The organism is Terribacillus saccharophilus (genome assembly GCF_046592595.1).
GTDB classification, from domain to species: domain Bacteria; phylum Bacillota; class Bacilli; order Bacillales; family Amphibacillaceae; genus Terribacillus; species Terribacillus saccharophilus_C.
Genome location: NZ_JAWVPF010000001.1, coordinates 345118 through 402788, shown reverse-complemented (window position 1 = coordinate 402788; position 57671 = coordinate 345118). Strand labels below are relative to the sequence as shown.

General features: G+C 44.1%; 62 protein-coding genes and 2 other annotated features (1 of these 64 running past the window's edge). Of the genes, 44 read left to right on the top strand and 18 right to left on the bottom strand.

What is annotated here, in order from left to right:
• The first annotated feature begins 44 nt into the window (after window positions 1-44).
• On the top strand, window positions 45-1301 hold the full coding sequence (locus SFC25_RS01970; protein WP_411213665.1) for a DNA polymerase IV: 1257 nt from the start codon (window positions 45-47) through the stop codon (window positions 1299-1301).
• A gap of 1 nt (window position 1302) precedes the next feature.
• On the opposite strand, the gene SFC25_RS01965 is transcribed toward SFC25_RS01970, so the two are convergent.
• The 4 genes from SFC25_RS01965 to SFC25_RS01950 form a co-directional block, all read right to left on the bottom strand.
• On the bottom strand, window positions 1303-2622 hold the full coding sequence (locus SFC25_RS01965) for an MATE family efflux transporter (RefSeq protein WP_411213664.1): 1320 nt from the start codon (window positions 2620-2622) through the stop codon (window positions 1303-1305).
• Between the two features lie 62 nt (window positions 2623-2684).
• Window positions 2685-3836 (bottom strand): FtsW/RodA/SpoVE family cell cycle protein, encoded by a 1152-nt coding sequence (locus SFC25_RS01960; RefSeq protein ID WP_411213663.1) that lies wholly within the window; start codon window positions 3834-3836, stop codon window positions 2685-2687.
• 99 nt (window positions 3837-3935) lie between these two features.
• Entirely contained in the window at window positions 3936-4436 is a 501-nt protein-coding gene (locus SFC25_RS01955; RefSeq protein WP_411213662.1) for a FixH family protein, read from the bottom strand.
• A complete protein-coding gene (locus tag SFC25_RS01950; RefSeq protein WP_411213661.1) occupies window positions 4429-5808 on the bottom strand; it encodes a PepSY-associated TM helix domain-containing protein in 1380 nt (459 codons plus the stop codon). The genes SFC25_RS01955 and SFC25_RS01950 overlap by 8 nt, the downstream gene beginning before the upstream one ends.
• A 267-nt stretch (window positions 5809-6075) precedes the next feature.
• Between SFC25_RS01950 and proC the strand changes: the two genes are divergently transcribed.
• The 5 genes from proC to SFC25_RS01925 all read left to right on the top strand — a co-directional run bounded on the left by proC (window position 6076) and on the right by SFC25_RS01925 (window position 11038).
• Window positions 6076-6945 carry a pyrroline-5-carboxylate reductase gene (gene proC / locus SFC25_RS01945; RefSeq protein WP_411213767.1) on the top strand — a complete coding sequence of 290 codons (870 nt, stop codon included), beginning with the start codon at window positions 6076-6078 and terminating at the stop codon, window positions 6943-6945.
• 3 nt (window positions 6946-6948) lie between these two features.
• Window positions 6949-8094 carry a glutamate 5-kinase gene (proB, locus tag SFC25_RS01940; RefSeq protein ID WP_411213660.1) on the top strand — a complete coding sequence of 382 codons (1146 nt, stop codon included), beginning with the start codon at window positions 6949-6951 and terminating at the stop codon, window positions 8092-8094.
• Window positions 8095-8110: 16 nt separating this feature from the next.
• A complete protein-coding gene (locus SFC25_RS01935; RefSeq protein ID WP_411213659.1) occupies window positions 8111-9373 on the top strand; it encodes a glutamate-5-semialdehyde dehydrogenase in 1263 nt (420 codons plus the stop codon).
• A 202-nt stretch (window positions 9374-9575) separates the two neighbouring features.
• Window positions 9576-10325 carry an alpha/beta hydrolase gene (locus SFC25_RS01930; RefSeq protein ID WP_411213658.1) on the top strand — a complete coding sequence of 250 codons (750 nt, stop codon included), beginning with the start codon at window positions 9576-9578 and terminating at the stop codon, window positions 10323-10325.
• A 71-nt stretch (window positions 10326-10396) separates the two neighbouring features.
• A complete protein-coding gene (locus SFC25_RS01925) occupies window positions 10397-11038 on the top strand; it encodes a FusB/FusC family EF-G-binding protein (RefSeq protein ID WP_411213657.1) in 642 nt (213 codons plus the stop codon).
• A gap of 42 nt (window positions 11039-11080) precedes the next feature.
• Here SFC25_RS01925 and SFC25_RS01920 read toward each other — a convergent pair whose 3' ends face one another.
• Complete coding sequence (locus tag SFC25_RS01920; protein ID WP_411213656.1) at window positions 11081-11752, bottom strand: hypothetical protein; 672 nt, start codon at window positions 11750-11752, stop codon at window positions 11081-11083.
• A gap of 334 nt (window positions 11753-12086) precedes the next feature.
• On the opposite strand from SFC25_RS01920, the gene SFC25_RS01915 reads away from it, so the two are divergent.
• The 6 genes from SFC25_RS01915 (at window position 12087) to SFC25_RS01890 (ending at window position 16158) form a co-directional block, all read left to right on the top strand.
• The gene (locus tag SFC25_RS01915; protein WP_411213655.1) at window positions 12087-12473 is read left to right on the top strand and encodes a PH domain-containing protein; all 387 of its coding nucleotides are present in this window, start codon (window positions 12087-12089) and stop codon (window positions 12471-12473) included.
• Window positions 12474-12677: a binding site (T-box leader), on the top strand.
• 38 nt (window positions 12678-12715) lie between these two features.
• On the top strand, window positions 12716-13174 hold the full coding sequence (locus SFC25_RS01910) for an HIT family protein (protein ID WP_411213654.1): 459 nt from the start codon (window positions 12716-12718) through the stop codon (window positions 13172-13174).
• Complete coding sequence (locus tag SFC25_RS01905) at window positions 13161-13949, top strand: PP2C family serine/threonine-protein phosphatase (RefSeq protein WP_411213653.1); 789 nt, start codon at window positions 13161-13163, stop codon at window positions 13947-13949. Before SFC25_RS01910 ends, SFC25_RS01905 begins: the two co-directional genes overlap by 14 nt.
• A complete protein-coding gene (locus tag SFC25_RS01900) occupies window positions 13933-14403 on the top strand; it encodes an ASCH domain-containing protein (protein WP_411213652.1) in 471 nt (156 codons plus the stop codon). The genes SFC25_RS01905 and SFC25_RS01900 overlap by 17 nt, the downstream gene beginning before the upstream one ends.
• 50 nt (window positions 14404-14453) lie before the next feature.
• Window positions 14454-15107, top strand: coding sequence for a DUF3298 and DUF4163 domain-containing protein (locus SFC25_RS01895; protein ID WP_411213651.1), 654 nt, complete (start codon window positions 14454-14456; stop codon window positions 15105-15107).
• An 82-nt stretch (window positions 15108-15189) separates the two neighbouring features.
• On the top strand, window positions 15190-16158 hold the full coding sequence (locus SFC25_RS01890; RefSeq protein WP_411213650.1) for a Gfo/Idh/MocA family protein: 969 nt from the start codon (window positions 15190-15192) through the stop codon (window positions 16156-16158).
• Window positions 16159-16176: 18 nt separating this feature from the next.
• On the opposite strand, the gene SFC25_RS01885 is transcribed toward SFC25_RS01890, so the two are convergent.
• Entirely contained in the window at window positions 16177-16824 is a 648-nt protein-coding gene (locus SFC25_RS01885) for a DUF975 family protein (protein ID WP_411213649.1), read from the bottom strand.
• Between the two features lie 196 nt (window positions 16825-17020).
• Between SFC25_RS01885 and SFC25_RS01880 the strand changes: the two genes are divergently transcribed.
• From SFC25_RS01880 to pbp4b, 5 genes are all read left to right on the top strand, one after another.
• Entirely contained in the window at window positions 17021-17344 is a 324-nt protein-coding gene (locus SFC25_RS01880; RefSeq protein ID WP_411213648.1) for a PadR family transcriptional regulator, read from the top strand.
• Window positions 17345-17346: 2 nt separating this feature from the next.
• The gene (locus tag SFC25_RS01875; RefSeq protein WP_411213647.1) at window positions 17347-18096 is read left to right on the top strand and encodes an HAAS domain-containing protein; all 750 of its coding nucleotides are present in this window, start codon (window positions 17347-17349) and stop codon (window positions 18094-18096) included.
• Window positions 18097-18196: 100 nt separating this feature from the next.
• The gene (locus SFC25_RS01870) at window positions 18197-18391 is read left to right on the top strand and encodes a helix-turn-helix transcriptional regulator (protein ID WP_411213646.1); all 195 of its coding nucleotides are present in this window, start codon (window positions 18197-18199) and stop codon (window positions 18389-18391) included.
• Between the two features lies 1 nt (window position 18392).
• On the top strand, window positions 18393-18860 hold the full coding sequence (locus tag SFC25_RS01865) for a hypothetical protein (RefSeq protein ID WP_411213645.1): 468 nt from the start codon (window positions 18393-18395) through the stop codon (window positions 18858-18860).
• A 120-nt stretch (window positions 18861-18980) separates the two neighbouring features.
• A complete protein-coding gene (gene pbp4b / locus SFC25_RS01860) occupies window positions 18981-20312 on the top strand; it encodes a penicillin binding protein PBP4B (RefSeq protein WP_411213644.1) in 1332 nt (443 codons plus the stop codon).
• 24 nt (window positions 20313-20336) lie between these two features.
• Here pbp4b and SFC25_RS01855 read toward each other — a convergent pair whose 3' ends face one another.
• Window positions 20337-20930: a C39 family peptidase gene (locus SFC25_RS01855; RefSeq protein ID WP_411213643.1), complete on the bottom strand. Its 594-nt coding sequence runs from the start codon at window positions 20928-20930 to the stop codon at window positions 20337-20339.
• A 177-nt stretch (window positions 20931-21107) separates the two neighbouring features.
• Between SFC25_RS01855 and SFC25_RS01850 the strand changes: the two genes are divergently transcribed.
• On the top strand, window positions 21108-21200 hold the full coding sequence (locus SFC25_RS01850) for a putative holin-like toxin (protein WP_245609660.1): 93 nt from the start codon (window positions 21108-21110) through the stop codon (window positions 21198-21200).
• Window positions 21201-21345: 145 nt separating this feature from the next.
• Here SFC25_RS01850 and SFC25_RS01845 read toward each other — a convergent pair whose 3' ends face one another.
• Window positions 21346-22077 carry an ArsR/SmtB family transcription factor gene (locus SFC25_RS01845; protein ID WP_411213642.1) on the bottom strand — a complete coding sequence of 244 codons (732 nt, stop codon included), beginning with the start codon at window positions 22075-22077 and terminating at the stop codon, window positions 21346-21348.
• Between the two features lie 80 nt (window positions 22078-22157).
• Here SFC25_RS01845 and SFC25_RS01840 point away from each other — a divergent pair, with 80 nt between their 5' ends.
• Window positions 22158-22754, top strand: a complete 597-nt coding sequence (locus SFC25_RS01840; protein ID WP_411213641.1) for a flavin reductase family protein — start codon at window positions 22158-22160, stop codon at window positions 22752-22754.
• 41 nt (window positions 22755-22795) lie between these two features.
• Here SFC25_RS01840 and SFC25_RS01835 read toward each other — a convergent pair whose 3' ends face one another.
• Entirely contained in the window at window positions 22796-23473 is a 678-nt protein-coding gene (locus tag SFC25_RS01835; protein ID WP_411213640.1) for an HAD family hydrolase, read from the bottom strand.
• Window positions 23474-23490: 17 nt separating this feature from the next.
• On the bottom strand, window positions 23491-24249 hold the full coding sequence (locus SFC25_RS01830; RefSeq protein WP_411213639.1) for a DeoR/GlpR family DNA-binding transcription regulator: 759 nt from the start codon (window positions 24247-24249) through the stop codon (window positions 23491-23493).
• Window positions 24250-24475: 226 nt separating this feature from the next.
• Between SFC25_RS01830 and lacG the strand changes: the two genes are divergently transcribed.
• From lacG to SFC25_RS01810, 4 genes are all read left to right on the top strand, one after another.
• Window positions 24476-25876: a 6-phospho-beta-galactosidase gene (gene lacG / locus SFC25_RS01825; protein WP_095221921.1), complete on the top strand. Its 1401-nt coding sequence runs from the start codon at window positions 24476-24478 to the stop codon at window positions 25874-25876.
• Window positions 25877-25950: 74 nt separating this feature from the next.
• The gene (locus tag SFC25_RS01820) at window positions 25951-26265 is read left to right on the top strand and encodes a PTS lactose/cellobiose transporter subunit IIA (RefSeq protein WP_411213638.1); all 315 of its coding nucleotides are present in this window, start codon (window positions 25951-25953) and stop codon (window positions 26263-26265) included.
• Window positions 26266-26279: 14 nt separating this feature from the next.
• A complete protein-coding gene (locus tag SFC25_RS01815) occupies window positions 26280-27980 on the top strand; it encodes a PTS lactose transporter subunit IIBC (protein ID WP_411213637.1) in 1701 nt (566 codons plus the stop codon).
• Window positions 27981-27996: 16 nt separating this feature from the next.
• Complete coding sequence (locus SFC25_RS01810; protein WP_411213636.1) at window positions 27997-29634, top strand: glycosyl hydrolase 53 family protein; 1638 nt, start codon at window positions 27997-27999, stop codon at window positions 29632-29634.
• A 31-nt stretch (window positions 29635-29665) separates the two neighbouring features.
• On the opposite strand, the gene SFC25_RS01805 is transcribed toward SFC25_RS01810, so the two are convergent.
• Window positions 29666-30181 (bottom strand): hypothetical protein, encoded by a 516-nt coding sequence (locus SFC25_RS01805; RefSeq protein WP_411213635.1) that lies wholly within the window; start codon window positions 30179-30181, stop codon window positions 29666-29668.
• 135 nt (window positions 30182-30316) lie between these two features.
• Here SFC25_RS01805 and SFC25_RS01800 point away from each other — a divergent pair, with 135 nt between their 5' ends.
• From SFC25_RS01800 to SFC25_RS01755, 10 genes are all read left to right on the top strand, one after another.
• On the top strand, window positions 30317-31006 hold the full coding sequence (locus SFC25_RS01800) for a response regulator transcription factor (RefSeq protein ID WP_411213634.1): 690 nt from the start codon (window positions 30317-30319) through the stop codon (window positions 31004-31006).
• Complete coding sequence (locus SFC25_RS01795; protein ID WP_411213633.1) at window positions 31003-32004, top strand: sensor histidine kinase; 1002 nt, start codon at window positions 31003-31005, stop codon at window positions 32002-32004. The genes SFC25_RS01800 and SFC25_RS01795 overlap by 4 nt, the downstream gene beginning before the upstream one ends.
• A gap of 105 nt (window positions 32005-32109) precedes the next feature.
• Window positions 32110-32871 (top strand): ABC transporter ATP-binding protein, encoded by a 762-nt coding sequence (locus SFC25_RS01790; protein ID WP_411213632.1) that lies wholly within the window; start codon window positions 32110-32112, stop codon window positions 32869-32871.
• On the top strand, window positions 32861-34804 hold the full coding sequence (locus SFC25_RS01785) for an ABC transporter permease (RefSeq protein ID WP_411213631.1): 1944 nt from the start codon (window positions 32861-32863) through the stop codon (window positions 34802-34804). Before SFC25_RS01790 ends, SFC25_RS01785 begins: the two co-directional genes overlap by 11 nt.
• A gap of 133 nt (window positions 34805-34937) precedes the next feature.
• Window positions 34938-35480, top strand: coding sequence for a YdhK family protein (locus SFC25_RS01780; protein WP_411213630.1), 543 nt, complete (start codon window positions 34938-34940; stop codon window positions 35478-35480).
• 123 nt (window positions 35481-35603) lie between these two features.
• The gene (gene nikA / locus SFC25_RS01775) at window positions 35604-37133 is read left to right on the top strand and encodes a nickel ABC transporter substrate-binding protein (RefSeq protein WP_411213629.1); all 1530 of its coding nucleotides are present in this window, start codon (window positions 35604-35606) and stop codon (window positions 37131-37133) included.
• Window positions 37133-38077 carry a nickel ABC transporter permease gene (gene nikB, locus SFC25_RS01770; protein ID WP_411213628.1) on the top strand — a complete coding sequence of 315 codons (945 nt, stop codon included), beginning with the start codon at window positions 37133-37135 and terminating at the stop codon, window positions 38075-38077. The genes nikA and nikB overlap by 1 nt, the downstream gene beginning before the upstream one ends.
• 9 nt (window positions 38078-38086) lie before the next feature.
• On the top strand, window positions 38087-38920 hold the full coding sequence (nikC, locus tag SFC25_RS01765; RefSeq protein WP_411213766.1) for a nickel transporter permease: 834 nt from the start codon (window positions 38087-38089) through the stop codon (window positions 38918-38920).
• Window positions 38917-39705, top strand: coding sequence for an ABC transporter ATP-binding protein (locus SFC25_RS01760; protein WP_411213627.1), 789 nt, complete (start codon window positions 38917-38919; stop codon window positions 39703-39705). The genes nikC and SFC25_RS01760 overlap by 4 nt, the downstream gene beginning before the upstream one ends.
• The gene (locus SFC25_RS01755; RefSeq protein WP_411213626.1) at window positions 39702-40463 is read left to right on the top strand and encodes an ABC transporter ATP-binding protein; all 762 of its coding nucleotides are present in this window, start codon (window positions 39702-39704) and stop codon (window positions 40461-40463) included. The genes SFC25_RS01760 and SFC25_RS01755 overlap by 4 nt, the downstream gene beginning before the upstream one ends.
• Before the next feature lie 30 nt (window positions 40464-40493).
• Here SFC25_RS01755 and thrS read toward each other — a convergent pair whose 3' ends face one another.
• Window positions 40494-41687, bottom strand: a complete 1194-nt coding sequence (gene thrS, locus SFC25_RS01750) for a threonine--tRNA ligase (RefSeq protein WP_411213625.1) — start codon at window positions 41685-41687, stop codon at window positions 40494-40496.
• Between the two features lie 303 nt (window positions 41688-41990).
• Window positions 41991-42206 (bottom strand) — a binding site (T-box leader).
• Window positions 42207-42268: 62 nt separating this feature from the next.
• Here thrS and SFC25_RS01745 point away from each other — a divergent pair.
• The 3 genes from SFC25_RS01745 to SFC25_RS01735 are packed head-to-tail and all read left to right on the top strand — an operon-like array spanning window position 42269 to window position 44271.
• Window positions 42269-42967, top strand: coding sequence for a nucleotidyltransferase domain-containing protein (locus SFC25_RS01745; protein ID WP_411213624.1), 699 nt, complete (start codon window positions 42269-42271; stop codon window positions 42965-42967).
• 15 nt (window positions 42968-42982) lie between these two features.
• A complete protein-coding gene (locus SFC25_RS01740; RefSeq protein ID WP_411213623.1) occupies window positions 42983-43498 on the top strand; it encodes a GNAT family N-acetyltransferase in 516 nt (171 codons plus the stop codon).
• The gene (locus tag SFC25_RS01735) at window positions 43495-44271 is read left to right on the top strand and encodes an HAD-IIB family hydrolase (RefSeq protein ID WP_411213622.1); all 777 of its coding nucleotides are present in this window, start codon (window positions 43495-43497) and stop codon (window positions 44269-44271) included. The genes SFC25_RS01740 and SFC25_RS01735 overlap by 4 nt, the downstream gene beginning before the upstream one ends.
• A gap of 47 nt (window positions 44272-44318) precedes the next feature.
• On the opposite strand, the gene SFC25_RS01730 is transcribed toward SFC25_RS01735, so the two are convergent.
• Together SFC25_RS01730 and SFC25_RS01725 are read right to left on the bottom strand one after the other, a co-directional pair.
• Entirely contained in the window at window positions 44319-45326 is a 1008-nt protein-coding gene (locus SFC25_RS01730) for a FecCD family ABC transporter permease (protein ID WP_411213621.1), read from the bottom strand.
• Complete coding sequence (locus tag SFC25_RS01725) at window positions 45323-46324, bottom strand: FecCD family ABC transporter permease (protein WP_411213620.1); 1002 nt, start codon at window positions 46322-46324, stop codon at window positions 45323-45325. The genes SFC25_RS01730 and SFC25_RS01725 overlap by 4 nt, the downstream gene beginning before the upstream one ends.
• 113 nt (window positions 46325-46437) lie before the next feature.
• On the opposite strand from SFC25_RS01725, the gene SFC25_RS01720 reads away from it, so the two are divergent.
• Both SFC25_RS01720 and ileS read left to right on the top strand, forming a co-directional pair.
• Window positions 46438-47406: an ABC transporter substrate-binding protein gene (locus SFC25_RS01720; protein WP_411213619.1), complete on the top strand. Its 969-nt coding sequence runs from the start codon at window positions 46438-46440 to the stop codon at window positions 47404-47406.
• Between the two features lie 373 nt (window positions 47407-47779).
• A complete protein-coding gene (ileS, locus tag SFC25_RS01715) occupies window positions 47780-50827 on the top strand; it encodes an isoleucine--tRNA ligase (RefSeq protein ID WP_411213618.1) in 3048 nt (1015 codons plus the stop codon).
• A 16-nt stretch (window positions 50828-50843) separates the two neighbouring features.
• Here the strand turns inward: ileS and SFC25_RS01710 are convergent, their stop codons facing one another.
• Window positions 50844-51173, bottom strand: a complete 330-nt coding sequence (locus SFC25_RS01710) for a hypothetical protein (protein WP_411213617.1) — start codon at window positions 51171-51173, stop codon at window positions 50844-50846.
• 83 nt (window positions 51174-51256) lie between these two features.
• Here SFC25_RS01710 and SFC25_RS01705 point away from each other — a divergent pair, with 83 nt between their 5' ends.
• Window positions 51257-52003, top strand: a complete 747-nt coding sequence (locus SFC25_RS01705) for an SDR family oxidoreductase (RefSeq protein ID WP_411213616.1) — start codon at window positions 51257-51259, stop codon at window positions 52001-52003.
• Between the two features lie 124 nt (window positions 52004-52127).
• On the top strand, window positions 52128-53351 hold the full coding sequence (locus tag SFC25_RS01700) for an ATP-binding protein (RefSeq protein ID WP_411213765.1): 1224 nt from the start codon (window positions 52128-52130) through the stop codon (window positions 53349-53351).
• A 116-nt stretch (window positions 53352-53467) separates the two neighbouring features.
• Here the strand turns inward: SFC25_RS01700 and SFC25_RS01695 are convergent, their stop codons facing one another.
• Together SFC25_RS01695 and SFC25_RS01690 are read right to left on the bottom strand one after the other, a co-directional pair.
• Complete coding sequence (locus SFC25_RS01695) at window positions 53468-54094, bottom strand: DedA family protein (RefSeq protein ID WP_411213615.1); 627 nt, start codon at window positions 54092-54094, stop codon at window positions 53468-53470.
• A 17-nt stretch (window positions 54095-54111) separates the two neighbouring features.
• On the bottom strand, window positions 54112-54723 hold the full coding sequence (locus SFC25_RS01690) for a DUF1232 domain-containing protein (RefSeq protein ID WP_411213614.1): 612 nt from the start codon (window positions 54721-54723) through the stop codon (window positions 54112-54114).
• A gap of 59 nt (window positions 54724-54782) precedes the next feature.
• Here SFC25_RS01690 and SFC25_RS01685 point away from each other — a divergent pair, with 59 nt between their 5' ends.
• Window positions 54783-55490, top strand: a complete 708-nt coding sequence (locus SFC25_RS01685; protein WP_411213613.1) for a YoaK family protein — start codon at window positions 54783-54785, stop codon at window positions 55488-55490.
• A 28-nt stretch (window positions 55491-55518) separates the two neighbouring features.
• On the opposite strand, the gene SFC25_RS01680 is transcribed toward SFC25_RS01685, so the two are convergent.
• Window positions 55519-56451 carry an LCP family glycopolymer transferase gene (locus SFC25_RS01680; RefSeq protein WP_411213612.1) on the bottom strand — a complete coding sequence of 311 codons (933 nt, stop codon included), beginning with the start codon at window positions 56449-56451 and terminating at the stop codon, window positions 55519-55521.
• 171 nt (window positions 56452-56622) lie between these two features.
• On the opposite strand from SFC25_RS01680, the gene SFC25_RS01675 reads away from it, so the two are divergent.
• The 3 genes from SFC25_RS01675 to SFC25_RS01665 form a co-directional block, all read left to right on the top strand.
• On the top strand, window positions 56623-56757 hold the full coding sequence (locus tag SFC25_RS01675; RefSeq protein ID WP_411213611.1) for a hypothetical protein: 135 nt from the start codon (window positions 56623-56625) through the stop codon (window positions 56755-56757).
• A gap of 99 nt (window positions 56758-56856) precedes the next feature.
• Complete coding sequence (locus SFC25_RS01670) at window positions 56857-57423, top strand: DEAD/DEAH box helicase family protein (protein ID WP_411213610.1); 567 nt, start codon at window positions 56857-56859, stop codon at window positions 57421-57423.
• Window positions 57423-57671: the start of a hypothetical protein gene (locus SFC25_RS01665; protein ID WP_411213609.1), read on the top strand. It continues 555 nt past the right edge of the window; 249 of the gene's 804 nt are visible here — the first part of the coding sequence; it begins with the start codon at window positions 57423-57425; the stop codon falls past the right edge of the window. The genes SFC25_RS01670 and SFC25_RS01665 overlap by 1 nt, the downstream gene beginning before the upstream one ends.

Sequence of the window (57671 nt, the reverse complement as noted above, 5' to 3'; positions counted from 1 at the left end):
GTAATCTAAAGTAAGAACGTTTGTTCCCTTTGGAGGTGGAGAAGATGGATTACAGTGGATTTCAGCAGCATGGGGTATTGTGTGTGGATATGCGGAGCTTCTATGCAAGTGTGGAATGTGTGAAACGCGGTCTTGATCCGATGACAACACTGCTTGCGGTGGTTGGGGATACGAAGCGGCCAGGAAGTATCGTGCTTGCTGCCAGCCCTGCGTTGAAGAAGAAGCATGGTGTCAGCAATGTAAGCCGTTATTTTGAGCTGCCGGAAGATCCTGAGATTGTCATTGCCGAGGCACATATGAAGGATTACCTGGAGGTTTCAGTGGCAATTACGGAACTTGTGCATGAGTATGTCCCGATGGAAGCGATCCATGTTTATTCAGTCGATGAATTCTGGGTCACACTTGATGGTACAGAAAAGCTGCACGGAACTGCAGAAGAGACGGCGGTCAAGCTGCAAGCGGATATCCTGGAGCAATTCGGTGTGACAGCAGCCATTGGAATTGGAGATAACAAGTTCCTGGCTAAGGTCGTGATGGATATTCACGCAAAGAAACAGTCCTCTGGTATTGCTGTTTGCCATTATCAGGATGTGCCGCGTTTATTATGGCCAGTCCCGATACAGGATATTTGGGGGATTGGAAGACGCATGCAGCGGAATTTGAATCGGATGGGTATTGTCACGCTTGGGCACCTTGCTCACACTTCCTTGGAACAACTCAAGAAACGGTATGGTGTGATGGGTGAGCAATTATACTGGCATGCATGGGGAATCGATGAGAGTGAGGTACTCGGTGATTTCGTCAAACAGGAGCAGAAAAGCTACGGACACGGCATCACACTGCTGCGCAATTATCGGGGAGAAGAAATTCCGACCATCATTCTAGAGCTGTGTGAGGAGGCCTGCAGACGGGCAAGACGGGATAGGAAGGAAGGCAATACAGTCCATCTGGCTGTTGGATATGCCAGTCAGCATGGTGGCGGCTTCAGTCGATCTCGTTCTTTCACAAGTCCTTCGAATCTGACAACGGATATGTATAAACTCTGTCTCGAACTATTTCATGAACACTACCAAAAAGGCCACGAAGTCAGACGGGTGTCTGTCTCCCTGACCAATTTATACGATGAAGAGGCAACCCAGCTCAGCCTATTTGAGGATAAAAGCAAGCAGAAGGATCTCAGCCGAGCGATGGATCAAATTCGTGCGCGCTTCGGTACGACCGCCATTCTGCGCGCCAGCAGCCATACAGCAGCCGGGATGACAATTGAACGCAGTACGAAAATCGGAGGCCATCAAGCCTGACTTACGCTGCTGCCGTCTGCTGAAACAGCCGGCGCAGCTTTGGTACATACATGATAAGAAAGACAGATCGTCCAAGACTGAACAATAAAAAGGCGATCCAGAGTCCATGATTGCCGAGCGGCTGCAGCGCATAAAGTGCAGCTAAGTAAAGCAGGACAGCAAGGATCATGGAGTTACGGACAAAGCGTACTTCCGTTACGCCTGTGAAGACGCCATAGTAGACAAGACCAAGACTGGCGACAATTGGGAACAGAACAAGCCAGTTGGCATAGGAACCAGTCAGCTCAATAATATGCTGCTGATCGGAGAACAATGGATAAATCCACCTCTGACCAGCAAGGAAAAGAAGCGCGAGCGTCACCCCGATACCAAGTCCCCATTGCAGGGATAGACGCAGAGACTGCGAAAAGAGTTTTTCATTGCGTTCCCCAAGCGCCCGACCGGCAACTATGCTGGACGCATTAGCGAACCCATCAAAGAAATACGCCATCATATAGTGAATCTGAATCAGGATAGCATTGGCTGCCAGCATATCTTCCCCAAACCCAGCACCTTTTGCTGTAAATAGGTTAAAAACAATAAGTAAACATATCGTCCGGATAAATAAATCCCGATTGACCTTCATCATTCGCCACATCGGTTTAGGGTCGACTGCGCGCCGTAAAACCTGTACGAATGGATGCTGCCATATACTGCCGGCGTATTTGCGCAGCAGGACAACACCGAATACGCAAGAGAAAATCTCCGCTATCAGTGTAGAAGCACCTACACCTGCCACTCCAAAGTCCCACACATGAACAGAGAGAATGCAAAGAATGATATTCAGCACATTCGTGCTTATTTGGAGAACAAGCGTTGCTTTGATATAAGACATGCCGATCAGCCAGCCAAGGATCACATAGTTGGCAAGCGCAAAGGGTGCACCCCAAATCCGGATGGAGAAGTAAGCCGAAGCACTGCTATTCACTGCATCACTCGCTCCTAGGAAGGAGAGAGAATAGTGCAGGATCGGCTGTTGGATAAGAACAAATAACAGGCCGACAATAAAAGCAACCAGGAAAGGGCGCATTAGCGCCATTATATGCTCTTCTGTATCAAGACTGGCAGATGCTTGGGCAGCGAACCCGGAGGTGCTCACCCGAAGGAATCCAAAAAGCCAGTACATCGTATTGAAAATGATTGTACCGATGGCAACTCCGCCAATATAAGAAGCATTTGAAAGCTGACCGACAACCGCTGTATCAACAACACCGAGAAGCGGCGTTGTAATGGTAGACAGAGTCAGCGGAAGGGCCAGCGCTAAGTAGTTTTTATGTTGCATAAGCTCACCTTAATAGTAGTAATTACGATATAATATACCGCACATGTTTGCGGAAGTAAACGCTATTTGTTTCCAAACATAAATGTCATTGTATTTACGCGCATATTAAGAATCAACCCAAGGGAAGCGAGTGTGATGACGAGTGCGCTGCCGCCGTAGCTGATAAGCGGCAGTCCAAGTCCAGTGACGGGCATTAACCCGATACTCATACCGACATTTTGGAATATCTGGAATGTCAGGAAACCAGCAATTCCTGCCCCAATCAAAGTACCGAAAGAATCATGATATCGCTGGGAAATCATGACGATTTTATAGATGAGCATAAAGTAAAACAGCAGGACGATACTTGTTCCCACAAAACCGAAAACCCCGCCTATGACAGCAAATATCAAATCTGAGTAGGCGTAAGGCACATGCGGCAAGTGGTCATACCCACTAACATTTCCTGAACCAATCGCCATGATCGATTGATTCAGCTGATAGCCGGAAATAGTATATTTCTCTGGCTGCAGCCAGCCATAGAAACGGCTTGCCTGATAGCTTGGCAGCATGCCAAGTATACGATCAAGGAAAAAGTCAGTCGCCACGAAGTATGTAATTGTTAATGCAAGGACAATCGTTAATGGAACAGAGAAGATAAGCAGTATCGTTTTTATCCGGACGCGGGAAACAAGCAGCATCGCTCCGTAAATTGCAAGATAGACCATTGCATTTCCGAAGTCCGGGAATTGCATCACGACAGCAACTGGGATTAGTGTGATAACCGTCAGTTTGCCGACAAGCAGTATTTCCTCCTTTAATGTAGGGGAGCTATCCGTCCCTTTACTGATCACTTGGGCCAAATACAGAATCAATCCGATTTTCATCGATTCAGCAGGCTGGAATGAAAAGCCGCCGATTGTATACCAGCCGTATGCTTCATTGATTTCCTTGGAGATACTGGAAGGTGCGATCAGGATACCTACTAATAACAGCAGGAAAAACAGATAAACAAAAAGTGATAAACGCTTCAGTATATCGAGATCAAGGAAATAAGACACGACAAAACAGCCGCCCAAACCAATCACATACCAGACGACCTGCTGCAGGACAAAATATTCTCCTTGCAGGAGCTGTACTTGATACAAACTGACTAGGCTTGCCAGTCCGAGCAGTATAATAAGCGAGAAATAGATATAATCAAATTTTTCCAGATATGTTTGCAGTTTTTGCATGCACGTCACCATTTCATCATAAGGATAAGCTACAGTTCTATCGTAACAGAAATTTCCAATTAAAAAAGCCGTATTCTGGAAGAAATACGGCTTTTCCCATTAATGATGATGGTGGCTGCCACTATCATCCTGTTTTTTCTGTTCTTGTTCCTGTTGTATCTTTTCTATCTCTTCTTGCGTCAATTCTCCAACGCGAATCTGCTTCGTCGGCATCAAATGGATATTATCGACCTTTACATCTGCTTTAACAAAATATACACCATCCGATGGGAAGGTATATTCCAGATGATATGTCCCGTCAGCATCCAGTGAAGCAGGAATTTCCTCTGCCTCAACTTTGTTATCATCTTTCCATACAAGGAAGTTGACAGTTGCCTCCTGTTCAAGTGCTTTCCCGTCATGTGACAGCTTTACATCTATCTTCGGGGTGGAATCCGCTTCAATGGATTCAGGAGCTTCAATGATCACATTCACTTCTTCCCGTTTGGCGTAATGGTCAGCTGCACCAGGATCGGCAGAGCATGCAGCAAGGAGAAAGAATGTCAGTAACAACGGTGTAAATTTAATGAGTCGCATCTGTTTTTCTCCTTTTTTACGCATTGAAGAACCTCTTCAGCGCAGGCACTCTCGGGATGACAAAACGATCAAACAGCCAGACGGCGATAATCGAGATTCCGACAAGCGGGAAGATGATGCCAAGGATGATTATCAGTATAATGACACCCTTCATGACTTTGTCAGACGGGGCTTTCGGTGAGCCAAGCTTTCCTTCCGGTTTCCGGGAGAGCCATAGTATAAAGCCGCTCACAGCAATACCTACAATGCCAATCAAGACAAGCAATCCAATAATCTGATTCCAGATACCGAATTCCGTTCCTTTATGAATGGTAATACCATAGGCAATTACTTTTCCAATTGTATGGTAATTATCATAGCGGTAATCTGCCAAAACAGCACCAGTATACTGATCAATGTGCATCGTCACTTCATCACGGGCATGCGGCGGGAAAGCAGATAAAGTGAATACACCATCCTGCGTTTGCGGAATCATGATATTATAGCCAGGTTTTACACCTTCATCTTCGGCTATCGACACAACATCATCAACAGAAAGCTGTGTGTATTGCTGATTTGTTGAAATTGGGACTGGCAAGTTCTCAGCTGACCAAGGCACATCTGCGATTTCTTTTGTTTTTACGTCGGAAGCAGGAGCATCACCAACCCACACAGAAGGTGGATAGCCGACACCTGCATTTGTAGTAAGCGTTTGGAAATTGTTTCCCCATAGTCCTGACCAAGGCAGTCCTGTCAGAATCAGAAACAGCAGACCTAACGAAATCCAGAATGCAGGAACTACATGCAAGTCACGTGCCCGCAGTTTTTTCCCTTTGTTCAAGCGGGGAATGAGGACTCCAAAGATTTTCGATTTGCCTCTCATTTTAGGCCAGCCCAAGTAAACGCCAGTAATGATCAAAATCAGCGCCCAGCAAGCAGCCCACTCGACAACACGATCCCCGAAAGTACCCATCAGCAGCTCACCATGAATTTTTTCAAATACGTTGACGAGCTTGAAGGAGTCTTCTAGTTTCCCGAGTATGACATTTTCATAAGGGTCGACGTAAACGGTATAGGCTTTACCGTCTTCTGTAATACCGACCTCTGCTGAACGGTCTGGACTGTCACTTGGACGATAGGAAGTCACTGCTGCATTCGGATTTACAGCTTCCACTGTATTGATTTGCTCAGATGGAGTTGTGATGGTAGTTTGCGGAGTGACTTCATAATAGTCTTTGTAAAGGGCTGCTTCGATTTGAGGTTTAAATAGATAAACACCGCCTGTGATAGCCAAAATAATAAGAAACGGCATGATAATAAGACCTGCATAGAAGTGCCAGCGCCAGACAGACTGATAAAGCGATCGGCGCTTTTGTTGTTTCTTTTTCGACACCGACGGCTCTTTTTGTGCCTCCATATAGGACAACTCCTTCTCTTCTATAGTAAATGTAATAATGGGCAAAGTAGTACAAGCCTAAGCTTAGGACAATTTTCGCATCCTTACAAGTAGGGAATTGGAGGATATTATGACCATTCCTTGAACGGGATGGATATTTATTTTTAAAGCGTTTACAATACGTAGCTCATGAGGCTGAAACGTTGATGGGACGGGCTTTGGTGTTGTGACATTCCTTGACATGGTGTCCTATAGTGTTAGCATAGATAACTGTTAACATGGAACGATATATTATCTCTAAAGGAGCGATTAGGTATCTTAACTAACAAACGGATTTTGTATGTCGGAGCAGGATCGATGGCAGAAGGAATGATTGCCGGGATGAACAGGTCAGACAGCGTGCGTAATGAACAGATTTATGTAACGAATCGAACAGATTCGGAGCGTTTGTGTGAACTGCAGGAGCGCTATGCTATTACCGGAATTCCTCAATCGGGGGTGGATTGGAGCAGTATGGATATTATCATACTAGCGATGAAGCCAAAGGATATAATCGCTGCATTACTCGAACTGCAAGATAAGGTTCAGGAAGGCCAGCTGGTCATTTCAGTAGCTGCAGGCATCCAGAATGAACAGATTGAGCATTATCTGCCGGAAAACCAACCCGTTGTTCGTATTATGCCTAACACATCCAGTACCATTGGTGAATCAGCTACGGCTATTGCACCTGGAACATATGTATCTGATGAGCAGCTTACAGACGTCACAGAGCTGGTACAGACCTTTGGTGACGCTTTTGTGATAGCAGAAGAACAGATGGATGTCTTCACAGGGATGGCTGGCAGCGGACCTGCCTATTTCTATAAGCTGATGGAGCATTTCGAGGAAACGGGTGTGGCTGCAGGCTTTGACCGGGATACAGCAAGAAAGATCGGAACGCAGACGATGCTCGGAGCTGCTAAAATGCTATTGGAAACAGAAGAAGAGCCGGCTATTCTGCGGAAGAAAGTAACCTCTCCAAATGGAACAACAGCAGCCGGGTTGGAAGCATTGAATGATGCTGGAGCGGGAGAAGCAATGACAAAAGCGATTCTTTCTGCAGCAGAGCGATCCAATGAAATTAGTGAGGAGCTTAAAAAACAGCTGTTGACGCGCTAATGCATGATAGTGCAAAAAAGAAAACTGGAGGACGTTATCATTTCTATTCAAGCAACAAAACCGAAACGTATTGTCGTTAAGATCGGAAGCAGTTCATTGACCAGCCTGCATGGAGAAATCAGCCGTAAGAAGCTTGAGAAACTAGTGGAGCAGCTCGTGAAGCTGAAAGACAACGGCTATGAGGTATTGCTTGTATCATCGGGAGCTGTGGCAGCAGGATATCGCAAGCTTGGTTTTCTGGAAAGACCGACGTCACTGCCGGAGAAACAAGCAGCTGCATCTATCGGGCAGGGGCTGCTGATGGAAGCCTACTCAGATTTGTTCCTGTCCCATGGCTATGTAGCATCGCAAATTTTGATCACACGTGGCGACTTCTCGGACGAAACCCGCTATAATAATGTTAGAAATACAATTAATGTTTTAGTTGATCGTGGTATCATCCCGATCATAAACGAAAACGATACAGTGACAGTCGATAGACTGCGCTTTGGAGATAATGACACACTTTCGGCAAAGGTTGCCGGATTGGTCGGCGCGGATTTCTTGACCGTGCTTTCTGACATTGATGGTTTGTATACGGATAATCCAGTCAAGAATCCAGAAGCAACACGCATCGAGCTGGTGAGAAGCATCACACCAGAAATAGAGGCTGCCGCAGGTGATGCGGGTAGTGCAGTCGGAACCGGCGGCATGAAGTCCAAGCTGGATGCATTCAGGATTGCTATGGCATCTGGCATTAAAGGTTTTCTTGGCGATGCGACAACAGAGGATATCATTTATCGTTCTGTGATGGGTGAAGCGGATGGAACGTACTTTGAAGCTGACCAGGATATGGATTACCTGAATCGGAAGAAGCAGTGGATTGCCTTCAATTCAGGACCAGTGGGTGAAATCATTATGAAGAATGACGGTCGGATACCAGATTCTGTTGAATTCCAGAATATCAGCACCATTAAGGGCAACTTCAAAAAAGGTGACGTCGTGCGCATTCTGGATGAAAGAGGAGCTCGGATCGGCCTTGGCATCGTAAATCAAGCTGCGTCCGAACTTTGGCAGGCCTTGGCAAGTCCCGTAAGGAATATAGAAGAGACAATAGTCGGTCAGGAATCATTTGTGTGTGAACTGGAGCATACCGTACCAATTCGATGACAGAAGGAGGAACATCGTGGAGCATATAAAAGAAGTAGTAACAGTAGAAGAGCAAGCTATTGCAGCAAAAACGGCTGCCAAGCAGCTTGCACTTCTGACAACGGCTGAGAAGAATGAAGCATTGGTCACAATTGCAGACCAGTTGGAAAAAGAATATGAAGTAATTCTGAACGCAAATGATAAAGATATGCATGCAGGAGAAGAAAAAGGCTTTGATGCTGCTTTTCTGGATCGATTAAAGCTTACTCGCGAACGCATCGAGGATTTTGCAAACGGATTGAAGGAAGTAGTTGAGCTGGAAGATCCGACAGATCACGTGGTCAGCGAATGGACACTGGAGAACGGCTTGCATGTCAGCCGCATCACTGTGCCATTAGGTGTCATCGGTATGATTTATGAAGCTCGTCCTAATGTGACAGCAGATGCAACCGGTTTGGCGCTCAAATCCGGCAATGCCATTGTTTTGAAAGGCGGATCATCTGCTATCCATACGAATACGGCAATTGTAGAGGTCATCAAAAAAGCACTTCAGCAGACAAAAGTGCCAGCCGATGCTGTGCAGCTTATCCAATCAACTGACCGAAAAGAGACAGCGAAGCTCTTTACGATGAAGGAGCACATCGATGTTCTTATTCCTCGCGGCGGTGCCTCGCTCATTCAAGCTGTCGTTGATTCTGCAACTGTTCCTGTGCTGGAAACAGGTGTGGGCAACTGCCATATGTACGTGGATAATACCGCACAAGTTGATATGGCGATCAGCACGTTCCTGAATGCCAAAACGGATCGTCCGGCAGTTTGTAATGCATTGGAGACATTGATTGTGCAGCGGGAATGGCTGGAGACAAACAAAGATGCATTGGTACAGGCGTTGCGGGAAAATGGCATCCAAACACATGGAGATGAGACAGCAGTTCAGATTTTACCTGACTGCAAGCCTGCTGCGGAAGCAGACTGGGCCAATGAATACCTGAGCCTGGACGTTGCAGTACGTGTTGTTGATTCAGTCGAGGAAGCGATTGCCCACATCGACCGGTACGGTACAAAGCACTCAGAGGCGATCATCTCTGAGGATGATGAAGCAGTAACCAAATTCATGAAGGCAGTCGACGCAGCAGCACTTTATCATAATGCATCCACACGCTTCACAGATGGTCACGCCCTTGGCTTCGGAGCTGAGATCGGAATATCAACTCAAAAGCTTCATGCCCGCGGACCGATGGGATTACCTGCCTTAACAACGTATAAGTACGTGATGAAAGGCAACGGTCAAACAAGATAACAGAAAGCTCATCCTGATGGATGAGCTTTTTTGATGTCAAGAAACAGAATACAAGTACCTAAATAGCTAATATCCATTTATTTCTTGCAATAGCTTCTCGTTTTGTTATATTTAATTGATAATGATTATCAATTGTATGGTTGCAAAGATTCGAATTTAATTCTTACCCAGACTGGAACAAGCATATGAAGGAGGCTGAAACATGACAGAGGTATGGATACTTTCAGGGAAAGAGCCAGGAGTGAATTATCGTGTTCAAGTTTATATCCCAGAGCAACCCCCGCAATCAGAAAGAGGATATCCGGTTATCTATATGATGGATGCTAATTATTATTTCGGACTGGGTACTGAAGTCATACGAAATCAATCTCATAATTTACTCAAAACAGGAATAGATCCAGCAATAGTTGTAGGAGTAGCGCTGGATGCAGAAGATTCGGTCATAAGAGAACGGCGTTTCTACGATTTTACGCCGCCAGCACCAGTTTATACATATCCGGATAAAATGAAAGGCAAAACGACTGGAAAGCATGGAGGAGCAGAGACTTTCTTGAATTGGCTAACAGATGAGCTGCAGCCCAGAATCATCGAGAACTACCCAGTACAGCAGGATAAGCAGTGTCTGTACGGACATTCCTTGAGTGGGTTGTTTGCGCTGTATAGCATGTTCAAACGTCCGGAAGCCTTTCAATGCTACCTGGCTATCAGTCCTTCGATCTGGTGGAATGAGAAACATATTTATTCCTTCCTGAGCGGTGCCAAGGATTCCAAGCTCTTTATTAGTGTGGGGGAAGAGGAAGGCTTCATGGTGGAAGATGCGATGGCGCTTTATCATCGTTTGCCGAGCACGATGGATGAGAACACCTCATACTACGTTGCAGACGATGAGAATCACGCGTCAGTTGTCCCAGCAACGATGAGTCGGGCATTCCGCTATTTCTTCAGCTGCTGATCCGGTTTTTTTGTTTCCAGCTCGATATCTGCTAAAATGAGAGGAAGCGATCAAAACGGAGGGATGTCCACATGCAAGCCTTTATCCGAAACGACCAATATAACAATATTAAAGAACAGGTGCAGCAGCTTGTGAATAGTTCTGCTGCTGTCAAAGATATAGACATTATTTTCGGACTCCGCTCATTAGCTGAAGAGAAGATCATGAACCGATTCGAGAAGCTCTCAGAAGAAGAGACGGAAATGCTTAAAAGAATCCAGGGTGTGCAGGATGAAATCGATGCAGAGCTTTTTTTAGCTCAGCTGCGTCCATCTATCAAGCCATTTCCTGTGCTTACAGAGCAGCAGCTACGAAAGCTGTTCCCGAAAGTGAAGCATTTACATGTACCAAAACTGGATGAAGTCGATTGGGAGAAGACCTCTTATCTAGGATGGAATGACCCTGGGCAGCAGGCCAAGTATATGGTTGCCCCACATGAGGATGGAATGATGGCTGCCCGTGGTACGATTACACCATCCTCACAGCCAGGGATTTGCACGATCTGCAATAAGCTGGAGAGTGTTGGATTATTCATGGCTGATCCGATTGGCCGCGGTCAAGGGACGTATGTGAAACGCGGAAATTATGTGTGCAGGGATAGCGCCAAATGTAATCGAAATCTGACAGATATCAACCGGTTCTATAATTTCATCTCTAATCTGCATGCATCATAAATAAAAAGAGGAGCACATGCCTTGGGGCGTGTGCTCCTTTTTTTATTCTTCGGGCAGATCGAATGTCAAATCAGCTGCCAGCAGGTCTTCTTCGTTATCAGTGATACTGGAGATACGCAGGGAGAAGGAATCTTCTTCTTTGTAATCTGTTTGATCCATGAGGAAAACAACATATTTGGTAGAAGTCTGGCCAGGTTCGATCTCACCAGAATCTGCTTCCAAAACGTTATGGTTCAGGATTCGATATGTTGGAGTTTCAAGAAAAGCACCCATGTCCTTTAATGGTACCGCACTTTCTCCATCATTTTTCACTTCCAGCTTCGCTGTGGCTGCAACGATTTTTTCCGGATCCTTGAAACCGGTAAAGGAATCCTCATAGGAATCAGCCGGTTTCAGCTTCGTATATTGAATCCCTTTCAGGGTCACTTCCAGATTGTCATCAGTTTCGGACTGATCAAAGTTCTGTTCAGACAGCATTTCCTTTTCTGCAACCGCATCTTTCGTCAGACGGTCCGGGAAGTAGGGGTTTTCTGCTGTCACAGTATCTGTCAAATCGGCAGACAATGCATCTGTATCTTCGTTTCCTTCTGTAACTGCTGCTTGTGCCGTCGGTGTTTTTGGCTCTTCGGCTGCTTTTTCGTCCTTACTGCAGGCGGATAAAGTCAATGCAATTGCGAACAGCAATACTGCTATTGGAACACGGAACAGTTTCATATACTTCTTTCATCCTCTCTTTTAACAAGATCGTCTTCTAGAAAATAAGCAAATAAAGACATAAATATCATACCGTAACCCTATATGGAATGAAATGAAAAGAGCCTAATTCCCTAGAAGAAAGTCTAGGAAGGGCTGGAAAAATTGGAGATGAGAGGTATCATTTCTTTTCGTTAGCTGGTAATATGTAGGAGAGTATAGGGGATTTATAAGAAACTGAAAAGAGTTGCATCTGCCGCATTTTTTTATTGCATAAATTCTGAAGTGCGATATATATTTAGAAAGTATGAATCAGGATTGGAAGCAAGTACATTAAGTGAGGAGAACGCGGAAAATGGGGCAAAAAAGAGATCTGAAGGAATTGTCCATGTACTTAGAAGAAGAAGAACGGATTTTTCTCTATGTACAAAGTAAGCTCGACGAGAGGAATGGCATCCTTGGTGTCACACAGAACCGAATCCTGTTTACGCATAAACCGTTGATAAAACCAGCTTATCTGGACACGACCAGCTATGACAGCATCGACTATATCCTATATACAGAAGGCACAGGGGAAGGCGAATTGTCTATCCATTTGAATAATGGAGATATAAAATATGTAACAAGCCATCGTCTGATTCATCTCAAGGGTGTAAGTGATATCGTCAGGATGTTCGTTAACAATCATCAGCGTGATCTCTTGTTCCGGAATACGTTCAACCGCAAGCAATTGTTGGAATAGATAGACGCAAGGAACAGAAGCAGTAGGATGTCGAACTGTCTTAGAGAGCTGCCGGATGGTGCGAGGCAGTCAGGGGAACATCCGAACTCATCTGGGAGTGCCCGGGAGGAAATGCCTGGTCGGCTGGCTGCCGTTATCAGCTTTTGAGGGTGAGCTGCTTTCTCGCCGAAAAAGAGTGGTACCACAATGTCCATTGTCTCTTTAGGAGATGATGGGCATTTTTTTATAAGGAGGAGTGCACTATGGAAAGTTGCTTTATTTGTGACAAGCATGCAGGATCTTTGCAAGTGAGCGGCGATTGTATTTATGAAGATGATTCTATTTATATCAGTCACATCGATAAAAAGGGACAACCGACTTATCTGGGTCATATAATGCTCGATCTGAAACGTCATGTTCCGCAAATAGGAGATATGACAGAAGATGAAGCGGCGGCCTTCGGTATAGCAATGAAAAGAACGGCCAAGGCATTGCAAGAAACGCTGCTAGCGGAGCATGTGTATACACTTGTCTCTGGGAATGCTGTCCCTCACGTGCACATGCATATCATTCCCAGATATGCAGGAACTCCTGAAGAATACTGGGGACCGATGGATGTTTACGGTTGGCCGGATGCACCTTTTGGTGGCCACGCAGAAATAAAGGAAATCACAGAAAAACTACAGTGCTTTATGAAAGAGAATTACCATGCAAACGTTTAGCTGGACAGGCGATCAGCATGCATTCCTTGATTCTTCTGATGTGAAACGCTTCGGTAATTTGGTATTGGGAAGACTTGGCGGGATGACAAAAGCCGGTCAAACGAAAAACGAAGATGGGGTAGTACTATTCACCGGAGAGGATTGGGAGTTCGTTCTGCTGATGGACGCGCATCATTCAGCAGAAAGTGCCAGGCTCGTTTCTGAAACCTTTCTGCAGGCCGAACCTGAGTTACGAAATGCTTGTGAGGCAGCATCAGCATTTGGACAAGTACCTGCAGTCGTTACAGATCAGTTATCCCAGCCTTCTTTCCTGGAAGCATGCCGAAATAGTAAAGGAGAGACTGCATGTCTATTTGTCTTCCGTAAAGATGCATATATTTGGTGGCTTTCGATAGGTGATTGTCTCTTGTATCTTTTCCATGATGAATTAGCGAAAATGTGTGAATTTGAACAGAATACCCGACATTTTTATGAATGGATCGGTCAGCAGAATGCCTGGTCCTTACATGTCCCCTCCTACACAACTGGGACGCGGCAGCTAAGAAAAGGGGAGAATCGACTTTTCGTGACGACAGATGGCTTGTTGGAATGTCCAGGGCTGAACATGACCGGCCAGAAACTATATGACTTGTTAGGAAGAATGAATGATAATGCGTTTGTACAGCAGCTGCTCTCCGGTTTGGAATCTCATTTAGTGCGGGACAGCTGCACATTTGTTTGCTGGACAATAGATATTTCAGAGGAAGGATTGATGCCAAGTGACAGATCATACTGAACAAGTAGACGTCTTTTATAAGGACTATATGAAGCAAAATCCACAGGCACCACAAACGTATACAGCCTGGAGCTTTGGCGGTGATGATGCTTTAGCGGACGAACTGGCAGAGCTGGTCGTTCAGGGAATCAAAACAGCCACTGCATCTAATCATCTGCTGTATGAATTGGAGAATGAGCCTGTTCCAGAACCAGGTCTTCACAGCGTTGTACTCGACAGAGCAGGAAATCCACGTGCTGTAATCGAAATTGTGAAGGTAGAAGTGAAACCTTATAAGGATGTGGATGAGACCTTTGCCTTCAAAGAGGGTGAAGGCGATCGCACACTTGCTTATTGGCGTTCCGTTCACGAGCCCTTCTTCACGAAAGAGATGGAAGAAATTGGACGTTCGTTTTCGCCAGATATGATGGTTGTTTGTGAGGAATTTGCTGTACGGTTTATCGCTCATAAATAATTGGTGTCCTGCACACACTGTAGACGAGAAGATACAGTGGAGGGAAACTGATGAAGAAAGCGATAATATTGTTTGTGTTAGTGCTGGCCTTTTCTGTTTTGGTGCATCCTGTGCAAGCACAGCCTAAGAAGAATGTGATTGTGGAAACAGAGTACTATGATGATGTGGAAGAGCTGAAATATCCGCAAGTAAAGCATGCGGGAACTCCGAAGCTTACAAGAAGGATCAACAAAGATTTTAAGGCTTATATCGAGAAAGCTGCAATAGCACGTAAGGAGAATATAGAGGCTGGCAAAAAGTATAATTTTGATCCGGATTTTCAGACTGATTTTGAAGTCAAATATAATACGGATCGCAAGCTTAGTATCCTCACAAGCAGCTATATCTTTACCGGTGGAGCACATGGCTCAACAGCGGTGGAATCCTTTAATTACGACTTGAAAGAAAAGAAACGCGTCTATTTGACGGATATCCTGCAGACACCTAGTCAGCTGAAGAAAGTGCAGCACTATGTCTTCACCTATGCTAAAGCAAGACCTGAGATATTCTATCCAGATCTTAAAAAAGAGGATATCCACCTAAATGAAAATACGGCCTTCTTTTTTACAGATGAAGGAATAGCAATTGTCTTCCAGCAATACGATATTGCACCATATGTCTCCGGTAATCAAGTTATCAAAATACCCAAGAAAATATACAGCTGAGAAAGAAGCCATGGAAGTATGCTGCATCCATGGCTTTTTCGGGTATACCTACATTAACAAAATAGAGAAATGGGGAGAAAAAATGTTGAAGTGGGGAATTCTAGGACCAGGATCGATTGCACATCACTTTGCGGAAGCATTGCAGAAAGAAGAAGAATCCATCCTGGCTGTTGGTGCAAGGAACAAAGAAAAGGGACAAGCATTTGCGGAGAAATTCGATATACCTAGATTCTATGAAGGATTCGAGGGTGTGCTGGGTGACTCGGAAGTAGATGTTGTATACATAGCGACCCCGCATGCCTTTCACTATGAAACAATCATGGAAGCCTTGAAACATGGAAAACATGTGCTGGCTGAGAAAGCTATTACAGTAAATTCCAAACAGCTTAATGAAATCACTGCCTTGGCGGCAGAGAAGCAGCTGGTTGTGGCAGAAGCAATGACAATTTACCATATGCCGATTTATAAGGAACTGCAGCAGTTGATTGATGGAGGGAAAATCGGTGAGGTTCAGACATTAAGTGTGAACTTTAATAGTATCAAAGAAAACAATCCGACGAATCGTTTCTTTAACCCTGATTTAGCTGGCGGGGCACTCTTGGATATTGGCGTATACGCCTTGTCATTTGTTCGCATGTTTATTCAGGAGGAGCCAAGTGAAGTCATCAGCACCGTTACAAAACATGAAACAGGTGTGGATCAGCAGGCAGGAATCATTCTGAAGAATAAGAAAGGGCAGCTTGCTACCATCACATTATCCTTTATGGTGGAATCTCCAGAACGTGCTACAGTCATGGGTACCAAAGGATTTATTGATATTGAAAAATTCTCCCGGGCCCAGCAAGCCACCGTTTGTTATGTAGAGCAAGACAAAACGGAAACAATAGAGGTAGGGGAGACGGAAAAGGCGTTGCAGTATGAAGTAAGAGCAATGAAGGAGCTCATTGAGAAGGATGTTCCACATGTAACATTGCCTTATACGAAGGATGTTATGAAGATTATGGATCAGCTTCGGAAGCAGTGGGAAATAAAATTCGATTTTGAGTGTTAAAGATAAAGCAGGCATCCCTCAGGAGGCCTGCTTTATTTTTAGTTCATAGAAACTAGCCATGGTTGTTCGGATGTATGGTTCCAGCCAAAACAGACCGATAAATAAGGTTAGAATAGATAACAATGCCCAGCCGATAAAGCTTAGATTTAATAAAAATAACTCCATCTTGTAGCCATGCATTTTCTCTTTGCTTTCCCGGATAGCTTCAAAAATAGAATAATCAGGGTTCTCCCGCAAAATGTAGAGTGTCTGAGAATAACTTAGGAATTTGATTATGCCAGGTACAATCAGCAATAAGGTCCAAAAAGTGAGCAAGACAGTTAGAATGAAACCAGTCAGCATGTACCGCCAGAAACGTTTGAAAGGTGAAAAGATGGAACCGAATGGAGGTCGATCTCCCTGGACAAAGCTTTGAAATAGCCAAGTTGTCCCTATGTATAACGGCATAAGCAGGACGTAATTTATTATTGTAGACTGTATATTAGCAATGATGTCTTCTTTAAAAGTGGTCATCTCCCAAAGAGGTGGCAAGCTGAACAAAGGATTAGTAATAAGTGTTAAAGCAGTTGAAATGACGGAAAAGAGAAAAACAGCAAGTACACCTTTGCCCCAATTGCCGCTGAGACTGTCCAATGCATCCTGCTTCAAAGTTTGATTAGTGATCATATGGTCTCCCCCGAGTTTTTTATATGTATATGCATACAACTTTCTTGAGCATACCACACATTTTTGGAAAAGTATGGTTGTTTTTAAGGAGATTCCATGCTATTGTATAACTATCTTGTAAAACAAAGTAGTTTTATCAGCTTCTTTTTTTACTCAACTAGCTTGTTAAACAACATAGTGGGGAGGAAAAGTAAATTTGTCATCTAGTCAATTATTAAAGGGTATTCTCGAGGGCTGTTTGCTTTCCATCATCGATGGACGTGAAACGTACGGCTACGAGATGGTGGAGAAGCTCGCTTCCTATGGATTTACCATGGTAAGCGAGGGCAGTATTTATCCATTGCTGCTGCGAATGAAAAAAGAAGGCCTCGTTAAAACAACGAGTAAGCCATTGCCATCGGGTGGGCCGAAGCGGAAATATTATCAATTAACAGCAGAAGGTCAAGCAGAACTAGATGATTTCAAAGAAAGATGGGCAGCTATTTCATCCAGTGTAGATAACATATTGGGGAGGAATTAATTGTGACATTATCCAAGGAAAGCAAGACATTTCTCGATAACTTGCGGATTTATTTATTTGCCAGCAGCAGGAAGGAAGCAGAAGTAATTGAGATAATGGAAGAACTGGAGGATCACTTGTATGAAGCGGAGCAAAATGGCAAAAGTGTCGAGCATATCATCGGGATTTCTCCAAAAGCTTATATGAAGGAAATAGAAGCAGAAGTTGAAAAGGATAGCCGGTTTTGGCTTATATTTGTCCCGCTAATCATGTTGAATGGCTTTGCGTATCTCATTATGAATAAAGCGATAGCTGATGACCGGAGTTATTCCTTGTTGGCCCTAACTGGAAATCCTGCTGTATTTGTTATCACGATACTTTTACTGTTTAGTTTATATCGATTCATAGCGGCAAATAAAGTATCCAAGAAAGTGACATTATTTCTATATTTCCTAATGGGAACAGTGCCCACTGCAATGTTCATTGGGATACTATTAACAGATCTTTTTATAGAGACACCAGTGATAACAATCAGTCCGCTCCTGAATACAGTAGTAATCATTGCTGCTTGCTTCACTTTTATTGCTTCAGCATTATATTGGAAAGCATGGATTTCTGTCGTAGTACCGGCTGTTCTCTATATTCCTCAGATAATTTTGCGATACACTAATATAAATGAGGAAAGTGAGTTTTTCCTACTAATATCGATCTTTATTGTTCTGTCTCTCTCGCTGACGATATGGTACTTTATACAAAATAAAAAAGAAAATTAACGCATGCTGTGGCATGCGTTTTTTATTGACTGGAAAATGTTTTACATGTAATGTATATGTTACAAATGTAATGTATATATTACATAGAGGGGCTTTATCTATGAAAAACAAAGTAAAGATTACAAGAATGGAACAGAAGATGACGCAAGAGCAGCTGGCCAGACAAGTACGTGTCACCAGGCAGACGATCGGTTTGATCGAAAAAGGTGAATATAACCCAACACTGCAGCTTTGTGTTGCAATTTCAAAAGCATTGGGCAAGACATTGGATGATTTATTTTGGGAGGTTGAGTGAGATGGAGAAAACATGGATTGGTTTTTTGCTGCCGGATGATGAATATAAGCGGAAAAATATCCTTGTATACTTTGCGGAAGCTGCGATCTTGCAGCTGGTAGCTGTAGTAGCACTGATTGTCCTTTCACACTTTGAATTTATTCCTTTGATCAGTGTCATTGTTCTTATAGGAATGTTGTTTGGAACAATAGCTTACATCTGGATTCGTTATATACTTTCGGGAATGGAGTTTGCCGAAATCATGACTGAAAAAGCTTATCGACGAGAGAGAAAAGGTATTGTAATGAAATCAACGTCATTCCTCCTTCTTATGTGTACAAGTGTTTCATTACTTTATATATTTGGTGCGACTACAGTACCTTTAATAGAAGGTCTGATAGTCAGCTTCATAGCAGCGTTACTGCTATTCTTAACTAATTATGTATCACTCAAAAGGTCCTACCGGAAAAACCGAGAACTGATCAACTAAACAGATCATTTACCTGTTAAAGCACTGCATCACGCAGTGCTTTTTTCGTGTTTTTCCACTTCAGAAAGGAATTTGTTTTTACTTAAGGGAAACAGTAGACAAGACAAAGGAGGAGTACGGATGAAACATTTTGGCCAGCAGTTTGCTATTTTCTCACTTATGTTCTTGCTATTATTTGTCCCTACGTCAGCATTGGCAGTTACAACGGAGTACCCAACACTGGAGAAGGTAAAGAGAGTGGAAGAAGCGGGATTCACTAAAGAAGGGTTAGCGAAAGTAGATGAATTAATTGAAACAGATATCGAAAATGGTTTCCCGGGAGCATCACTGATCATCATCAAAGACGGAAAGATAGTGAAGGATTCCCGTTACGGCTACCGCCAGGTGTATGACGGACTGGAGGAACTGAAGCACCTTAAGAAAGTGAAGAAAGATACGTTATATGACCTGGCTTCCAATACAAAAATGTACGCTACCAATTTTGCGCTGCAGCATCTGGTCAGTGAGGGAAAAATCAATATGACGGACAAGGTCAGTGAATACATTCCGGAATTCAAGGATGAGCCAAATGCAGCAATTAAGGGGAAGGATACGATCTTGATTCAAGATCTGCTGCAGCATCAGGCGGGTTTCCCAGCTAGTATCGAGTTCCATAATCCGGATACAGCAGGAGCATTTTATTCGCAGGACCGAGAGCGTACCATTGAACTTTTGCCTAAGGTTCCGCTCCAATATGAACCGAGAACAAACCATCTTTATAGTGACATTGATTATATGCTCCTGGGTGTCATAGTGGAACGTGTAACAGGAACACGATTGGATACGTATGTGGAGGACACCTTCTATGAGCCGCTTCATTTGAAAAATACGATGTTCAACCCGTTGGAAAATGGTGTAAAGGTGAAAGATGTAGCTGCGACAGAGCGGCTTGGCAACACAAGAGACGGATATTACTCTTTCCCGAATATCAGGACTGATACGATTATCGGTGAAGTGCATGATGAAAAGAGCTATTATGCAATGGATGGTATATCCGGTCATGCGGGACTCTTTTCGACCACCAATGATATGGCTGTTTTACTGCAAGTCATGCTAAATGGCGGAGGATATGGCAAGCAGGAATTTTTTGATGAAGATGTAATTGATGCGTTTACGGCGGCTTCTCCTACAAATGAAACATATGGCCTTGGCTGGCGCAGGAACGGGGATGAAGGGGCAATGGATTGGATGTTCGGTTCGTTAGCAAGTGACGCAGCTTATGGCCATACGGGCTGGACCGGGACAGTTACGATCCTCGACCCGGAATATGACCTTGGAATCGTCCTGCTGACAAACAAAAAACACACGCCTGTGCTTGATCCGGCAGCAAACAGCAATCTATTTGCTGGTGACGAATATGCTACCGGGGATTATGGACCAGTTGTCCAAGCGATATATGAGGCAATGAAATAAAACACGGTCAATGACCGTGTTTTTTCATGTAATGACGAGCGCGCGGCTTCCCATCGCTTCGTAAATTCGAATGAAGTGGGCTTTTTCAAGCTTTATATGCTGTCCGCTCTTTTCTGTTGATTCACAGTCATGGAAATAAACGTAATCATCATCCGCGCCAGTGATGACGATGCAATGCAGGGGACGGGGTGCTTGAACAACTTTTCCAGTCGGGGTGTGCCAGATGCGTGGTGTAGGCATCTCATGATGAATTGTAAACCAGACAAGCACAGGGCGTTCATTTGTGACATGAGTTTCAACGACATCGAATGCCTCTCCGTACAGTGCCAAACTGCCAGGCCGGTACTTATCTGCTACTTGTTTCAGCGGATTTGGATTGATTGTAATACCATTATCGAATGGATCGCCGACAAAACCATCTTCCGGATCGCCCCAAATGCGAATTGTTCCATCTGCATTGCGTTCGGCAGACGTGTTATCCATGGGCATTTCACGAGCTAATGATAGTTTATCTACAGCTTTTCCATAATAAGATAAAGCCATTGTCAGCGCCGTTACTTCACATCCCGAAGGCAGCTCCGGACGCTGCTTGATGTAGGGAACATCTAATAACTTCATGTCTCATCCCGCCTTATGCAATTTTTCCTAATTATAGCAATAGAGCAAGGGTGCTGAATACAAAAAAATTCCACCGAAAGATAGATGTAGCCAAGAGGTGACCTTGATATAATGGACAGACAATAGCATAGATAACTCAAGGGTGGTCGGCTCACTTATCCCTCCAGGGGGGAGGTGATGCCTCTGACAGTATTCGAAACGCTGACGTTGATGATTTCTTTCGGTACGCTGGTTGTTGCGATTATGTCTGACAAAAACCAAAAAAAATAACCACCCTTGAGTGACAGCTCATGACGGGTAGGTTATTTTTTCGCTCTTGTGGGTTGATTCCTTTGAGGAATCCTTGCTATTGCTTGACCGTTTGGTGTTACCAGCACTAGACGGTCTTTTTTTCGTTATTTATCTTATGCACATTCTATCGTAAATACACCTTGTTGTCATGTGTTTTATGTACCTCTGAGATATCTAAACCAAAAACCTCAGAAAGCCCATTTTTCCCTGTCTCTGTAAGCAGGAGTGCCCGTGACCCTTGTTTCTTTCTCAGCCAATCCAGTTCCAGAAAACGTTCCAGCATTGCTTGCCCTAATGCGCCAGCAAGATGATGCTTGCGCTCGCTCCAATCCAAGCAGCAGTGGCAGAATGAACGCCTTGTTCTTCGCGTTGTTTCCAAGTCGATACCAAAGTCTGTAAAGAATGTTTCTCCTTTAGCTGTCAGGATGAATTGGTCGTGATCTTCGTGTACATAATCACTTTTAACCAAAGCCTTGGCAATTTGTATGCCGAGAAAGCCAGCCAAATGATCATAACAGGTCCTGGCATAGCGGATAGCTTTATCTTCTGCCGCCTGCTTGAAGGAGGACACTGGAGCTTGCGGTGTGATTGTCAGTAAAGATTCGATTACTTGTGCTATGGCGGGATCTTTTAGTCCGTAATAACGATGGCGTCCCTGCTTGGTCTGGTCAAGAAACCCGGCTTCCTCCAGCTTCTTTAGGTGGAAGCTGGCTGTCTGCGGCGTGATTCCGGCAGCTCGGGCTAGCTCCCCTGAAGTGTGAAATCTGCCATCGAGCATATAAGTGAGCATGATACTTCGGGACGGTTCACTAAGCAGGCTGGCAGCTCCTGCAACATGATGAGGATGCAAATCCATCTTCCTTTCCTGACATCCATATTTCGATGATGCTCGTACTATCTTTATTTTAAGCTAAGGATGGAGAGGGGAGAAGCTAGATGGTGGAAACAAAAACGATCAATCCTAAGATATTGTATTACGGGAACCCTGTTGTCCTGCTTACAACAGTAAATGAGGATGACACGACCAACATCAGTCCAATATCCTCTTCCTGGGCATTGGATCACTTTCTTGTTATCGGTCTTGGTACAACCGGTAAAGCATATGAAAACCTGCAGCGAAATGGGGAATGCGTGCTCAATATCCCTGGTCCTGATTTATGGCAGAACGTCGAAAGACTTGCTTCCTGCACAGGGAAAGAACCTGTTCCTTCCGATAAAGCAGCGTGTGGATACAAGTTTGTAAAGGATAAATTCCACGCAGCTGGTCTGACCAGAAAAGCCGCCTCGGTTGTAAGAGCAGAAATGATTGCAGAATGCCCCCTACAGATTGAAGCGGAAGTGAGACATATCAGAGAACCGGACAACATGGAAGGTATAGCTATTATAGAACTGGAAGCTGCAGCCATCCATGCGCAGGAAAGCATTATAAAAGAAGATCAGCATATCGATCCGAGCAAGTGGAGCCCGCTAATTTACAACTTCCGTCATTACTTTGGGCTCGGTGAAGAATTAGGTAAGACAGCGCGAGCATAAAGAAATAACCCCCTCATCCGACTGATGATGAAGGGGTTATTCTATTTAACAAGCAATAGTTCTTGGAAACTCGTAAAGTCTTGGATAATGCCACCAGAACCAAGTTCGTTCTGTTCAAAAGCTTTCCGATTTTTACCGAAAGGATCGATTGCGATGATTGTACCGATTCCAGCTTTCTTGGCGGCAGTGAGACCAGAAAAGGCATCTTCGATGACAAGGCACTCGTTTGGCTTGAGACCCAGCTTTTTCGCTGCTATCAAGAAGATATCAGGAGCAGGTTTTCCAGGGAAACTGCCATCATCGAATGTGACAGTTTCAAAATCGAACCATCTGTCCAGTTTGAATACGTCGAAGTAAAAGGCAACATTTTCTTTTATTGTTGCTGTAGCTATTGTACGAGGCAATTCCTGTGTTTTCAGATAATCCAAAGTCTCGGCCAAGCCTTTTGTCAGTACCAGGTCTTTTTCGTTTTTCAGGCATAGATTTCGATAGAGACCTTCTTTTTCATCGGATAACTTCTGAATATCTTTATCAGTAAGATCTTTATTAATGAAGTGACGTAAAATCTCATTGTTTGTGCGACCGTGGATATTCGTAAAAATCTCATCATTCGTAATAGTCGCTGCAGCATATTTGCGGATCATGTGGAACCAAGCTTGCTCATGTAAATGGGAATCCAGGAACATGGTACCGTTGAAATCGAAAATAACGCCTTTCATTTCTATTCCCCCTAAGCCTATTGTGGTAATTGCACCTCAACATACTGCTCGTAATGCGCCTGAACGTCTGCGCGCAGCTTATCATCCGTTATTAAGTAATCCATATCATGCAAGTTGTAAAATACATAGAAATCTTCCCGATTGAATTTCGTATGATCGACAAGCAAGTATTTACTGCGAGAATTGTTCAGCGCAATCTGATGCGCTTCACCTTCTTCAATACTGTAGGTAGAAATCTCTTCATTATGGACACCATTCGCACTGATAAAAGCCTTCGTAAAATTGAGCTTTTGCAAGCTGCTATTTACAAGTGGCCCAACAAACGTACCGGTGTTCTTGCGGAAGTCACCACCGATCAGCATAATCTCCGCTGTATCACTCTGGGTCAAGATCTCAAACACAGGATAGCTATTCGTGATGATTCTGATTTTCTTATGAAGTAAGTGGCGGGCAAGCAGTTCAATCGTCGTTCCTGGCCCAAGAAAAACCGTATCTCGATCGCTTACGACCGAAGCAGCTAGTGCAGCAATCTGCGTTTTTTCCTCTACCTGGACATCTAGCTTTTCCACATGGGACAACTCCTGATCCATTGCATGAGTAATGCTTTGCGCCCCGCCATGTATCCTTACTAACTTTCCTGCCTTATCCAATTCATCTAGATCTCTGCGGATCGTCATATCTGAAACGTTCAAATCGTGGATTATATCGTTGACTGTGATGATTCCTTGTTTGTTGACGATGTCCACTATTTTTAATAAGCGCTCTCTTTTCAACATGTTTTCACCTCAAAACTATAAACATAACTTATCATATGCGAGTTTATACAGTCAATATAAATAAACAATAACAAACAAATAGATGTTTGTTGTGCATTATTATTTACCTAAATCTAGAAAATATATCGTTGACAGGTTAATTGTATCCGTTTACAATGAACGAAAGATAACAAAAACAAACAATATATCACTACTTAAACAAACATTTTGAAGGAGGAATCCGATTATGTATAAGTTGCCTGAGGATTTCATATTTGGAGGAGCAACAGCAGCCTATCAAGCAGAGGGCGCGACGAAGGAAGGCGGTAAGGGGCCGGTAGCCTGGGATGAGTTCCTGGAGAAGCAAGGTCGATTCAGTCCCGATCCTGCCAGTGACTTTTATCATCAATACCCAGAGGACATCAGACTTTGTGAGAAATTCGGTGTGAATGGTATCCGTATTTCCATTGCTTGGACAAGAATCTTCCCGGATGGAACAGGAGAAGTGAATCAAGAAGGCGTCGATTTCTACCATAATCTTTTCGCAGAGTGTCAAAAGCGGAATATCACAGCCTTCGTAACCTTACATCACTTCGATACACCGAAAACACTGTTCGATAAAGGAGATTTCTTAAATCGGGACAACTTGGACGCCTTCGTCGACTATGCGGCGTTCTGTTTCAAGGAATTCCATGAAGTTCACTACTGGAGCACTTTCAATGAAATATATCCAGTTGCGACAAATCAGTACTTGCTAGGGACATTCCCTCCATCGGTAAAAAGTGATTTCTCAATGATTATCCAATGCTTGCATAATATGATGGTTGCCCATGCACGGACGGTTAACTTGTTCAAGGACAATAATTACCCTGGTGAGATTGGGGTCGTCCATTCTTTAGAAACAAAATATCCAGCAACAGACTCACCGGAGGATCAGCATGCGGCTTTCTTGGATGATGCACTTTCCATCCGCTTCCTCTTGGATGCTACATATCTCGGATACTATTCAGATAAAACGATGCAGGCACTAGAAGAAATTGCTGAAGCGAACGGGGCAACCTATGAATTCCTGGAAGAAGATTTCGAGATTATGAAGAAGGCATCCCGCCGAAATGATTATCTTGGTATCAACCATTACCAGTGCCACTTCGTAAAAGCGTATGATGGCGAAACGCAGATTCATCACAATGGAACAGGAGACAAAGGGACTTCTGTTTACAAAGTGAAAGGTATCGGAGAACGGATTTACAAAGAAGGTTTGAAGCGTACAGATTGGGATTGGCTGATTTATCCGGAAGGTATGTATGACATCCTTGTGCGTATAAAAGAGGATTATCCTCATTACAACAAAATTTATATCACGGAAAATGGTATGGGCTACAAAGATGAGTTCGAGGATGGCGTCATTATGGATGAAGCGCGGATTGACTATCTGAAAGTCTATATGGAAGCGATCGGCAAGGCAATTGAGGATGGAGTAAATGTAAAAGGTTACTTCTTATGGTCGTTGATGGACCTGTTTTCTTGGACGAATGGTTATAACAAACGCTACGGATTATTCTATGTCGATTTCGAAACACAAAAGCGTTATCCGAAGGCTTCTGCTTACTGGTACAAGCGGCTTAGTGAGACAAAGACAATCAGTTGATCTTCTGCATGGTGGGTCCTGCTCGCCGTGCTTTTCCGAAATTAATATAAAGCAAGCATTCTAGGAGGATTATTATGACAAAAGAATCATTACAAATGCTAGGTTTTGAGATTGTTGCATATGCCGGGGATGCGCGCAGCTCGCTAATGAAATTGCTGCGGGAAGTGCGTACAGGTAACTTCGAGAATGTAAAAGAAGAGTTGAAAAATGCGGATGAAAACCTTAAATTGGCTCACAATGCACAAACACAGATACTGGCAGATGAGGCAGCCGGCAAGGATATGGATATTGGCTTCATCTTCATCCATGGTCAGGATCATCTGATGACGACATTGCTTCTTCGGGAGCTTGTACAGGACTTCGTCGAGCTCTACCGCAAAACGAGTTAAAAGGAGGAAGTAGGATGAAAGGGATTATTGGACAAATTGAAAAAGGGAAACCGTTCTTCGAGAAGGTTTCCCGAAATATCTATCTTGGGGCAGTTCGTGATGGTTTCCTGACGGCAATGCCTGCAATCCTGTTCGCAAGTATCTTCATCCTTCTGGCGGCTTTGCCGGAAGTACTTGGATTCGCCTGGCCGGAAAGTGTTTCGACATGGCTGTGGAAAGTATATAACTATTCCATGGGCGTGGTAGGCTTGCTGGTTTCCGCTACTACAGCCAGAAGTCTAAGTGAATCAGTGAACCGGAAAATGCCGAAGAATAAAGTGATCAACTCGACATCGGCAATGCTCGCATCCATTGTGGGGTTCATGCTATTGAGCGTTTCGCAGATCGACGGCGGATTCTCTGCCGAATACATGGGAACCAAAGGTTTACTGGCATCATTTGTATCCGCTTTCATAACAGTTAATGTCTATCGTGTCTGTGTATTGAAAAACATTACGATCAAAATGCCAAAGGAAGTGCCAGGAACGATTTCCCAGACATTCAAGGATATCTTTCCATTTGCATTCTCCGTCCTTGGTATGGTCATTATCGACTTGATTGTTCGTACTACTTTGAATGTTCCATTTGCGGAAGCACTAGTCAAACTGCTTTCCCCATTATTCACTGCGGCCGACGGCTACCTTGGTATCATGATCATCTGGGGTATGATGGCATTCTTCTGGTTTGTCGGTGTGCACGGTCCGTCTATCGTTGAACCAGCGATTGCTGCCATCATCTATGTCAATGTAGAGGCTAATCTGCAGCTATATAATGCAGGAGAGCAGGCATCCAATGTCTTGACAGTAGGCCTTGGTAACTTTGTAGGTACGATGGGCGGAACAGGTGCCACGCTTGTGGTACCGTTCATCTTCATGCTCTTGGCAAAATCGAAGCAGCTGAAGGCAGTTGGTAAGGCGTCCTTCATACCAGTCAGTTTTGCGGTGAACGAGCCATTATTATTCTCTGCGCCGATCATCCTGAATCCGTATTTCTTCATTCCATTCTTGCTGACACCGATGATCAACGTATGTATCTTTAAATTCTTCGTTGATGTCATCGGCATGAATAGTTTCATGTATGTCCTGCCTTGGGCCACGCCGGCACCAATAGGCCTTGTGCTCGGAACCGGAATGGGATTATGGTCGTTCGTGCTAGTGTTGACCTTGATTGTCGTAGACTTCTTGATTTATCTGCCATTCTGTAAGGTATACGACAAAGAGCTCGTCATGCAGGAAGCGCGCAACGCGCAGCTGGAAGCGGCGGCAAGAACGCAGCCAGCAATGGCTTCCGCAGTAAGCGGCATTGCAGCCACGCAAGCAGCAGTAGAATTGGAAGAAACAGAATCTGTATCAAATGAAGTAAAACCCACAAACGTCCTCGTCCTTTGTGCAGGTGCTGGTACAAGTGCCATGCTAGCCAATGCTTTAACAGAAGGAGCCGAACAATTCAGCGTACCGATCTCTGCGTCTGCTGGAGCATACGGCTCGCATTATGAAATCATGCAAGATTACGATATGGTCATCCTGGCACCTCAGGTAGGGTCGTATTTTGAAGATATAAAAGAAGATACTGATCGTCTCGGTATTAAATTAGCTGCAACAAAAGGCGCAGAGTATATCAGTTTGACACGTGATCCGAAGAAAGCGATTGACTACGTTATCGACCAGCTTAAATAAGCAGGAGGAGAATATCTTGAAGAAGAAGTTCGTATTGCTGTTTGCTTTAATGTTAAGTTTATCGAGTGCTTTCGTAGCAGTTCACCCCGCTGAAGCAGCTGGCTATGACAGCTCCTTCATCCGAGGTGCAGATATTTCAACGCTGGCGGATATGGAGAAAGCTGGAGCAAAGTATTATGAAAATGGTGTGCAGAAGGATCCCTTGCAAATCTTAAAAGACAATGGAGCTAACTATGTCAGGCTGCGTATTTGGAATGACCCGAAAGATGCAGCTGGCAATTCGTATGGTGCAGGTACAAATGATTTGAAAACGACAATCGATTTGGCCAAGCGAGCTAAAGCGAAAGGTATGAAGGTATTGCTTGATTTCCATTACAGCGATTTCTGGGTTGATCCTGGTAAGCAAAATCTGCCGAAAAGCTGGCAGGGATTATCCTTCGAACAGCTAAACACGACGGTATATGATTATACGTATAGCGTGCTTGCCGAAATGAATAAGCAAAATGTCTACCCGGATATGGTTCAGATAGGAAATGAATTAAATAGCGGCATGCTGTGGCCTCATGGTAAGAGCTGGGGAGAAGGCGGCGGTGAATTCGACAGACTGGCAGCTTTCCTCAAGTCTGGTATCAAAGCGGTTAAGGATACAGAGCCGAAAGATACCACTTTGATGCTGCATTTGGCAGAGGGCGGTAATTATGAAACCTTTAAATGGTGGTTCGACGAAATTACTGCCCGCAATGTGGAATACGATACAATTGGAATTTCCTATTATCCTTATTGGCACGGTACGCTGGATGACTTGGAAACAAATATGAACAATATATCCAAGCGTTATGGGAAAGATGTCATTGTTGTCGAAACAGCATATGGCCATACGACGGGTAACGCCGATGCAAAGGAAAATGCATTTGGTCAGGAAGAAGCTGCAGCTGCAGGTTATGCAGCAACCCCGAAAGAACAACATAACTTCATGCAGGATCTGGTAACATCTGTCCAGCAAGTGCCGAATAAGAAGGGAACCGGATTCTTCTACTGGGAGCCACTATGGAATAACGGAAAAGTATCCTGGGCTACGACAGCTGGTATGAATTATCTCGGCGTTACAGATGATCCGGGTAATGAGTGGGATAACCAAGCAATCTTTGATTTCAATGGAAATGCATTGGATGCTGTGAAGATCTTTGGTACTCCGAATGCAGCTGCTCAGACGAATTATGCGAAGAATCCGAGCTTTGAATTAGGCGGATACTCTGGAACTCCGGCGGATTGGACAAAATGGACTGGTTCTGGAACAACAGGCACAGCTGTCAAAACAGAAGCTGATGCTCTTGACGGGAATTACAAGTTATCGTTCTGGAATGCAACAGCATATGAAGCTTCTGTCTACCAGCAGCTGACGGGTTTGACGAATGGCACGTATAAACTATCTGCTTGGGTAAAGTCTGGCGGTACACATACAACTTCTGAGATCTATACGAAGAATGGCAGTACACAGCTGAAACAGACAATACCTGTAGTTGCTTCGGATTGGACAAAAGTAACGCTTGATAATGTCAAAGTCACAGACGGTAAAATAGAGATTGGAATCTACAACAAAGCGCAAGCGAATGCTTGGATGAATGTCGATCACATAAAGCTCCAGAAGAAATAAGAAAAGCCCGCAGTTATACTGCGGGCTTTTCTTATTCTGTTGTCAGTGCTTCAAGAGAATCCAGAATATGATCAATCAAATTCGGCAGATCCTCCATCTGATTCTCGTTGATTTTCCGGTCAAAGCGGACTTCGACTTTATTTTGGTAATACTTTTGCTTTCTATCGTACGTATATTGCAGTGTTTGTTCCGGGCGGCTTGGCGGTGTCCAAATCTGAGTCAGGATAGACTCGATCACAGGACATTCTGTATCAGGTTCTTCTACTGTCATATAGAAGAATAATCGTAAGGTACAGCCAGGATTCCTTTCCGGCTCTTCCAAAATCTCATCTGCCAAATCACGCAAAGAAGCCTCCAGACAAATTTCAGCGGTCACTTCCGCATTTTCCTGCAATGTGAACCCGAGACGGAATTCCCGCGACATTGTAGCCATTTCCATGCGGTCATGCCGGGATACAATGGTTATTTCCTTGTCTAAGTTATCCAAATCATAAAGCTGATTCTCGAAAGCCACTTTCAAGTTATCAAATACAGTAGGATCGAACATCGTGCAGGACCTCGCTTTATCTATATGAGAAAACTCTAGCATAACCCCGATATAGAAACAATCTTTACCCTGGGATGCTAGTAAAAACAGTCCGCATTCGTTACAATTTTATGGAAGACAAATGAGGTGAAGAACGTGTTTAAGATACTATTGATCGAGGATGACAAAAGTCTGTTCGAAGAAATCAGGACGCGATTGACGCAATGGTCTTATGAAGTGCATGGGATAGAAAACTTTGGACAAGTGATGGAAGAGTTCTCCAGTGTGCAGCCGGAATTAGTACTGATTGATATCCAGCTCCCAAGCTATGATGGTTTCCATTGGTGCCGTATGATACGGGCGCATTCCAATGTTCCGATCATCTTCCTGTCGTCGAGGGATCATCCAATGGATATGGTCATGGCGATGCAGCTGGGCGGAGATGATTTTGTCCAAAAGCCGTTCCATTTTGAAGTGCTGATCGCAAAAATCCAGGCTATTCTTCGCCGTGTTTACAACTATAATACCGATAGCGTGACATTGAAAACGTGGAATGGCGCAACGGTTGATTATGAAAAAAATGAAGTGGAGAATGAGACGGGCAAAGTAGAATTGACGAAAAACGAAATGTACATCCTGAAGCTTTTGGTAGAACAGAAAAACAAAATTGTCTCTCGGGAAAGGCTTATTACAAGTCTATGGGATGACGAGCGTTTTATCAGCGATAATACATTGACTGTTAACGTGAATAGACTGCGGAAGAAGCTGGATGACATCGGACTGGGACAGCAGATTGAAACGAAAGTTGGACAAGGCTACTGTGCATTGGAGACAGGGCAGCCATGATTCGAAAATATCTTCGGGATAAAGCCAGCTGGATAGGCATGTTCGTCCTGCTTTCCGGATTGCTGCTGTTAGTGGCGTATGTGGATACGACGATTCCTTTTGATTCTATCTTTTATGTACTTTTGCTGTTCTGGCTGCTTCTTACGGTATTCCTCATCTTCCGTTATCACCGGGAGACACGCTTTTATCGCAGCTTGAATGACTGGGAGAAGAGTCTGGATGCTTCGACATTGCCAGATCCAGATCGGCCATACGAATATATCGTTCACGAGAGTCTCCAAGAGCAAGTGAATTTCCTGAATCGAACTTCTTCTGATCGACGGGAGATGTTAGAGCGGGAGAAGGATGAACTGCTTTCCTGGATTCATGAAGTTAAGACACCGCTGACAGCTATGCAGCTGATCATAGATCGTATGGAAGATGATGCACTGAAGCAGCAGCTGACATATGAATGGCTGCGCGTGCACATGCTGCTCGATACACAAATCCATCAGAAGCGTATCTCATTCATTGAGAATGACTTATATATAGAAGAAATCGAATTGCACACTGTCATCAGTCAGGAAATCCGTTCCTTGCGTTCGTGGTGTATGCAGAAGGGTATCGGATTCGACCTTGATTTGCAGACAGAAGTAGTGCTGAGTGATACAAAATGGCTCACGTTCATTCTGCGCCAGCTGCTATCCAATGCGGTAAAGTACAGTGAAAACAGTGACATTCATATTTCAAGTGAGAAAATCGATGATCATGTGCAGATTCGTATTCAGGATCATGGTATAGGGATTGATGCAAAAGACTTGCCGCGTCTATTTGACCAGGGATTCACGTCCACTATCCAGCACAATAAGGCTGCCACCGGCATGGGGCTTTACTTGACCAAAAAAGCGGCAATACCGCTGAAAATCAGAGTGGATGTAGCTTCTGAACTCGGTAAGGGCACATGTGTTACACTTACTTTCCCGAAACGAAACGATATGGTCGGCATGACTGGCGTGTGACAGGATTGTCACACGCTTTTGTTCGTTTGTTAGCTGAAAAGCAGGAGCATATTTTAAAGCATCCGTATACTTGAGGTAACAAATCAGACAAAGAGGTGCGAAACAATGGGAATTCTAGAAGCCACAAGAGTCCAGAAGAATTACGGAAATAAATTCAATAAACAGGAAGTGCTGCGAGGTGTCGATCTTAGTATCGAAGAGGGAGAGTTCGTTGGCATCATGGGTTCTTCCGGATCTGGTAAAACAACGCTGCTGAATGTGCTTTCTTCCATCGACCGTGCGAGCGGTGGAACTATCCTGATCCAAAACAACGAAATCACGAACATGAGAGAGAAGCAGCTGGCTGAATTTCGCAAGAACCATCTTGGCTTTGTATTCCAGGACTATAACTTGCTTGATACGCTGACAGTGAAGGAGAACATACTGCTTCCTTTATCTATCAAAAAAGTGCCAAAAAAAGAGGCTGATCGCAAATTTGAGGAAGTAGCTAATCAGCTCGGTATCTTGGAGCTGCAAAATAAATATCCAAGCGAGATTTCCGGAGGTCAAAAGCAGCGGACATCTGCTGCGCGTGCATTCATCCATGAGCCAAGCATCATCTTTGCAGATGAACCGACAGGTGCACTGGATTCCAAATCAGCATCCGATTTGTTGAACAAGCTTAGTTCATTGAATGCAAATCGAAAAGCAACCATTGTCATGGTAACCCACGATCCAGCAGCCGCCAGCTATTGCAGCCGCGTCATCTTCATCAAAGACGGACAGATTTATACACAGCTGAATAAAGGCCAACAAGAGCGCCAAGCTTTCTTCAAAGACATCATGGCCACACAAGGTGTGCTCAGCGGGGTGCAAAATGAGCATTAATAGTCTGATACTCCGCAATCTGAAGAAAAACCTGCGTAACTATTATCTATATGTATTTGCTTTAATTTTCAGTGCTGGTCTATATTTTGCATTTGTGACGCTGCAGTATGACAAGTCGATGGATCCTGTAGAAGGTTCGGTAAAAGGCGGAGCAGGGATAGCCACCGCTTCGGTGCTTCTGATCTTTATCGTTGCAGTATTCTTGCTGTATGCAAATACAATTTTTATCAAACAGCGCAGCAAGGAAATTGGTTTGTTTCAGCTGATTGGAATGACGAAAAATAAGATTTTCAGATTATTAAGCGCAGAAAATGCCATCCTTTATTTTGGCAGTCTCTTAATTGGTATCCTATTAGGATTTGCCGGTTCGAAGCTGTTAATCATGATATTGTTTAAAGTTACAGGTGTGGAAGGAATTGCATCGTTGTCCTTTTCATCAAGAGCATTACTTCAAACGCTGCTAGTATTCCTTTTTATTTACGTACTTATCATGCTGATGAACATACTGTTCATCAAACGCCAAACGATTCTTTCATTGTTTCACGTGAAATCAAAAACAGAAATGACAGCAAGGAAACTATCTGTTTTCCAAGTTATCATCGGTATTTTAGGTATCGCACTGATTGCGGTGGGATACGTTGTCTCGGGAAAGCTGTTTGATGGTGATTTCTCATCCATGGTGGAATTGTTCGGAGCTATGTTCTTTATCTTGTTCTGTGTCATTCTTGGTACTTACTTGTTCTATAAAGGATCTGTCGCGTTCCTGGTAAGCCTTATCAGGAAGCAAAAAGGCGGCTACTTGAATATCAAAGAAGTGTTGTCCCTTTCGTCCATCATGTTCCGCATGAAGTCCAATGCGATGCTGCTTACCATCATCACTACTGTATCTGCGTTGGCAATCGGGTTGCTTTCCTTAAGTTATATTACGTTTTATTCCGCTGAAGATACGGCTTATAACTATACAGGAGGAGAAGATTTTTCCTTGCTGACAGAAAGCGATGCTGAAGCCTTTCGTCAGGCAATGGATGATAATGATATTGCTTATACAGAAGACAAAGCGGAAGTGTACACAGTACAGCTCAATATTGAAGACATCCTGCAAACAAAGCTGGAGCTGAACTTTAATGCATCTATGATGGATACAGCTGTTATAAGCGAGAAGGCAGCAGGGTTGGATGTGGCTCCAGATGAATTGAAACTGACTGGATATAATGAGCTGCTGCAGCGTTTCATGTCACTAAAAGATGAAGGGGAGGTTGTTGTCCATGGAAAAGAGTCCGAAACGGCGCTGCATTACACGGGGCTTGAGGACGAATATCCAATCTCCAACTATTACACCATGGGCGGCCTGCCGACAATGATTGTCGATGATGCTGTGTTCCAGGAATTGAAGCAGGATATAAATCCAGATTTGAATCAGGGCTATCATTGGTATTTCGGTTATACGATCGAGAATAATGATCAGCTGCAAAAAGCAAATGATTTATTCAACAGCTTGGATTTAGAGGCAAAGGATAACAGTGAATCTAGAATCGATATACTGGAAGATCAGAAATCAACAATCGGATTGACATTATTCATCGTCGGCTTCCTTGGTCTGACTTTCCTGATTACTTCCGGCTGTATCCTTTACTTTAAGCAAATGGATGAAGCAGAAAGCGAGAAACCGAATTACACGATCCTCCGCAAGCTTGGGTTCACAACAACTGATCTGCGCCGCGGTATCCAGCGCAAGCAGCTGTTTAACTTCGGAATCCCGCTCGTCATCGGACTTTTGCACAGCTATTTTGCTGTCCAATCTGGCTGGTTCCTGTTTGGATCGGTCATGCTGACACCGATGATTGTTGTTATGGTGATTTATACAATCTTGTATTCAATCTTTGGTATTCTTTCAGTCGTACATTATAACAAGGTAATCAAACAATCGCTTTAAATAAAACCCTTCCAGGGCAGTCAACAGACTGTCCTTTTTTCGTGTCAGAATCCATAAGTTTTCTGTGGTTTCCAAAGGGTATAGGAGAAGGAGAGTATGATACATACTAGTGCTAGAAAAGGAGGAGAATCGAATGAGGATACTGATGATTCTGCTTGCAGTTTTCGTGCTCAGTGCGTGCGGTAATAATGAATCACAAACGCAAGATAGCCAGGGTGCCAATGATAAGGAACATATGCAGCATGATGAATCTGGAAAATTGCCGGAGGGGCTGGAGGAAGCAGATGATCCTGAATTTCCGCCTGGCAGCAAAGCCATCATCCAGGCTGACCATATGGAAGGTATGAAAGGTGCAGAAGCGACAATCGTGGGTGCATTTGATACATATGCTTATGAAGTGTCGTATACGCCAACGAATGGCGGCAAGCACGTTGATCACCATCGCTGGGTGATTCAAGAAGAGCTGAAGGAACCGGGTGACCATCCATTGGAACCAGGAATAGAGGCTACACTTGAGGCTGACCATATGGAAGGCATGAAGGGAGCAACTGCGATTGTGGAAAAGATCGAGGATACAGCAGTATATATGGTCGACTATACTTCGACAGTAACAGGTGAAGAAGTGAAAAATCATAAGTGGCTGACGGAAGAAGAGTTGGCACCGTTAAAAGAATAGCTCCATAGCGGAGCTATTTTTTTATGGAAATTTATCTTTACAAATAGTAATCGTTACGATAATATACAAAACGTAATGATTACGAAATTATCCCATACATATAGATTTAGAGGAGGAAGACGGATGAAGAAGTTATGGATGAAGGTTTTAGGAGTAGCAGGATTGTTATTACTGCTTGCAGCTTGTACGAATAATGCAGATTCGGAGGGTGATAAAAAGCATCTGACCTTCGTTTATAATTTCGCGACGAATTCCTTGGATCCGAATGTAGACTCCAGCTATGTGCCTCTGCGTGCAGGTATGACAGAAACGTTGGTTCGATTGAATGAAGAAACACTTAAGATTGAACCGTGGCTTGCAGAGAGCTGGGAAGGTACAAACGAAGGTAGAGAATGGACAATCAAGCTTCGTGAAGGTATCAAATTCCAAAACGGAGAACCGATGGATGCAGATGCGGTAAAAGCATCATTGGAAAGATCTTTAAAGGATAACGTAGCCATCCAAAATGCATTGAAAATTGATACTATCGAAGCAACAGACGAGAGGACATTGCAGGTTACGAATACACAGGCATTTCCGGAATTCGTTTCAGAACTTGTAAACCCCAACGTATCCATCATTGATGTAGAGGCAGGAGACTTTGTAAATAATCCGATTGGGACAGGCCCTTTCAAACTGGAAACCTTCACACCAGGCAGCAAATTGGAGCTTGTTCGCAATGAGGACTATTGGGATGAAAAAGCAAAGCTGGATTCTGTGACGTTCTCCTTCAATGAAGATGCGAATGCACGATCTTTAGCACTCGAGTCGGGTGATGCGGATGTTGTATTTCGTCCAGAAACAGAAAGTATCGAGAGCTTGGAAGCAAAGGATGGCATTAAGGTTGAATCAACAGAGACTTTCCGCGTTCACCAGATGACGATGAATATGGAGCGGGAAGAACTAAAGGATGTAAATGTTCGTAAGGCATTAGACGCCTTGATTAATCGAGATGAAATCGCTGATTCTGTATTGCTTGGGTATGCACAGCCGGCTAAAGGTCCATTCCCCGATTCCTTGCCATTCGCACCAAGCTATAGTGACCATGAAACAGGAGAAGATGTGGCAAAGGACTATCTGGAGAAAGCTGGCTATTCGCTAGTGGATGGCAAGATGCAGAAAGACGGGGAACCTCTTGAGCTCACCATGCTGACTTACTCTGCCAGAGCTGATCTTCCATTGATTGCGCAAATATTCCAATCCGATGCGAAGAAACTTGGTATTGAAGTAGAACTGCGTCAAATCGAGATTCCGGAAGAATATATGGCAGCAAATCGGGATTGGGATCTGGCCACATACAGTAATCTGACAGCACCTCGTGGAGATGCAGGGTACTACTTGAATGCGACGTATCATCCAGATGGAGCTTTGAATTTCAGTGGAGCAGATGAACCAGAGCTGACGAAAATCATCGATGAATTAAATGTAACAGTAGATACAGACAAGCGTGCAGAACTGGCAGAAGCTGCTGCCAACTATGTGGATGAAAACCAAATCAATTCGTTTGTGATTTATCCAGACACGCTCGTAGCTTATGATGAAACAAAAGTAAAGAACTGGGTAACAACAAGAAGTGAGTATTATATGATTACAAATCAATTGGATGTGAAGTGATGTTTCGTATTATCGGGAGACGGCTGCTGGAGGTTGTGCTATTCATTTTATTTGTCACCTTCTTCAGTTTTCTTTTCCTTCGCCTTGCACCAGGAGATCCAGCGCTCACAATCCTGAATGTGGATGAGCTGAATGTAAGCCAGGAACAAGTGGAGGCGCTCAGGGAAGATATGGGCTTCAACGATCCATTGCTTGTTCAATATGGGAAGTGGCTGCTGGACTTTATCCAGCTTGATTTCGGTACTTCTTATATTACTAGTCAGCCAGTTACAGAGATGCTGCTGACTGGCCTGCCAGCCACACTGGAGCTGACGATCGGTTCCTTGATTGTTATGCTTGTGGTTGCTATTCCATTAGGTTCTCTTTCAGCGCTGTATAAAGGTAGCTGGATAGATCATCTCAGTCGATATTTTTCCATTATAGGTGCAGCGGTTCCTAGTTTCTGGCTCGGACTTATCCTAATTGATATGTTTGCTGTGAGGCTTAGCTGGTTCCCGACAATGGGGCGTGACAGTTTGCTGTCCCTTGTCCTGCCGGCAGTGACATTGGGACTTGCTATTGCAGGTGTTTACGTGCGGCTGCTCCGTTCCAGTCTATTGGACTCTCTAGGGCAGGAATTTGTTCGTGCGGCGAGAGCACGAGGCATCTCAGAAAGGCGCATCTTCTTTTCGCATGCTTTCCGATACAGTTTGCCACCTGTCATTACAGTATTCGGTGTCAGTCTTGGCAGCTTGATCGGCGGCGTAGTCGTTGTGGAAGTATTATTTGCTTACCCGGGCGTAGGCAAGCTTGTCGTTGACTCTATCCGGCAGCGTGATTATCCGCTGATTCAAGGATATATAGTTTTAATGGCAGCTATCGTATTTGTTGTGAATACATTAGTGGACTTATCTTATCGTTATGTAAATCCTGAACTTCGATTAAAAGAAAGGAAGCTCAGCTAGATGGGTGTTATGGCTCTTTCTCCAAAAAAAATAAAGAAAACCAAGGTCTGGCTAATCAGTGCGCTTTTGCTTTTATTAATAGCAGTAGTGTCATACACCTTCCTTTACTTGAAGCATGATGCCACGATGACAGATGTCGGGAACCGGCTGGCATCTCCGTCATGGGAGCATCCCATGGGAACGGATCATTTAGGACGGGATGTACTGACTAGGCTCTTGCTCGGTTTCCGCCTGACTGTTGGCTACAGTGTGATTGCTTTGGCAGCAGCGGTCATCATCGGTGTTCCTTTCGGTCTGCTTGCTGGATTAAGGGGAGGCTGGCTAGATCGGTTATTCATGCGTATCGCCGATGGCTTCCTAGCTTTCCCGGATACTGTAATTGCCATTGTGCTCAGCGGTTTGCTGGGACCTGGTATAGGCAATCTGCTGTTTGCCATCGTTCTCGTAAAGTGGGTTAATTACGCCCGGATGGTGCGCAGTACCGTACTGACAGAGGTGCAAAAGGACTACATTACCATTGCGAGAATCAATGGTCTTTCCACATTTACGATTATGCGCAAGCATCTGCTGCCGCATATCATCGGAAATGTACTCGTCCTGGCGAGTTTGGATTTTGGTAAGATCATCTTGCTCATTTCCTCGCTTTCATATATCGGTCTTGGAGCACAGCCTCCTACACCAGAATGGGGGGCAATGCTGAACGAATCCCGTCCATATTTCCAAGCAAACCCGGAAATGATGATTTATCCTGGACTAGCAATCGTGGCGGTTGTGTTGGTCGCAAACATGCTTGGAGACTATTTACGAGATAAATTCGATGTGAAAAAGGAGGTGCAGCCATGATTTTATCGATCAAAGATCTAACTGTATCACATGGTGAAAAAACGATTGTTGATCATGTCAGTCTCAGAATCGATAAAGGTGAATGGTTTGCCCTCGTTGGTCAAAGCGGTAGCGGGAAAACAATGCTGTCACAAGCAATTGGCCAGCTGCTGGGACCCAATTTGAGAGCTTATGGCAGTGTAATCTACCAAGGCACCAATATCCTAGAACATCCGAAAACAGAAATGAACCAATTACGAGGGAAGGCTATCAGTTACATCTTCCAAGACTATCACGGTTCATTCACACCGTTTCTGACAATCCAGCAGCATATGGAGGAGTATTTGCAAACGCATGGAGTGAAAGAGAAGACATCTCGTAAATACATGATAAAAGAAGCACTTGAATCAGTCGGTCTGGATGCGGGGTTTGTTAAAAGATACCCATTCCAGCTGAGCGGAGGACAGCTGCAGCGTGCATCTATAGCGCTAGCACTTCTTTTAGAACCTGATATTCTGATTGCAGATGAAGCAACAACGGCACTTGATAGTGTATCAGCGCATAAGATTCTTTCCTTGCTTCAAGAGCTTCAGAAAAAAACAGGCTGTGCCATTCTTTTCATCACACATGACTGGCGGCATGTTGCTCGTTATGCAGATAAAATTGCTGTCATGAAAGATGGGAAAATCATTGAGTCCGGATCAAAACAGAAGCTTATTCATCAGCCGGAACATGCGTATACCAAACAGTTGATCCAGGCTGCACCAACGCTTCCCATACGTATCAAGGAGGCAAACAAGTCATGACTGTCATGGAAATAAGTAATCTGAAGAAGAGCTATAATCCCGGTAAGCTGGCTGTGAATGATGTGTCTCTTTCCATACATCAAGGGGAGAGCTTGGGGTTGGTAGGCGAAAGCGGCTGCGGCAAAAGTACACTGGCTCGCTGCCTGCTAGGTGTCGAAAAGATTGATGATGGATCCATCAGTTTTGATGGTACACCGCTAGCCAATGCAAATCGCAAGGAGCTTCGAGACTATCGCCGAAACGTTCAGACAGTCTTTCAAAATCCAACAGCTGCATTGAATCCAAAGCTGAAAATCAAGGACTCCTTGCTTGATCCTTACATGCAGTTTCAGCAGGAACTCCAACTGGAGCATTTTACATTCCATTCAAAACAAAGTTTTGTAGAACAACTGCTTGAAGCAGTTGAACTGCCAAAAGAACTTGGCGACCGTTATCCGCATGAGCTGAGCGGCGGGCAAAAGCAGCGCGTTACCATTGCGCGCGCCATCAGTATCGAGCCAAAACTCATTGTCCTGGATGAACCGACAGCAAGTCTTGATGTGCTTTCCCAAGGAGCCATTCTCGAGCTGCTTGCTTCCCTGCAAAAGACATTGGGCATGTCCTATCTGTTCATTTCACATGATTTAGCCGCAGTTTATCAGCTGTGTCAGCGCATCGCTGTCATGAAAGATGGGGAACTGCTTGATATATTTCAGAAGGAAGAAATTTACGATAATAGCCGTCATGCTTACACGAAAGAATTGATTAGTATATTTTAAGCGGATGCTCCAAGAGCACCCGCTTTTTTCTTATCCCTCAAACTGTTTCATAAGATCCAACAAAGGCATTTCTCCAAGATCGCCTTCCGGGCGTTTCCGGACAGAAACTGTTTTATTTTGCATTTCATTATCTCCTACAATAAGCAGATAAGGCACTTTTTGCTGTGATCCCTCCCGTATCTTCAATCCGATCTTTTCTGAACGATCATCCACTGAAACACGGTAACCTGCCTGCCGCAATTCCTCACAAACTGCATGAGCATAATCTGCATGTGCATCACTTATCGGGAGAACACTTGCTTGAACAGGTGCCAACCAGAATGGGAAGTCTCCTGCGTAATGCTCGATGAGAATGGCCATAAAGCGCTCGATTGATCCGTAGATGGCGCGGTGTATCATGATCGGCTGTCTGCGGCTGTTTTCTTGATCCACGTAGCTGCAGTCAAATTTCTCAGGCATTTGGAAATCGAGCTGAACAGTTCCGCATTGCCAGCTGCGTCCAAGGCTGTCGAGAATGTGAAAGTCGATCTTTGGACCGTAAAATGCCCCATCGCCTGCATTTACTTTGTAAGCAATTCCCTGTCGTTTCAGTACATTCTCTAAGGCTGCCTCCGCTTTATCCCAAATAGAAGGTGACCCCATGAAGTCCTCTGGGCGAGTGGAAAGTTCTACTTCATAAGAAAAGCCGAATAGGCTGTAAAACGCATCAATCAGCTCCAATACTTTCTCCACTTCTTGTTCAATCTGATCTTCACGAACGAACAGATGTGCATCATCCTGTGTGAATGACCGAACACGCAGTAATCCATTCAGGGAACCTGAGAGTTCATGCCGGTGCACCAGACCTAATTCCGCATAACGCAATGGAAGATCGCGATAGCTCCGGAGCTTGCTGTTGTAAATAAGCACGGCACCGGGGCAGCTCATCGGTTTGATTGCATAGCGCTGATCATCTACCTCAGAGAAATACATGTTTTCATGATAATGATCCCAGTGGCCGGACTGCTCCCAGAGCTGCTGCTTCATCATGATGGGAGTCTTGATCTCATCATATCCAGCCTGGGCATGTTTTTCCTTCCACAGCTCCTCTAATTTATTGCGCAGCACCATTCCCTTCGGTAAAAAGAAAGGCATGCCCGGTGCTTCCTCCATACTTAGGAAAAGCTCGAGCTGCTGCCCGAGTTTGCGATGGTTCCTTTTTTCTGCTTCTGCTTGTTTGTTCATGATAATTCCTCCTTTTAAATATAAAAAAAGACCACAATCCTCCCGTGATCGGGACGATTGTGGTCGTGGTTCCACCCAGATTTCCGCCAGAAAAATGGCGCTCATATGTTTTAACGGTTTCTACCGATAGCGGATACTGCTAGTTCCCCGCTATAGCTTGAAGGTGGTAATCCAAGTCGTTCTCCTGCAGGGCTCTCAGCCGGCGACCCTGCTTTCTGTCAGGAGAAGGATGACCCGAATCATGTCCTTCGCATTGCTTTTCTCGATATAAAATTGTAAACAAAAAGACCGCACTCATCTCCCTGAAGGGACGATTGCGGTCGTGGTTCCACCCTAATTCCATCAGCATTCAGCTGACGCTCCAAAATACGATAACGGTCTTCCCGATTACGGATACTAATGTTTCCCCGTAATAGCTCAAAGGCGGTAATGCATGTGCTTATCTGTGAAGGTTCCAGCAATTCCTTCACTCTCTGGAAGAAAGAGGCGCGTGCATCTTGTCCTTATCATTGCTTCTGTTTTGTTGTATGCTCATTATACAGATACTGGATATAGCCGTCAAATGGAAATGAGGGATTTTTTTGAGAGACCCAAAAGATACTGCCAAAAGATTCATCGAAATCAATCACCCCGAATGCGCAGGAGCATTGCTGGCAGGAAGCTGTGCCAGAGGGGAAGCAACACAGACCTCTGATTTGGATATTATTATTCTGTACGCAGGAGAAAATCAGGCATATAGGGAATCATTACTTTTTGAAGGATGGCCGGTAGAGGCATTTGTATACACCGGAGAAGCTTACCTCAAATTCTTTGCCAGTGATGCAGAGCGTGGAATCCCGTCCATGCCAAGGATGGTGAGTGAAGCGATTGTGCTGAAGGAGTCGCCGGCCGTTACAAAGATGAAATCCGGAGCAAACAGCATATTTTCTGCTGGACCTTCCCCCTGGAACAAACAAAAGATCGATCATAACCGGTACATGATTACGAACTTAGTTGATGATTTCGTAGATAAAGAAGTTGGTGGAGAAGCATATTTTCTGGCAAATGCAATCATCAATGATCTGGCCATATTCACACTCCGTACCAGACAGCATTGGATTGGTTCTGGTAAATGGATGTTCAGGGAGCTGAAGAGTATGGACGCAGCGCTCGCGAATCAATTCGAGCAAAGTTTAGCTGCGTTTTATCAGCAGCATGATAAACAAGCTATCGTGCAGCTGGTAGATGACTGCCTGGATCCATACGGCGGTCGACTATTCGAGGGATATTATGTTGGGTAAGGGAGAGAGAAATCCATGGAAATCAGAAAATTGACTGCAGCTGATGCGGAAGCATACTGGGAACTTAGACTGCAAGCCTTGCAGGCACATCCAGATGCATTCGGTACTTCCTATGAGGATGCAATAAAACAAGAAAACCCGATAGAAAGAGTAAAGGGAAATCTAGAGAGCTCGCATGCAGAGACCTATGGAATATTTATGCATGATAAGCTCGCCGGCAACGCAACTTTAAGATATGAGACGCCTGCAAAGCTCCTCCACCGTGCAGATTTAGTAGCAGTTTATCTAGCTCCGGAAACAAGAGGAAAAGGGTATGGAAAAAAGCTGATAGAGCATATGCTCAAAGTGGCTAAAGAACGTGAGGGCATAGAGAAGGTAAATCTGGTCGTAGCTGCGACAAATCCGGTTGCCAAGCATGTTTACGAACAAGCTGGGTTCAAGCAATTTGGCGTAGAAGAGCATGCATTGAAAATAGGAGATACATATATTTCGGAAATACATATGGCTTTGATCCTGGGGGAGAGCAAATGAATTTCATTTTTGATTTGGATGGCACGATTTGCTTTAAGGGTAAACCTGTTACGAGGGATATTATCGACACATTGAAGGAAATGGAAGACAATGGTCATCAAGTGATTTTCGCTTCTGCGCGCCCGATCCGTGATTTATTGCCTGTTATCGATGAGCACTTTCATTCAACTAAGCTTATTGGAGGAAATGGCTCCCTCATCTCTAGCAATGGAAAGGTTATTTTGGCTCGAGCATTCTCACCTGTCCAGTTAACTGCCATGAAAAATCTAATAGAAATATTCAGCGCTGCTTACTTAATAGACGGAGAATGGAACTATGCTTATACAGGGGATCCAGAACACCCGATAAAGTCCAATCTTGATCCAAAGAATCTGGCTGAGGAAGTACTGTTGGAGGATTTGGGACAGGTAGTGAAAATCCTTATCCTTCATTCTGCAGATCAGGAAAAAATAGCTTCAGAAGCAGAAAAACTAGGTCTGCGAGTCCATCGGCATCATGGGGAGGATATTGTAGACATTAGCCCGCCAGGTATCGACAAATGGAGTGCAATACAAGAATTAGGAATCAAAGAAAAAGAGTATATTGCTTTTGGCAATGATGCGAATGATATAGAGATGTTCCGCCATGCCAAGTATGGGGTGATGATTGGAGATCATAAAGAATTAGCGGCCTATGCACAGAGAGCCATCCCTTTGGATGAGGTTTGCGAACAGACAATTATCGATTGCTTGAATGAATTAAATGATGAAAAAACGTCCATGGCATTTACATGAAATACATAGAGTTTGGTTAGCAAATGAACCCTCGCATTAGCGAGGGTTCATTCTTTAATTAACAAATAAATAAAATAAGGTGCACCAATCGCCGAAACAACCAATCCGATCGGAATCTCCGAGGGTGCCAGTATCGTTCGCGATAATGTGTCCGCTACAAGCATGATCAGCGCGCCGATCAGTGCGCAAATCGGAAGCAGATGCTTGTGGTTCGGTCCGACGATGCGTCTTGCCAAGTGCGGTGCGACCAGTCCGAGGAATGTAATTGCTCCTCCAACTGCTACGCAAGCTCCCGCCAGTGCAACAGCAAGGAGCAGCAGGATTGTGCGCTCTTTTTGCACCGGAGCCCCGACACCGACAGCGATTTGATCGCCTAGTGTCAAAACGTTTAATGCTTTTGCTTTATAAATTGCATATGGGACGAGCAGTATAATCCATGGTAAGAGTGCAAGGACATAATTCCAGCTCGTCTGCCAGATGCTGCCGTTCAGCCAGATTGTCGCCTGCGTGAAATCCTTCGGTTCCATCATAAGCTGGAAGACGATGATCAGACCGCCGAAGGCAGCGTTTATCCCAATACCGACAAGAATTAGACGGACTGGCGTAACACCTTTTTTCCAAGCCAATGCGTAAATAAGGCTTGCTGCGAGAAACGCCCCAGCGAATGCGAATAGTGGCATGATGAATACTTGCAGGCTGCCGGTAGCAGCCAGCTTATCCTGCAGGAAGAAGATATATAGGACGACAGCAAAACCTGCCCCTGCATTGATTCCTAAGATACCTGGGTCAGCAAGTCCATTCTGGGATACACCCTGCAGAATCGCACCTGCAATACCCATTCCGATACCTATCAATAGCGCAATTACCATACGCGGCAGACGGAAATCGAATAAGATTACATCAAATGATCCATCGCCCGTACCAAGCAACGTCTTTACAACATCTGCCGGTCCGATAGGGATTGTTCCTGTATTCAAGCTGATGAAAAATACAATGAGAATAGCAGCAATGATTCCAATTGCCACCAGGCTTGTCTTTTTCGCAGAGTGTATCATATGTTCTTACCCTCCCGGCGAGCTAGATAAATGAAGAATGGTACGCCGATCAAAGCTGTGAGGGCACCAACAGGTGTTTCAAAGGGTGGATTGATCATCCGGGATGCTATATCCGCAAAGTTAAGCAAAAGACCGCCCAATACAGCTGAACATGGAATGATCCAGCGATAATCTGGTCCAACGAGGAACCGCGTGATATGCGGAATGACCAATCCGACAAATCCGATGGTACCGCCGACTGAAACGGCAGCTCCTGTTAAAATCAGCACAACCAGCACCCCGGCTGCTTTCACCAGGCCGGTTTTCAAACCAAGTCCGGTCGCCACATCTTCTCCGAGACCAAGTGTCGTAACCGAACCGCTGATGAACAATGCCAGCACCAATCCGATAGCAGCAGCTGGGAATAACAGCTTCACTGTATCCCATTGCACATTCGCTACACCGCCCGCATACCAGAAGCTCAAGTCCCTCGCTACATCAAAATGGATTGCCATTGCATTAGAGAAGGCTCCAAGCAAAGCAGTGATAGCAGTTCCTGCCAATGCCAGCTTCACTGGTGTTAATCCGGTTCTTGCCAGCAGGCCGATTCCGAAAACAAGTCCAAGGCCAAGTCCTGCACCTAGGAATGAGAATAAAAGCAGGTTCACATTGGAGATACCAGGAAGGAAGACAAGCGCAATCGCAATCATGAAAGTCGCACCGGATGTTACGCCCATGATTTGCGGAGAAGCAAGTGGATTGCGAGTCATCCCTTGCATGATCGCTCCGGATGCAGCAAGCATTGCGCCGATCAGAACTGCCGCTACAGTACGAGGCATGCGAAGCCGATGAATGATTTGATGGGATGTATTTGCCGCATCGTAATGGAAAATACTATTCCAGACAGTGCCCAATGAGATATCCGCAACACCGAATACGATGGATAGTCCTATAGAAAGAATCAGCAGGGCGATACCTGCGATAAGTATGATTGTGCCAATTAGTCTGCGTGCTTGCATCGTTATCCCGCTTTCTGCACTCTATGTATACCAAATGAATGAAATGATGCTTGTAATTGATAATGAGAATTGTTATCATCTAATATGATAACATAAACCAAGAGGTGAGTCCCTTGTTCAAAAGAAAGAGTATGTTTTTACTGCTGGCAGTCTTCGCCAGTGTTGTATTCATTATAACAGGTTGCGGCAATAACGATTCAAGTGATAATGCTGAAAATAACTCCTCCGATCAAAAGAGCAGCGAAACACGTACAGTTACGGATGCAATGGGCCATGAAATAGAAATCCCTGCAAACCCTGAAAATGTACTTGCTTCCTATTTGGAGGACAACCTTGTAGCACTTGATATCACACCAGCAGCGCAATGGTCTGTAAATAATGGCGATCCACAAGGTTACTTACAAGATAGCTTGAAAGACGTGCCAACAATTGATTCCACACTTCCCTTTGAGGCGGTGGCAAGCTTTAAACCAGACTTGATCATCATGGATTCTGCTTCCATGGTAGAAGGCGATAAGTACGATCAGTACAATAAAATTGCCCCTACATATGTAATGGGCACAGAAGAAAACGGCGACTGGCGCAAAGAATTGCAAACAGTCGGAGAGATCTTCGGTAAAGAGGATGAAGCACAAAAGGTGCTTGATGATTATGATGCAAAAGCAGCAGATGCAAAAGAACAAATCCAAGGTGCAATTGGCGATGAATCCGCAGCTGCTATCTGGCTTGTTGGCGGACAGCTTTACATCGTAAGTGAGAACCTATCCAGCGGTGCGGTCCTTTACGGTGACCTAGGTCTTACAGTTCCAGAAGGCGTTAAGGAAATTTCCGAAGGTGCAACAGCAAACTGGAATCCAGTTTCTCTTGAGCAACTGGCTGAGATGGATGTTGACCACCTCTTCTTGGTCAATAGCGATGAAGGCGACGGATCTGAAATCCTGGATGATCCATTGCTTGCAAATGTACCAGCTATCAAAGACGGCAATGTCTATAAATATGATAAAGAAACAAGCTGGCTGTACACTGGCCCGATTGCGAACGAGCAAATCGTGGACGATGCAGTTGAGAGCTTAGTGAAGTAAGAGAAACTTCTTCCCTGTGAAAAATGGGGGAGAAGTTTTTTGTATTTGACAGATACTAGAAGTAGCTGTAATCTTGTAAAAAACATAAGTAATTCGCTGACGAGAACAAGTAGTCAAGACAGCTTATCTTTAGAGAGTCGACGGTTGGTGCAAGTCGATGATAAGGTCATGATGAAAAATCCTCTCCGAGAAGCAAGGCCGATATGTAGGCTTTGACGGTTTTCCACCGATACAAGGAACGCGTATGATAGTACGTAGTGTTTCCGACTCTAAAAACCCTACTTATGGTTTTTTTATTTTGGAATTTTTCGGTAGATCCCGGCGCTGTGTATGCAGTGCCGGTTTTTTTATTTTATCTAAAGGAGTGAAAGGGATGAAGAAAGCAGCTGTAAAAGAGCAGGATATACGGGAGTATTGGCAGGCGAATGATACTTTTCACGCTTCTGTTCGGAACAGGGAAGGAAAGAAGCCATACGTATTTTACGAAGGACCGCCAACTGCAAATGGTATGCCGCATGCAGGGCATGCTTTGGGAAGGACGATTAAAGACTTTATCGCCCGCTATAAAACGATGGACGGTTATCAGGTCAAGCGGAAGGCAGGATGGGATACACATGGTTTGCCAGTCGAGTTAGAAGTGGAGAAGCAGCTGAAGATAAGCGGTAAAGAGCAGATCGAGACATACGGTATAGAGCGTTTTATCGAGAAGTGTAAAGAAAGTGTATTCACGTACGAGCGGGAGTGGAAGCAGTTTACAGAAGCTCTCGGCTATTGGGTCGATATGGAGGATCCGTACATCACGCTGGATAATAGCTATATCGAATCGGTATGGTATATCTTATCGCACATCCATAGGGAAGGTTTATTGTATAAGGGCCACCGAGTAGTCCCGTATTGTCCGCATTGTGAAACATCTCTGAGCTCACATGAAGTAGCTCAAGGCTACAAAGATGTGTCAGATTTATCTGCAACGGCTAAGTTTTTAGTAAGAGGTACAACTGACGAATATCTGCTAGGCTGGACGACTACACCTTGGACGCTGCCCGCCAATGTTGCAATTGCAGTCCATCCGGAACTTACCTATGTAACAATCCGGCAGGGAAATGAGAAATACATCGTGGCAGAAGAATTGGCAAAGACCTTGTTCAAAGGCGATTTCGAAGTCCTAGCTTCCCGTAAAGGAAAGGACTTAGCCGGTTTCCGCTATGAAGCACCTTTCTCTTACGTAAAAATAAACAAAGGACACCAAGTAGTGTTAGCAGACTTTGTTACAGATCAAAATGGAACCGGTCTTGTGCACATTGCTCCGGCTTACGGTGAAGATGACTATCGCGTCGTGAAGGATAATGGTCTTGATTTTGTCCACATTGTGGATGGGAAAGGACGATATACAGAAGAAATCACACCGCTTGCTGACCGTTTCGTGAAGGATTGCGATGTGGACATCATCAAGCTGCTTGCAGAGCAAAACAGGCTGTTCCATAAAGAGAAATACACACATAGCTATCCGCATTGCTGGCGCTGCGATTCTCCGCTCCTGTATTACGCGATGGAGGGCTGGTTCATCCGGATGACTGATGTGAAGGAGAAAATGCAGGAGAATAACCAGCAGGTCGAGTGGCATCCAGGTCATATGCAGCAAGGGCGTTTCGGTAAATTCCTGGACAATATGGTTGACTGGAATATCGGCAGGAACCGGTATTGGGGCACGCCGTTAAATGTTTGGACCTGCAAATGCGGCAAAGAAAAAGCGCCTGGATCCATCGCAGAGCTGATGCAGGAAGCAATTGGTCCTGTCCCGGAAGATGTAGAACTGCATAAGCCATATATAGATCAAATCCAGCTTCGCTGCGAGTGCGGTGATGCTATGCAGCGTACGAGTGAAGTCATCGATGTCTGGTTCGACAGCGGTTCGATGCCATTTGCGCAGTACCATTATCCGTTTGGTGATAAAAAGCTGTTTGAAAGCCAGTATCCCGCTGATGTTGTCATCGAGGGAGTAGATCAGACAAGAGGTTGGTTTTACAGTCTTCTTGCCGTATCTACGTTGGTAACCGGAAAAACACCTTATAAACGGGTCTTGTCTCTTGGCCATATACTTGATGAAAATGGACAGAAGATGTCAAAAAGCAAAGGGAATGCGCTGAACCCAACGGAGCTGATGGAAACATACGGAGCAGATGCATTAAGGTGGGCGCTCCTTTCCGACAGCGCGCCTTGGAACAATAAGCGATTCTCCGAACGAACAGTTGCACAAGCCAAATCGAAGATGATTGACACATTTTCTAACGTATTCTCCTTCTATCAGTTATACCAGCAAATCGATCAATTTAATGGAGAAAGGGATAGTGGAGGAGTGCAGTCGACGCTGGATGAATGGATACTATCCCGCCTTCACAATGTTACGAAACAGGTGAACGATTACCTGGAACAGTATGATATAACAAATGCCGCAAGAGAATTAGGCGCCTTTTTGGATGAATTAAGCAATTGGTATGTAAGACGATCACGGCAGCGGTTCTGGAGCAGCGGCATGACCGAGGACAAACGTGCAGCCTTCAGCACACTTTACGAAGTATTGAAGAAAACAGCACAGCTGCTGGCACCATTTACACCGTATATCGCGGAAGATGTCTACTTACAGTTAACCGGAAGCAGTGTCCATTTAACGGATTATCCAAAGCCTGACAGCGGGGTAATCAATACACAGTTGGAGAAGGATATGAGGACTGTCCGGCAAGTAGTTGAATTAACTCGGGCAGCAAGGAATGCTGCAAGAATCAAAACAAAGCAGCCGCTTTCCACACTGTACGTTATGACGGAAGAAGAATCCGTCAACCTAGGTGCCTATTTAACGACTATCAAAGAAGAAACAAACGTAAAAGAAATCGTGCTGGAAGAGAAAGAAGGTTTATTTATCTATACGGCGAAGCTTGATTTCGCAGCGGCTGGACCGAAACTTGGCAAACGTGTAGGAGAAGTTAAAAAAGCTCTTTCACAGGTGAGTCAAGAGCAGCTTGGAGACTTATTGAAAACCGGTATGCTGATAATAACAGAGGATATCAAGCTGACAACGAAAGAAGTCTTGCTGGAAAAAGTACCTTCAGATCATCTTGAACTCTCCGAGGGAAGCGGTATTACTGTTCTTTTGGATACCAAGCTAACAGTGGAGTTAAAGGAAGAGGGGTTTGTCAGGGAAGTGATCCGGGAGGTACAGACTTACCGCAAGGAACTTGATTTACCTGTTGAGAAGCGGGTGAACCTATATATCGATGCGAGTTCCTCTGTCTTGGATATACTGAAAAATCATGAAGATATGCTTCATCAGAATCTTGTTCTTCAGAATATCTACTATGAAAAGCAAAAGGCAGCCAAAGCTGTCCAAGTAGAAGAAGAAAAGCTGCAGATTGGAATTGTATGAAGCAAAAGCAGGAGACTCACTCCTGCTTTTTTGCTGACCAACTATATTGCATTGCCAGAATAAGTGTACCGATCATTGTTGTAACGAGTAGAAATATACTCGGATATGCATAGAAGTATATATCCAAAGCTGTACAGATGGAAGCTGTCAGGAGAAAGAATTCGTATGCTGAAAACTTCTGTTCTCTAATGCTGGTCCAGCCGATCACATAAAGAGGAACAATGATTGATACCCACATATCGCTATGGGTAAATACAGTTCCAGAAATAGCTTTATACAATAGCCAGCTGTAAATCGGAAGTGTCACTACGAAACTGCAAACGGTGAAAAACAAAGGCATTTTCAAAAAGAAATCTCCTTGTATATAGGATTTCCTTTCATTTTACACGAATGATGTTAAGGCATGGTAAAAACAGGAGGTTCTTATAGATGGCTAAGATAGCAATAGTAACTGGAGTTTCGTATCCGCGCTCGATTGGTACGGCGGTATGCCGACGATTGGCAGCACAAGGGCTGGATATCTTTTTTACACATTGGCAGGCAGGTGAGACATGGCCCGATCAGTTTACAAACGAAATAAGGGAATATGGTGTCAGGTGCAAGGGAGTGGAAGCAGACCTAGAGCAGCCGGAGGCAGCTGAAACTATTATGGAGCAAGTACAGAAGCAACTCGGGGTACCGGTTATTTTGGTCAATTGCGCGGCTTTTTCCGAGAATGGCAACTATGAGGAACTTGATAGGGTCCAGCTTGACCGTCATTATGCTGTGAATATGAGGAGTGTCTTTTTGCTATGTACCGAGTTTGCGAAACTGTTTAAAAAACAGAAACCTGACAGCAGGGGGAGTATTATCAATCTCACTTCCGGTCAGAGCCAAGGGCCTATGCCCGATGAACTGGCATACATCGCTACAAAGGGTGCCATTACGGCATTCACTCAATCTCTCGCAGCTGACTTGGCGTCGCTTGGAATCAATGTCAATGCAGTCAATCCAGGTCCGACAGACAGTACATGGATGACAGACGATATAAGACAGCACCTGCTTCCTCAATTTCCAATGGGAAGAATCGGAGAGCCGGATGATGCAGCGAGACTTATCAGTTTCCTAGTCGGAGAAGATGGCTATTGGGTGACAGGGCAGGAGCTCCATTCAGAAGGCGGTTTTCTCCGCAAATGACATTTATGGAAAATAAATCTATTATTGGTTCGTGCTATCAGTTAAGATGAAGGGGAAGAAAGTATAAGGGGGAAACTGATTGCGCTATTTATATGAAGAAACTGTAAAAGAAACAGGGAAAGAGATGCCTGGATATCCTGCATTTGCGGGTTTGATGAAAAGCATGCAAGAGGAACTCCAAGAAAAATACGGTGAATTTTATGCTGTGTATAATACAGACGATGTTCATTTTGAATTATGGACAATCGTTGAAGAAGATATCCGGAAAGAAAATCCGGAGATTGAGCATGTCGCACAGCTTTTTGAACGGCTGGAAAGCTATACATTTGAATACGATGAAGAAGCACAAGTGCCGGTTTACAAGGTATACCGCGCGTTGAATAATCAGTTGTATGCATATCCTGATGCTGGTGTTGCTTTTGCAAGAATCCCATATTTCAGTGATGCCAGCATCGTGTATTTGCAATGTGTACTGGCTACAGGGAAAGAGAATATCACCTCCTTCCTGCAAACACTGCGGGATAGAGTCTGGAAGAAAAGCAGAGATGAAGTTCTCGTCTTTAAGGATAATGGCGATGGAGTCACACAGGAGCAGCAGCAAGTGACAAATACAGTGAAGCGCGAAGATGTCGTGCTGAATGAATCTATAAAAAAAGAGATTTATGGCATGCTGGATCAATTCTTTACAGAAGATCGATCCTTTTTCACCACCTATGACATTCCGTACCGCCGCGGCATCCTATTATACGGACCGCCAGGAAACGGTAAAACAACGCTTGTGAAGTCAATTGCCAATACTGTTGCGGCACCGGTTGCTTATTGGCAGATCACAGAATATACATCCAGTGAATCAATAGAAGAAGTATTCAGTTCAGCTACACGGCTGGCACCAATGGTTTTGGTCATTGAGGACATTGATTCAATGCCGGATGAAGTGCGTTCTTACTTCCTAAATACATTGGATGGGGCAACGTCCAAGGAAGGTATCTTCTTAATTGGTACAACCAACTATCCAGAAGAAATCGATCCTGGCTTGATCAACCGTGCAGGACGATTCGATAGAGGCTATGAAATCACTTTGCCAGATGCATCCTTGAGAAGCCAGTACGTAGAAAAAGTTGGCTTCCTCAACCTATTGAATCAAGAAGAAGTGGATAAAGTGGTAGATAAAACCGAAGGATTCTCGTTTGCGCAGCTCAAGGAGCTCTTTGTTTTTCTTGCAGCAGCCAAACATCAAGGAGATGAGGTTTCCGCTAAAGACATCATCAAGAATATGAAGCGGGAATACAAGAAAAGCAAGACCGGTAAGTGGTGGGAAGAACAGCAGGATGAACTAGGGTTTCGCTGACAACTAGGAAGAGAATTTTTTTTTTAATCAAAAACAATAAAGAGTCAACGTGCATCTTATCAAGAAGTTATTAACCGGAGTTCTTCGGTTAATAACTTAGTTGATAATCGGTGATGTCATTTCAGTCCTTCTATTTCATTTTTTCTTTTTTTGCCTAATTTCCAAAAAACAACTCCGCCGGCCGCAGCAACTAATAATGCCAACATCCCGTATTTATAATAATCGAGATAGTCTTCCATCTTATTCCATGAAGCTCCGACCCACACCCCTAGCATCACGACTATCGTATTCCAAATCAATGTTCCGATAGCAGAAAAAAGTAAAAACATTCCAAAAGGCATTTTGGCCATACCAGCAGGAATAGAAATTAAGCTTCGGACGAGAGGAATAAAACGGCAGAGGAACACCGCCCATATGTCATACTTCTCGAACCATGCTGCAGCTTGCTGCAGATGAGCCGGATTGAGCCGTAACCATTTGCGTCGCTTTTCTATCCAATTCGAAAGCTTGTCTATATGAAATAGCGTACCGATCCAATACAAAATTGAAGTGCCAACCATCGCGCCAAATGTAGCAGCCAGTATGACAAAGATTGGATTTAGACTGGCAGTAGCCGCAAGAAAGCCCCCGAACAATAAAGTGACTTCCGAAGGCAGCGGCGGAATCACAATCTCTATCATCATTAAGAGTGCTATGGCAGGATAACCATAGGTAGCCATCAAATCATTCATCCATGCTTCCACTTAAGTATCTCCTTTAGCTATTTATTACTGTGCACCATAGCAGTATGGACAACTAGCGTATCGTCCAGATAACCGAATGGAAATATATAATCGGGCAGCACATCTATAGGATTGATAAAGTAAAGTAAAGCCGCACCAAAAAGGATTAATTCCCTTTTTGTTCCTATACCGGATTGAAATTTATAAAACATGTGCTTTAGATCGCTTACCAATTTACCTGAACTGCCAACTGATTCAATCTTTTCATTAAATTTATCGTCAATTATTTGTTTTCCGCCATCAGTAAGTGAAATCTCCTCATAAGCAGCCAATTGATTCAGCATTCTTTCTTTTGTGAAAGAAGGGTCAGCCTGCTTGCAAAGTGCTTCCAAATGATATTCCGTCTGCAAAGTTTTAGTTTGGTCTAGAAAACCGGCGGTGCGCATCAGATCCTCATGTGAAACGCCCAGTACTTCACTAAACTTTTTAAGATGATTAACAGTCACTTTGCGTTTACCGTTTAGTATCTTGGATATGATAGCAGTATCAATCGCGGTGCGTCGACTTAATTCCCGGATGGAGAGATTTTTTTCCTTGATTAAGGAACGTAGAAGATTCTCTATATTGGAATTATCTTTGTTAATGTCCATAACGAAGACATCTCCTCTTTTTTGATATTATTTTCTAACCGTACAAGGATGTTGACAATTTGTCAATAGATGAGGTAGAAAGGAATAAGAAAGAGGGAAAGAAGGAAGAAAAAATGCAAATGAAGCATGACCATATTATCATATTACTATTATGTGCTGTGTCCGGAGTGATTGATGTATTAGGTTATATTGGTTTATCGCATGTGTTCACTGCAAACATGACAGGGAACATCGTGCTGCTGGGTATTGGTATTGGAGATGCCAGGCAAGTTGTTTTAAGTAATGCTGCTTTAGCATTAGTAGGTTTTGTCATAGGAATTGCAGCTACTGTATTTATTCAAAGAAAGCAAGGTACGTCAGGTAGTATTCTAACTTGGGAATTTATTTTGATATTATTTTCTGCGATAATAATCCTGCTATTGCCGGTCAATGAAGTATTATCATCAATTATCCTTTTATTTCTAAGTATAGCTATGGGGATGCAAACTATAGCAGGCAGGAATCTCAAAGTTGCTGGCCTTTCCTCAACAGTACTAACAAGTACACTTGCAGCCTTCATTGAAGGAATTATGGGATCGATGCAAAAGAATGCCCAAAAGCTTTCACTTGATACATACCTTAGAGGTGGTGCTATTCTCTTGTACTTAATAGGTGCCGCGGCAGGCAGTTTAAGTGAAAGGTTCATGGGATTGAATACTATTTGGATAGGTGTGGTGTTGTTAGCGGTTGTACTTCTGCTTCAAAGGAAAAACAACAGGGCACGATAAAGAAGAAGATCCAAACGGATCTTCTTCTTCATTTGCTAATAACATCATGTATAGCAGTGATTTCATCTTCTGGCACTATCAAATAGTAAATACCATCGATTTTTGTGCCCTCACCTCTCATTTCGTGCTCTTGAACAGAATGACGGACATTACGGTAATCTGTTAGCAAGTGCCGCATGGAAGCAAGATTTATATTTGTCTGCACGTTTTTACCCAATACATCAAGTAAGTCGTCAATTCTGCCGACAGATTTGATGTTAGCACCTTCATTGATTACTGCTTCAATTACTTGACGCTGTCGGGCGTTCCTTCCAAAATCTCCGTCAGGATCTAAGTGACGCATCCTTGCATAGCCCAAAGCTTGCTGGCCATCCAAACTGATTTGCCCTTTTTTATAATGATAGTCTTTTTTATAAAAGCCTTCATCATACCAATCTAGATCATTTTCTACTGTCACGCCGCCAACAGCATCGACAAGGTCGGCTAGACCTTGCATATTGATCTCCACAAAATAATCGATATCAACGCCCAAGAGATTCTCTACTGTTTCTAAAGACATATCAACACCGCCAAAAGCATAGGCGTGGTTGATTTTATCCACTGTGTTGTGTCCGATAATTTCCGTTCGGGTATCTCGTGGAATACTTACCAAGTCCATAGATTCAGTGGCTGGATCTAATGACATAAGCAACATAGCATCCGAACGCCCGGAGTCAAATTCCCTTTCATCGATACCAAGCAAAAGAACATTAACTCGCTCTTTGTTCTTGATTTTCTCAGATGTCACACCCTCATCAATCGCTTTCGTTTCCTTCTGGATACCGTCAACTGTCTGTTTTACATCTCTTGCGGTAAGAAGGAGGAAGGATCCGACTCCAATCACGAGGACAAGAAGAATAAGTATGATATACCTGCCTATTCGTCGCTTACGCTTACGACTTGTTTTACGTTGTCTTTCCATTTTCGTACTACCCCCCATACCATTCCAAGGTACGCTGTTGTTGACGATTTGTCAACAACAGCGTATAAAATATCCTGTTAGAGAGATACTAATTTTATCTTACTAACGACTCCTTTTACTTCCAGCAACAGACCTGCCCCCGATAAGATGTGGAAGGGAGGAATGTCTGCCATGAAGGAATGTCCAACCAATCCAAAACAGCCAAAAGATAATCTGGCTCTTCTGCTCGCACTCTTCACTGTCATCCCTACAGCATGCAACCAGCTACTTGATGCTGCACATAAACTCATCCAATTATTCTCCTAAGGAAAAACCGCAGGGTAAGTGCTCTGCGGTTTAATTTTTATACATAAATTTACATTTAGTACTGTGTTATTGTTACAATTGGAAAAAAGGGGTGATTCTATGAAAGTCATCTTATTATTCGGACCACAAGCTGTCGGGAAGATGACAGTTGGACAAGAATTGGAGAAACGAATTGGGTATCGATTGCTGCACAATCACATGACCATTGATTTGTTAGTACCTTTCTTCGGTTTTAGTGAGGAAATGTGGCGCCTATCGACTCTTTTCAGAGAAGAAATATTCCAATCGGTTGCTAAAACAAATCTTCCAGGTTTCATATTTACTTTTGTATGGGATTTCTCCAGTCATGAGGATTGGGAAACGGTTGATAGAATGTGTGCGGTTTTTAAAAAGGAACAAATACCAGTCTATTTCGTTGAGCTGCAAGCTGGTGTCGATACCAGATTGAAACGGAATGTAACAGAGAACCGTTTGGAGCATAAGCCGACTAAACGGAATATTGCTTTTTCGGAAGCAGATCTCCTCCGTACAATGGAAACTGGCCGTCTCCAGTCGAGGGAAGGAGAAATCAAAGAAACAGATTATTTACGACTTCAAACCGATGAACTATTAGCCTCGGAAACAGCGGAGCAGATCATCCAGCATTTTGGTTTGGAGGATCAATAATGAGCATTGGGCATAAATTTGGTGCGGGATTTTTGCTCGTCAGTATGTTTTCTTTATGTATGGGATTTTATTTCAGTGACTTCTTCGGTATCGGAACTACTAATCAGCTAGGGGATATATGGATGTCCGGAGCGTTTGTCTTTGCGCTCTATATGAGTCCTTTTATTTTTATCTACGGCATTTTCATTTCCTGGCTGATCAGCAGAAAAGTGACGCCAGCTGATTCAGGAAAGAGAGGGCTTTATATC

Bases quoted from the DNA above. Each gene is read 5' to 3' on its own strand.
- SFC25_RS01970 (WP_411213665.1), top strand. From the start codon at position 45: ATGGATTACAGTGGATTTCAGCAGCATGGGGTATTGTGTGTGGATATG.
- SFC25_RS01965 (WP_411213664.1), bottom strand. From the start codon at position 2,622: ATGCAACATAAAAACTACTTAGCGCTGGCCCTTCCGCTGACTCTGTCT.
- SFC25_RS01960 (WP_411213663.1), bottom strand. From the start codon at position 3,836: ATGCAAAAACTGCAAACATATCTGGAAAAATTTGATTATATCTATTTC.
- SFC25_RS01955 (WP_411213662.1), bottom strand. From the start codon at position 4,436: ATGCGTAAAAAAGGAGAAAAACAGATGCGACTCATTAAATTTACACCG.
- SFC25_RS01950 (WP_411213661.1), bottom strand. From the start codon at position 5,808: ATGGAGGCACAAAAAGAGCCGTCGGTGTCGAAAAAGAAACAACAAAAG.
- proB (WP_411213660.1), top strand. From the start codon at position 6,949: ATGATAGTGCAAAAAAGAAAACTGGAGGACGTTATCATTTCTATTCAA.
- SFC25_RS01930 (WP_411213658.1), top strand. From the start codon at position 9,576: ATGACAGAGGTATGGATACTTTCAGGGAAAGAGCCAGGAGTGAATTAT.
- SFC25_RS01925 (WP_411213657.1), top strand. From the start codon at position 10,397: ATGCAAGCCTTTATCCGAAACGACCAATATAACAATATTAAAGAACAG.
- SFC25_RS01920 (WP_411213656.1), bottom strand. From the start codon at position 11,752: ATGAAACTGTTCCGTGTTCCAATAGCAGTATTGCTGTTCGCAATTGCA.
- SFC25_RS01915 (WP_411213655.1), top strand. From the start codon at position 12,087: ATGGGGCAAAAAAGAGATCTGAAGGAATTGTCCATGTACTTAGAAGAA.
- SFC25_RS01910 (WP_411213654.1), top strand. From the start codon at position 12,716: ATGGAAAGTTGCTTTATTTGTGACAAGCATGCAGGATCTTTGCAAGTG.
- SFC25_RS01905 (WP_411213653.1), top strand. From the start codon at position 13,161: ATGCAAACGTTTAGCTGGACAGGCGATCAGCATGCATTCCTTGATTCT.
- SFC25_RS01895 (WP_411213651.1), top strand. From the start codon at position 14,454: ATGAAGAAAGCGATAATATTGTTTGTGTTAGTGCTGGCCTTTTCTGTT.
- SFC25_RS01890 (WP_411213650.1), top strand. From the start codon at position 15,190: ATGTTGAAGTGGGGAATTCTAGGACCAGGATCGATTGCACATCACTTT.
- SFC25_RS01885 (WP_411213649.1), bottom strand. From the start codon at position 16,824: ATGATCACTAATCAAACTTTGAAGCAGGATGCATTGGACAGTCTCAGC.
- SFC25_RS01870 (WP_411213646.1), top strand. From the start codon at position 18,197: ATGAAAAACAAAGTAAAGATTACAAGAATGGAACAGAAGATGACGCAA.
- SFC25_RS01865 (WP_411213645.1), top strand. From the start codon at position 18,393: ATGGAGAAAACATGGATTGGTTTTTTGCTGCCGGATGATGAATATAAG.
- pbp4b (WP_411213644.1), top strand. From the start codon at position 18,981: ATGAAACATTTTGGCCAGCAGTTTGCTATTTTCTCACTTATGTTCTTG.
- SFC25_RS01855 (WP_411213643.1), bottom strand. From the start codon at position 20,930: ATGAAGTTATTAGATGTTCCCTACATCAAGCAGCGTCCGGAGCTGCCT.
- SFC25_RS01850 (WP_245609660.1), top strand. From the start codon at position 21,108: ATGCCTCTGACAGTATTCGAAACGCTGACGTTGATGATTTCTTTCGGT.
- SFC25_RS01845 (WP_411213642.1), bottom strand. From the start codon at position 22,077: ATGGATTTGCATCCTCATCATGTTGCAGGAGCTGCCAGCCTGCTTAGT.
- SFC25_RS01840 (WP_411213641.1), top strand. From the start codon at position 22,158: ATGGTGGAAACAAAAACGATCAATCCTAAGATATTGTATTACGGGAAC.
- SFC25_RS01835 (WP_411213640.1), bottom strand. From the start codon at position 23,473: ATGAAAGGCGTTATTTTCGATTTCAACGGTACCATGTTCCTGGATTCC.
- SFC25_RS01830 (WP_411213639.1), bottom strand. From the start codon at position 24,249: ATGTTGAAAAGAGAGCGCTTATTAAAAATAGTGGACATCGTCAACAAA.
- lacG (WP_095221921.1), top strand. From the start codon at position 24,476: ATGTATAAGTTGCCTGAGGATTTCATATTTGGAGGAGCAACAGCAGCC.
- SFC25_RS01820 (WP_411213638.1), top strand. From the start codon at position 25,951: ATGACAAAAGAATCATTACAAATGCTAGGTTTTGAGATTGTTGCATAT.
- SFC25_RS01815 (WP_411213637.1), top strand. From the start codon at position 26,280: ATGAAAGGGATTATTGGACAAATTGAAAAAGGGAAACCGTTCTTCGAG.
- SFC25_RS01805 (WP_411213635.1), bottom strand. From the start codon at position 30,181: ATGTTCGATCCTACTGTATTTGATAACTTGAAAGTGGCTTTCGAGAAT.
- SFC25_RS01795 (WP_411213633.1), top strand. From the start codon at position 31,003: ATGATTCGAAAATATCTTCGGGATAAAGCCAGCTGGATAGGCATGTTC.
- SFC25_RS01790 (WP_411213632.1), top strand. From the start codon at position 32,110: ATGGGAATTCTAGAAGCCACAAGAGTCCAGAAGAATTACGGAAATAAA.
- SFC25_RS01785 (WP_411213631.1), top strand. From the start codon at position 32,861: ATGAGCATTAATAGTCTGATACTCCGCAATCTGAAGAAAAACCTGCGT.
- SFC25_RS01780 (WP_411213630.1), top strand. From the start codon at position 34,938: ATGAGGATACTGATGATTCTGCTTGCAGTTTTCGTGCTCAGTGCGTGC.
- nikA (WP_411213629.1), top strand. From the start codon at position 35,604: ATGAAGAAGTTATGGATGAAGGTTTTAGGAGTAGCAGGATTGTTATTA.
- nikB (WP_411213628.1), top strand. From the start codon at position 37,133: ATGTTTCGTATTATCGGGAGACGGCTGCTGGAGGTTGTGCTATTCATT.
- nikC (WP_411213766.1), top strand. From the start codon at position 38,087: ATGGCTCTTTCTCCAAAAAAAATAAAGAAAACCAAGGTCTGGCTAATC.
- SFC25_RS01760 (WP_411213627.1), top strand. From the start codon at position 38,917: ATGATTTTATCGATCAAAGATCTAACTGTATCACATGGTGAAAAAACG.
- SFC25_RS01755 (WP_411213626.1), top strand. From the start codon at position 39,702: ATGACTGTCATGGAAATAAGTAATCTGAAGAAGAGCTATAATCCCGGT.
- thrS (WP_411213625.1), bottom strand. From the start codon at position 41,687: ATGAACAAACAAGCAGAAGCAGAAAAAAGGAACCATCGCAAACTCGGG.
- SFC25_RS01740 (WP_411213623.1), top strand. From the start codon at position 42,983: ATGGAAATCAGAAAATTGACTGCAGCTGATGCGGAAGCATACTGGGAA.
- SFC25_RS01735 (WP_411213622.1), top strand. From the start codon at position 43,495: ATGAATTTCATTTTTGATTTGGATGGCACGATTTGCTTTAAGGGTAAA.
- SFC25_RS01730 (WP_411213621.1), bottom strand. From the start codon at position 45,326: ATGATACACTCTGCGAAAAAGACAAGCCTGGTGGCAATTGGAATCATT.
- SFC25_RS01725 (WP_411213620.1), bottom strand. From the start codon at position 46,324: ATGCAAGCACGCAGACTAATTGGCACAATCATACTTATCGCAGGTATC.
- ileS (WP_411213618.1), top strand. From the start codon at position 47,780: ATGAAGAAAGCAGCTGTAAAAGAGCAGGATATACGGGAGTATTGGCAG.
- SFC25_RS01705 (WP_411213616.1), top strand. From the start codon at position 51,257: ATGGCTAAGATAGCAATAGTAACTGGAGTTTCGTATCCGCGCTCGATT.
- SFC25_RS01700 (WP_411213765.1), top strand. From the start codon at position 52,128: ATGCCTGGATATCCTGCATTTGCGGGTTTGATGAAAAGCATGCAAGAG.
- SFC25_RS01690 (WP_411213614.1), bottom strand. From the start codon at position 54,723: ATGGACATTAACAAAGATAATTCCAATATAGAGAATCTTCTACGTTCC.
- SFC25_RS01680 (WP_411213612.1), bottom strand. From the start codon at position 56,451: ATGGAAAGACAACGTAAAACAAGTCGTAAGCGTAAGCGACGAATAGGC.
- SFC25_RS01675 (WP_411213611.1), top strand. From the start codon at position 56,623: ATGAAGGAATGTCCAACCAATCCAAAACAGCCAAAAGATAATCTGGCT.
- SFC25_RS01670 (WP_411213610.1), top strand. From the start codon at position 56,857: ATGAAAGTCATCTTATTATTCGGACCACAAGCTGTCGGGAAGATGACA.